This is a genomic window from Mycobacterium shigaense (assembly GCF_002356315.1).
Classification (GTDB): Bacteria; Actinomycetota; Actinomycetes; order Mycobacteriales; family Mycobacteriaceae; genus Mycobacterium; species Mycobacterium shigaense.
In genome coordinates, this window is record NZ_AP018164.1 from 4080914 (window position 1) to 4138584 (window position 57671).

Sequence of the window (57671 nt, forward strand, 5' to 3'; positions counted from 1 at the left end):
ATGACCAGCTATTACCGCGACGAGATCACCGGGCTGCCGGAGATGGGCGTGGTGGCCCGGCAACTGTGGCGCGACTCCGGCCTCAAGCCGCAGGACATCCAAACCGCGTTCATCTATGACCATTTCACGCCGTTCGTGTTCGCCCAGCTCGAGGAGCTCGGATTCTGCGGGCGCGGCGAAGCCAAGGATTTCGTCACCGTCGAGCGGCTGTCGCTGGGCGGCGAGTTCCCGATCAACACCAACGGCGGATTGCTCGGCGAGGCCTACATCCACGGCATGAACGGCATCACCGAGGGCGTGCGGCAGGTGCGGGGCACCTCCTACAACCAGGTCGACAACATCGAGCACGTGCTGGTCACCTCCGGCACCGGCGTGCCCACCAGCGGGCTCATCCTGGCACCGGCGGGCTGAGATCGGTGACTCAGACTTCTGCAAACACCCAGGCGACCGATACCCGAGACGTCATCGTCGAGTCCGCCTTCGCGTGCTTCGGTAAGCAAGGGTTGCAGAAGGCCACGATCGTCGACATCGCCAAGCAGGCGGGCATGTCACGTAGCACGATCTACGAGTATTTTTCCGACAAGGCGTCCATCGTCGAGGCGTGCGCCGAACACGCGTCGCAGCAGTTCTACCGCGAGATGACCAAGGCGATGGACCGGGGCAGCAACCTCGAGGACAAGCTTTGCGAGGCGGCGGTTTTCGTCACCCAGGCGCGACGGGCTATCGCGTCGGAGAAATACTTCGACGAGGACGCGATCAGCCTGCTGCTGACCAAGGACGCGGCCGTGCTGCTGCGCGAGTGCGTCGAGTTCTTCGCCCCCTACCTGTCGGCCGCCCGGCTCACCGGCGAGGTTCGCAAAGACCTCCACATCGAGGCGGCCGGGGAATGGTTCGCGCGAATCCTGTTCTCGCTCTTCAGCACTCCGTCGTCGACGCTGGACATGGACGATCCCGCCGTGGCGGCCGAGTTCGTCCGCGCCCACCTGGTACGCGGATTCGCCAGCGAGCGCTCCCGGCGGCGATGACTGAGATGAGCGCATCGTCGGTCGCGCGGATCATCCGCACGATCATGGGAGTCCTGCTTGCGATTTCGCCACTAGTGTCGGGCTGCAACAGCCCCCGGGATTCTCACGCCGTGGTGGTCGTCTCGGGTGGCGACGCGACGAGCCCGTTCACCACGCCGGACCAGGCCTGCGCGACGGGCCTTGCGGCGGGCAATACCGATACCGCGATCCGAGAGTATCTGCTCAAGCAGCATTACCGGGCTTTCACCTCACCGGCGATGGCCGGCCGCGGGCAAGTGGTGGATCAGAGCGGCTTCGGCGCTTTCGGGCGGTGCCCGATCAGCTTGCCGGAGAACATGACCGTCAACTCCACCGGCAGCATCGACACGGCCGGTGAACATCTGGCCCGGTTCCTGAACTACCTGCACAGCGACAAGGGCATCAACGTCGTCGACCTGGTTGGCCATTCGATGGGCGGGTTGTACTCGCGCGCGGCGATCCGCGTGCTGGCCACTACGAACTCCCCGGTGCACGTGCGCTCGCTGACCACCATCGGGACGCCATGGCAAGGCTCCTATCTTTCGGATTACGCAAATGACTTCGCCTCATTGACCGACTGTGCCGGCGATCAGTTCTGCGAGAACGCGATGAAGGGCTTCAAGGATGAAGTGCTGCGCCTGATGTCGGGCTCCGGGCGCGAGGTCAACCAGCCCTACCTGATGGGCAAAGACGGATGGAATCAATTCCAGTCCGGGGTGTTGGACAATGTCCCGGTGGTGCTGATCGGCGGCAAGAGGTTCGCCAAGCCGGGCCCGGTGAACGCGACGGTGTGGCCGAACGACGGCATCGTCGCGCTGCGCAGCGCGCTGGCGGTCGATGTCGGGGACCCGGTCCTGCCACACCGGCGCTGCTATACCTTCGACGACACGCACAGCATCTACGTGTCCAACGCCGCGGGCCTGGACTGGAATACCGCGCTCACCTGGGATCCGCACGTCTTCGAGGTGCTGCACACCGCCCTGCAGAATGCGCCGACATTGTTGCACGGCCCCAACCGCGACGGGTGCCCCGGCCCCTAGGCGGTCGGTCGCGCAGCCCGCTCTTCGCTCGCACGGGTCACGAAGCGGCCGCTCGCGATCGCCCGGTAACCTGAAGAATCCGATCGGCCGATGCGGAGGACTGTCTCACCATGAAAATACTGGCAAGAGGTCACGATCGACACCCGCCCCGCCGCACAGCATGATGAGCAAGCCCAACGACTCGACGAAGATCTCAAATGGCAATAGGGCCAGGGCGGTTCCACCCTGCCCGGGGTGTGCGTCAGCGACGGCTTTCGGCCAGGGCCCGCAGGAAGAACGTCAGGTTCGCGGGACGTTCGGCGAGCCGGCGCATGAAATAGCCGTACCACTGCGTGCCGAATGGGACGTACACCCGGACCCGGTTGCTGGCTTCGGCGAGCCGCAGCTGCTCGTCGGCACGGATGCCGTACAGCATCTGGTATTCGAAATCGTCCGCGCCGCGGCCTGATTCGCGCGCGAGCTCGGGTACCGCGGCGATGATCGCCGGGTCGTGCGAGGCCACCATCGGATACCCCGAGCCCGCCATCAGCACCCGCAGGCAGGCCAGGTAGGAGGCACTGACCTCGGCATTGCCACGGTAGGCCACCGATGCCGGCTCGTCGTAGGCGCCCTTGCACAGCCGGATCCGGGCCCCGGACGCGGCGAATTCTTCGCAGTCGCCCAGGGTGCGGCGCAGATACGCCTGCAACACCGTGCCCAGCCAGCCGAATTCGGCCCGCAGGTCGCGCACGATGCTCAGCGTCGAATCGGTCGTGGTGTGGTTCTCCGCGTCCACCGTTACCCAGACGCCGGCGCGCTCGGCGGCATCGCAGATCGTCCACGCGTTCTCGCGCGCGATCTTCTCCCCGTCGCGCTCCAGCGACTGCCCCAGCGCCGACAACTTCACCGAGACCTCCAGCGGCGGGCCGGCCGCGAGATCCCCGGCGCCGTCGCCCATCCTTTCGATCAGCTGCAGGTAGGTCCGCACCGCCGCGTCGGCGTCGTCGCTGCCGGTGACGTCCTCGCCCAGATAGTCGATGCTGACATAGCGGCCCGATTCTCGCAGGGCGGCAACGCTATTAAGCGCCGAATCGATCGTCTCCCCGGGCACAAAGCGGTGCACCACGCGACGGGTTACCGACATGCCCTCGGCGGCACGGCGCAATCCGTTACGCCGGCTGGCGGCCATGATGGCCGGCCGCAGGGTGTTGGCGAACACCCCGGACCCGGACATCAGTCGGACTCCATGTGCGGGTACTTGTGGTCGGTGGCCGGGACGAAGGTCTCCTTGATGGTGCGAGCCGACGTCCAGCGCAACAGATTGAGCACCGATCCGGCCTTGTCGTTGGTGCCCGAGGCCCGCGAGCCACCGAACGGCTGCCGGCCGACCACCGCCCCGGTCGGCTTGTCGTTGACGTAGAAGTTGCCGGCGGCGAACCGCAGCCGGTCCTGCGCGGTCGACACGGCGGCACGGTCGTCGGCGATCACCGCTCCGGTCAGCGCGTAGCTCGAGCCGGAGTCGATCACGTCCAGGATGCGCTCGTAGTCATCGTCGGGGTAGACGTGCACCGACAGCAGCGGGCCGAAGTACTCGGTGGAGAACGCCTCGTCGGTCGGGTCGTCGGATAGCAGCACGGTGGGGCGCACGAAATACCCGACGCTGTCGTCGTATTCGCCGCCCACCGCGATCGTCACGCCGGCCGCGCTCTTGGCCCGCTCGATGGCGTTGACGCTCTTGGCGAAGGCCCGCGCGTCGATCAGCGCCCCGCCGTAGTTGGTCAGGTCGGTGATATCGCCGTAGCGCAGTTCGGCCACCGCGCCCAGGAAGTCGTCGCCCATCCGCTGCCACACCGAATGTGGGATGAAGGCGCGCGACGCGGCCGAGCATTTCTGGCCCTGGTAGTCGAACGCCCCGCGAATCAGGGCCGTGGACAACACATCCGGGCGTGCCGAGGCGTGGGCAAGGACGAAGTCCTTGCCGCCGGTCTCCCCGACCAGCCGCGGATAGCTATGGTAGCGGCCGATATTGGTGCCCACCTGCTGCCAGAGATGGCCGAAGGTGGCCGTCGACCCGGTAAAGTGAATGCCCGCCAGCCGCGGATCGCCCAGCACCACATCGGAAACCGCGATGCCGTCGCCGGTGACCAGGTTGATCACCCCCGGCGGCAGGCCTGCCGCCTCGAGCAGTTGCATCGTCAGGTACGCCGACAACGTCTGGGTGATCGACGGCTTCCACACCACGGTGTTGCCCAGCAGCGCCGGTGCGGTCGGCAGGTTGCCCGCGATCGAGGTGAAGTTGAACGGGGTGATCGCGTAGACGAAACCGTCGAGCGGCCGATAGTCGCTGCGATTCCATTCCCCCGGGCCGCTGATCGGCTGTTGGGTCAGGATCTGCCGGGCGAATGCCACGTTGAAACGCCAGAAGTCGATCTGCTCGCAGGGCGAGTCGATTTCGGCCTGGTACGGCGACTTGGATTGGCCGAGCATCGTCGCGGCGGCGATCTTCTCGCGCCACGGTCCGGCCAGCAGATCGGCGGCGCGCAGGAACACCGCCGCGCGCTCGTCGAACGGCAGCGCCGCCCACGCCGGTTTGGCGGCCAGCGCCGCGTCGACGGCCGCCGTCGCCTCGGCGTGGCCGGCGTTGGTCAGGGTTCCCAGCCGCGCCGCGTGCCGATGCGGCTGGACGACGTCGATGCGCTCGCCCTCACCCATGCGGTGCTTGCCGTCGATAACGTGCGGCAGATCGATGGGGTGGTCGGCGAGCGCGGCCAGTTCGGCGCGCAGCCGGCTGCGTTCCGAGGAGTGCGGGGCGTAGTCGTGGACCGGCTCGTTGACCGGCGTCGGCACCTGGGTGATCGCGTCCATGCTGTCAGGATCCTCGCGGTCCGGCCCGCATCTGTTGGCGGATCAAACAGGATATTGCGGTATCGATAGTAGAATCGGACAAATGCGGAAGACCGGTGTGGGATTGGGTCAGCTGCTGCTCGCGCTGGACGCGACGCTGGTCAGCCTGGTCCCGGACGGTCGCGCCCCGCGGGGCCTGGACCTGCCGGTGGGTTCGGCGGCGCTGATCGACTCCGACGACGTGCGCCTGGGCCTGGCGGCCGCCGCCGGCTCCGCCGACGTCTTCTTTCTGCTGGGCGTCGCCGACGGCGAGGCGCTGCAGTGGATCACCAACCAGGCACGGGAGCGCGTGCCGGTGGCGATCTTCGCCAAGGAGCCGTCGACCGCGCTGGTGGCCAAGGCGCTCGAGGTCGGGTCGGCGGTGGTGGCCGTCGAGCCGCGGGCCCGCTGGGAGCGGCTGTATCAACTGGTCAACCACGTTCTCGAACATCATCGGCATGGCGACCCGGTGGACGACTCGGGCACCGATCTGTTCGGCCTGGCGCAGTCGCTGGCCGACCGGATCCACGGCATGGTCAGCATCGAGAACGCCCACTCTCAGGTGCTGGCCTACTCGGCGTCCAACGACGAGGCCGACGAGTTGCGCCGCCTGTCCATCCTGGGCCGGGCCGGGCCGCCCGAGCACCTCGAGTGGATCGGCCAATGGGGCATCTTCGATGCGCTGCGGGCCAGCGACGAGGTGGTGCGGATCGACGAACGCCCGGCGTTGGGGCTGCGGCCGCGGCTGGCGATCGGCATCTATCAGCCGCCGACCGCCCCGCGCCGGCCGCCGGTGTTCGCCGGCACCATCTGGGTCCAGCAGGGGTCGCAGCCCTTGGCCGACGACGCCGACGACATCATGCGCGGTGCGGCGGTGCTGGCCGCGCGGATCATGTTCCGGCTGGCGGCCCGGCCGTCGACGCATGCGCTGCGGGTGCAGCAACTGCTGGGCCTGACGGACGGCGATCCGGCGGACGTGGCCGGCATCGCGCGGGAACTGGGCCTGGCCGCCGACGGCGAGGCGACGTTGATCGGCTGGGACTCAGCGGACTCCGGACCCCGACCTGCCCGGTTGACCGATGTGTTGGCGTTGAGCGCCAGCGCTTTTCGCCGAGATGCACAAGTCGCCTCGCGCGGCTCGCGAATGTATGTGTTGCTGCCGCAGACCGCGGCGGCCCGGTCGGTCGCCTCGTGGGCCCGGGGCACCATCGGCGCGTTGCGCGCCGAACTCGGCGTCGAGCTGCGGGCGGCTATTGCCACACCGGTCGCCGGCCTGGCCGGCATCGCGGCGGCCCGCGGCGAGGTCGACCGGGTGCTGGACAGCGCTGAGCGACATCCGATTTCGTTGGGGCAGGTGACCTCGCTGGCGGAGGCGCGCACCACGGTGTTGCTGGACGAGATCGTCACCCTGGTCGGCACCCACGAGCGACTGGTCGACCCGCGCATCCGCGGGCTGCGCGCCGAGGACCCGGTGCTCGCCGAAACCCTGCGCGTGTACTTGGACTGCTTCGGCGACGTCGCCGCCGCGGCGTACGTCCTGCAGGTGCATCCCAACACCGTCCGCTATCGCGTGCGCCGGATCGAGAAGCTGCTGTCGACCTCGTTGGCCGATGCCGAGGTGCGCCTGGTGTTTTCGCTGGGGCTCCGCGCGCTGGACCGCTCGGCGTAAGTCGTCGCGAATATTACTGGGCCGCAATGATTGTCAGGTAACGCTCCTGGCTCGTGGCTGCCAGCGCCTGCCGCTGCACGAGCAGCATAAGGCAGCGCAACGCCAGGTCGAACGATCGGTAGCAGTGATGGGCGATCAGCGCCAGGTGCTTGAGCTGTTCGTCGGTCATCGACTCCGGGCGGACGAAATCGCGGACGTAGACGATGTCGGCCTCCAACAGCTGGTTCATCACTTGGTGGGGATGCAGGTACGGGAAGATGGGCCATCCGCGGACCGCGGCGAAACAGTGCGGAAGGAACCCCTGGCTGCGCAACTCCCGGTCGACTTCGCCCAGGCCGGGCTGATCGTTGTACAGCGGAACGAAGGAAATCTCGGTCTGGATCGCGACCGCCTCGGCGAGCTTCGCCCTGCCGCCCCCGAACACCGCCAGCTCGCCTCCCTGGATGTCGATCTTCAAAAAGTCGAGGTGTTCGATCTCCGCGATGTCGTCCAGCCGGGTCGTCTGTATGCCGATGCGGTCGGTCACTGCGGCATACGTCTTGAAGTACTCGAACGCATCCAGTGCCGCGGGGTCCGGTTCGAGCAGGCTCGTGCATCCGCGTGCGTCGCAGACGTTGAGCGTGTGCGCACCACCGTCACCCACCGCATACGGCAGATAACTCTCCGAGGGACCCTGCTTGCGCTGCAGTTCGAGCAGGGCATCGGGTTGCGGCTCGAACCCGGTCACCCGACACAGTCCCGCGGCAAGCATCGGCGCGTAGGGCGGCGTCTCGTCGCTCAGGCTGGCACCGACATCGATGACGTCGGTGAGGCGCTGCGGCGACAACAAGTTTCGAAAGGCTTGGCTGCTATCTGTACTATTCGGGTCCCCCATGTGCGCCAAGCGTACCTCCGCACCTGCGGTCCGCACGCCGCGCGCGGCGCTGACCTACGAAAAACGTTGCTGAGGGGCCACTTAACGCGACGGGCTCGGCCGCGGCGGACCGTCACCGGGCGCGTACTGCGGGCAGAAGTAGGTGGCCGCGTCGGCGATGAACTTCGCGGAATGCCTCGGGCCCAGGCCGGCATATTGAGCGAGGTAGGGATAGGCCGACTGCTGGTAGGTGAGCAGGTCACACACCTCCTTGGCATCCTCGATGATCGCGTCGTCCGATGCGCCGTCGCCGATCCCGTCGGCCCGTACTTGCCCGAGGAAGTCATCCGTGCCGGTCGCGTGCGCAACCGGCGTCGCGCTCCCCGATAAAATCGCGATGGCCGCAAGTGCTGCTATAATGCACCGCCGATGCACAGCGCCCATAATATTCATCCTGCGTTTCCTTTCCGTTCATACAAGGATGCACCCGGCACGCTAGACGGCGCAACAGTCTTGGCCTGCGCGTTCCCTAGGTATTTCCTGGGAGCTGCTGCGCCATGGTCCGCCGCGCGGCTTGATCGAGGGCTATCCGGCGCGGTCCACATTCAGCCAATCGACCCCCCGGTCGGCGATTCATCAGGCGGATTTCGATACCCGTCATTTAAATCGAAAACTCGTTCGATGACACTGCCGACGACGCGGCGGCGGCCGCGGCCAAGACACCGCAGGCTCATCGAGCAGAGAAATATCTGGCAGCACGGGTTAACGTGGTGCGACCACCGCGGCACCGGCTGCAATCAGATGCGGCAGGTTGCCGCGTTCATCGGGGAGAGGAATTTCCATGACGGCGAGAGTCTTGATGGCCAACCTCGGCGCTGCGGCGACCCTGGCCGCTGCCGTCATGTGGTTGGCCCCATCGGCCTCGGCCGGCACCGACTTCTGCAATACGCTGCCCAACCCGCAGCAGGCCCGGGAGTGCAACTGCGGCTTCGACTTCGCGCCCGGCACTCAGGAGCTGCGGGATTGCATGGCGGGAAATGCGGTTCCGCCGCGGCCTGGCCAACCCTAGTCACACCGCGGCGAGCCTCGAAACGCTTGAGGCGCAATAACTTCCATCCCGGCTCCGGTCCCGATCGCGAGCAGCCTCTCTTGATCAGCGCTGAATTGCCAAGTGCTGCAACGGGTAACCCGGACATTGCCGTTCTGCAGAGCGGCGTGACCCGGAGACTGCGCCCGCTGCGAAGATACGCCCGGGTGAACACCCGGCAAACGGCATCGCAACGGCTCAGCCGAGCCCGCGGGAAGGCCTTTCGTGACCGCGCACCGTCGGGCTGACGGTGCACCGATTATGCTCAGCGTGAATGCAATCCTGCGTGTTGCAGTGCATTTGCGTCCGGCTAGGCTTTGCTGGTGACCGATAGCCCGTCGTCGTATCTGGTGCTCGCCTCGCAGCGCAGTGGCAGCACGCTGCTCGTCGAATCGCTGCGGGCCACCGGCGTGGCCGGCGAGCCTCAAGAGTTCTTTCAGTACCTGCCGACCACCAGCCAGGCCCCGCAACCGCGCGAGTGGTTCGCGGGCGTCGACGACGAGTCGATCCTGAGCCTGCTCGATCCGCTGGACGAGGGAAAGCCCGACCTGGCGCCGGCCGAGATCTGGCGCGACTACATCCGCACGGTCGGCCGGACACCCAACGGGGTGTGGGGCGGCAAGCTGATGTGGAACCAGACGCCGCTGCTGCTGGAACGCGCAAAGGGCCTGCCCGATCGGTCGGGCAAGGGCCTGCTGTCCGCGATCCGGGACGTCGTCGGCGAGGATCCGCTGCTGGTTTACGTATACCGGCCCGACGTCGTGTCGCAGGCGGTGTCCTTTTGGCGGGCGGTGCAGACCCGGGTCTGGCGGGGGCGCCCCGACCCGGTCCGCGACGCGCGGGCCACCTATCACGCCGGGGCGATCGCCCACGTCATCACGATGCTGCGCGCCCAGGAAGAGGGCTGGCGGAATTGGTTCGTCGAGGAAGACGTCAAACCCATGGAGATTCCATATCCGGTGTTGTGGCGCAACCTCACCGATGTGGTTGGCTCCATCCTGGAGTCGCTGGGGCTGGATCCCAACCTTGCGCCAGAGCCGGTGCTGGAGCGCCAGGCCGACAAGCGTTCCGACGAATGGGTCGACCGATATCGTGCGGACGCCGAACGAGAGGGGTTACCGCTATGAGCGTCACCGAGGAACTCCGCGTCGACGAACTGAGGCTGCTAGAAGCCGAAGCGGTGCACATCATCCGCGAGGTCGTCGCCGAGCTGGAGCGGCCGGTCCTGCTGTTCTCGGCGGGCAAGGACTCGATCGTGCTACTTCGGCTCGCGGAGAAGGCCTTTCGGCCGATACCCCTGCCGTTTCCGGTCATGCACGTCGACACCGGCCATAATTTTCCCGAGGTCATCGAATTCCGGGACCGCCGGGTGACCGGCGAGGGACACAAGCTGATCATCGCCTCGGTGCAGGAGTCCATCGACAACGGCCGGGTCCCCGACCCCGGTCCGGGCGCGTCGCGCAACCGTGCCCAGACCCGCACGCTGCTCGACGCCTTGGAGGCCGGCGGCTTCGACGCGGCGTTCGGCGGCGCACGCCGCGACGAGGAGCGCGCCCGCGCCAAGGAGCGGATCCTGAGCTTCCGCGACGAGTTCGGCCAGTGGGACCCCCGCGCGCAGCGCCCCGAACCGTGGTCGCTGTACAACGGCCGCATCAAGAAGGGCGAGCAGGTGCGGGTGTTTCCCCTGAGTAACTGGACCGAGCTCGACGTCTGGCGCTACATCGAGCTCGAAGACCTTGAAATACCGTCGATTTACTACGCTCACGAGCGCGAGGTGTTCGAGCGCGACGGCATCCTGCTCGCCGTCTCCGAATACGCCAGCCCGCAAGACGGCGAGACCGCGGCGACGGAGTGGGTGCGCTACCGCACGGTGGGCGACCTGACCATCACCGGGGCGGTGCGGTCGCAGGCCACCGACATCGCCCGGGTGATCACCGAGATCTCGGCGGCCACGGTATCCGAGCGCGGCGAAACCCGCGCCGACGACCGCACCTCGGCAGCCGCGATGGAAGACCGCAAGCGAGAGGGTTACTTCTGATGACAAGCACCGAGAAGGCCGCCGAGAAAGTGTTGCCCCCCAAGGGCGTAACGCGTCAGCTGTTGCGCATCGCCACCGCCGGTTCGGTGGACGACGGCAAGAGCACCCTGATCGGGCGGCTGTTGCACGACACCGACAGCCTGCCGCTGGACCACCTCGAGGCCGTGACCGACCAGGACGGCATCGCCGACCTCGCGGCGCTCTCCGACGGGTTGCGCGCCGAACGCGAGCAGGGCATCACGATCGACGTCGCCTACCGCTTCTTTTCCACCACCACCCGCAGCTACATCCTGGCCGACACCCCGGGCCACGAGCGCTACACCCGCAACATGTTCACCGGCGCCTCCAACGCCCACGTGGCCATCCTGCTCGTCGACGCGCGGGCCGGGGTGCTGCGCCAGACCCGGCGGCACGCCCGGATCGCGAAACTGTTGGGCATCAAGCACTTTGTCGCCACCGTGAATAAAATCGACCTCATCGACTTCGATCAGGGCGGCTTCGCCAAGGTGGAAGAGGAGTTACGCCAGCTCGCGGCGCGCCTGGGCGAGGTGGACATCACGGTGATCCCCATCGCGGCCAAGCACGGCGACAACGTCGTGCACCGCTCCGATCGCACGCCCTGGTACAGCGGCCCCACCCTGCTGGAATACCTGGAGAGCGTCGAACTCGCGGCGCCGAACGCCGAGCCGTCGCGGCTGCGCCTGCCCATCCAGTGGGTGTCGCGGCCCACTGCCGACGTGCGCCGGCGCTACACCGGGCGACTGGCCGCCGGAACGCTGTCGGTGGGCGACCCGGTGGTCTCGTTGCCCGCCGACACCCGCTCGACCGTCACCGCGCTGGACACCCTCGACGACAAGCGCACGACAGGCGTTGCGCCGCTTTCTGTTTCGATCGAACTGGCCGATGACATCGACGTGGGCCGCGGCGACGTACTGGTCAGCGGTGCGGAAGACGCGGACGCGCCGGTGCTGGCCCGTGAGCTGGATGCGACGGTGTGCTGGTTCGTCGACTCCCCGCTGCGGGCCGGCGACCGGGTGGCGCTCAAGCAGACATCGAAGACGGTGCGCGCCACCGTGCAGGAGCTGCACTCACGACTGGATCCCGAGACCCTCGACGAGCTGGACCAGCCGGTCGAGTTGACGCTCAACGACATCGGCACCGTCACGCTGCGCACCAGCTCCGTCGTAATCGCCGACCCTTACAGCGACAACCGGGACAGCGGTGCGTTCATCCTGATCGACGAGACCACCAACGACACCGTCGGCGCCGGGACCATCATCGAAGCCCGGGAGATCAAGCCCGGCACCCATTCCCGCACCGACATCCGCTGGCATCCCTCGGCGCTGGACCGAAACCACCGGTGGCGCGCCACCACCCAGGCCGGCGCGACCATCTGGTTCACCGGCCTGCCCGCCTCTGGCAAGTCGACGGTCGCGGTGGCCGTCGAGCGCGCGCTCGTCGAATCGGGGCGGGTGGCCTACCTGCTGGACGGCGACAACCTGCGCCACGGCCTGTCCGACGATCTGGGCTTCTCCCCCGGCGATCGCACCGAAAACATCCGGCGCGTCGGCCATTTGACGCGGCTGCTGGCCGACGCCGGCGTGGTCGCCCTGGCCTCGCTGGTGTCGCCGCTGAAGTCCGACCGTGAGACCGCCCGCACGCTGAACGATGCCGCCAAACTGCCGTTCATCGAGGTCCATGTCGCGACCTCGCTGGCCGAGTGCGAGCGGCGCGACCCCAAGGGTCTGTACGCGCGGGCGCGCAGGGGCGAGCTCAAGGGCCTCACCGGCGTGGATGCGCCGTACGAGCCGCCGGAGGCCGCCGACCTGGTCATCGACACCACCGACGCCGACATCGACGAGCTGGTCGCGCGGGTCATCGATCTGCTCAACGAGCGCAGCCCGCGACCAACGTAACCAACAGGTTTCGAATCCGGTGTGCGGTTGACGAATCCGCGGCATCGGTGCCAGCATTGCCGCGTATGCACCTCGCTAGGTGAGGCGTCTGCATGGATACAGGCCACTGACCTTGAACGTCGAAAGACGCCACGGGTCAGGACAGCTCTTCCCGGCACAAGGGTTGAGCCCAAGTGGCTTCCGAGCAAAAGCCCGGATACGCCGTGCAGTGCCAAAGCTCTGACGAGAGGGGTGCCACGCCCAATTGGCTTGTCGGGCAGTATCACTCCTTTGTGCAACACTAGCGCCGCGCGCCATGGCCATGAGGAGGTGAAAGCGACGTCCAGTCCAGGTGCTAGTCGCCCTCCCAGATCGGCCGTAGCAACGCTTCGGCACCTCGCCGTTTCCACCATCTGAATCGCCCACTGCCGCTTCGTTATCGAGCACGCGTCGTTGACGCGCGCGGATTCGCGCGCCCCGACGCGGGTTCATTCCGCTTGACGCAAGGAGAAGCCCGATGACAACTGCCACGACACGGCCCAAAACGACAGTGAGAATGGAGCGGTCGCAATGACCATGTTGCTCGACTATGGCCCCCCTCGGAAATCAACTCCGGCAAGATGCATGCCGGCCCGGGATCGGCATCGATGCTGCGCGCCGCAGCCGCCTGGACCGAATTGGCAGCCGAATTGCGCTCCCACGCGGCCCCTTACGGGTCAGCAGTCTCCGTCCTGACCAGCCAAAGCTGGCGTGGTGCCGCGTCGCTTGCCATGGCGGATGCAGCCGCGCCATATGTGGTGTGGATGAATATGACTGCGATGCAGGCAGAGCAGACCGCGGAACAGGCAACGGCCGCCGCCTCGGCCTTCGAGACAGCGTTCGCAATGACGGTGCCCCCCGCGGCGATCGCGATCAACCGCACCGCGCTGGCGTCGCTGGTCGCGTCGAACACATTCGGGCAGAACGCGTCAGCAATCGCGGCCACCGAAGCCCACTACGGAGAAATGTGGGCGCAGGACGCTGCCGCCATGTACGGCTACGCCGGGCAGTCGGCCGCGGCCACCAAGGTGCCGTCGTTCAGCACGGCACCACAAACGACCAACTCCGGCGGTCAGAACGAACAGGTCGCCGCGGTTACTCAGGCCGCCAGCTCGTCGGCGACGACCGAAACGCAGGCGACATTGTCGCAAGCCGCACCGTCGATTACCTCGACCCTGCAGAATCTTTCGTCTCCCGCCGCTGCCACCTCCTCAAACTCGTCGTCGATCCTGGATCCCAACGCCAACTTCTGGAACACGCTGACGTCGACCGGAGCCCTCAATCCGTCCCAGATCGTCACGGCATCCACGCTCGGGACCAACGGCGCCAGCAGCATCGTAGGCGACGGGGCGCTGGACAGCTTCGCAACGCTAGCGTCGTCGTACGGCGCTGGCGCGCAAGAAATCTCCGGTCCCGCAACCTCGGTGACAGCAGGATTGGGACAGGCGACATCGATCGGACACTTGTCGGCGCCGTCCGACTGGGCTGCGACAGCCCCGCCGGCAGCTCCGCTCAGCCCGGCGTTGGCAACCAGCCCCATCGGCGCGCAGGCGCAAGCCGCATCCGGCATGCCCGGGATTGCGCCGGCCACCCTGGCCGAGCACGCGACACTACGTGCCGTCCTTCCGGACAACCGGTTTCTTGCCCGCCCGCCGATGGTGCCGCGGTGGCCGTCCACCGGATAAGGCGCAGCGCCACCTAGATTCACCGCGATCTAATCACTTGGTCCGCGATGCAGCGCGCGCCACTATGCGTGCGTGAGCGAATGGCGTGGCCGAGTCGCATCAATCTCGGTGGACTGGTGGGCGACCCTGGTCGCCGGGGTGATCACCGCGCTGGCGGTGGCCGGCGTGCTCCCGAAGATTCCGTGGTGAATCCATGAGCACCACCGATGTCGGATCCCTCGAACCCGACGAGACGGTGGCCGAGCCGAGCTTCACCAGCAACCGACCGCTGGACTACGTGCCGGGCATCTTGCTGCTGATCGGGGTGGGGCTGCTGGGTAAGTACGCCCAGATCTGGTGGAACACACTGGCCAAGCACGAACACTGGCGTGTGCCCGATATCGAATACGTGTTGTGGGCCATCGTGATTGGGTTGCTGATCACCAACACCGTGGGCCTGCACCGGATCTTTCGCCCGGGCGTGCAGACCTACGAGTTCTGGCTCAAGGTCGGCATCGTGGTGCTCGGGGCGCGGTTCGTGCTGGGCGACATCATCAAGCTCGGCGGCCTGAGCCTGGTCCAAATTCTGGTGGACATGGTGATCGCGGGAACGATCATCATCGTCGTGGCGCGGGCGTTCGGGTTGTCCGGCAAGCTGGGCTCGCTGCTGGCGATCGGCACGTCGATCTGCGGCGTGTCGGCCATCGTGGCCGCCAAGGGCGCGATCCGCGCCCGCAACTCCGACGTCGGCTACGCCATCGCGGCGATCCTGGCGCTGGGTGCGGTGGCCCTGTTCGTGTTGCCGCCGCTGGGGCACGCCATCGGCCTGACCGACCGGGAATTCGGGTTGTGGGCGGGGCTGGCCGTGGACAACACCGCCGAGACGACCGCGACCGGCTACCTGTTCTCCGATCACGCCGGCAAGATCGCGGTGCTGGTCAAGTCGACCCGCAACGCGCTGATCGGATTCGTCGTACTCGGCTTCGCCCTGTACTGGGCGGGCCGCGGCCAGGCCGACGAGATCGCCCCCGGCGCAAAGGCCAAGGCTGCATTCGTCTGGCAGAAATTCCCGAAGTTCGTGCTGGGCTTTTTGGCGGTATCGGCGATCGCGACCGCGCACTGGCTGAGCAAAGGGCAAACCGCCAACCTCGCCAACGTGTCGAAGTGGGCGTTCCTGCTCACCTTTGCCGGCGTCGGCCTCAACACCGACATCCGCCAAATCGCGCGCACCGGATGGCGTCCGCTCGTCGTTGCTGTGATCGGGCTGACGGTCGTGGCATCGGTCTCGCTGGGCATCGTCCTGCTCACCTCGCGCGTATTGCATTGGGGCACAGGCGCCTAGCGCAGTCGCAACCCCGACCCGGTAACGTGGCGCGAATGCGGCCGACGCGGATAGACGCCTGACGCCCCGCGATGTGGATCACCATCCTGGTCATGGCCGTCGCGATGAGCCTGGAGCCGTTCCGGATCGGCATGACCGTGCTGATGCTCAATCGGCCCAGGCCGACGCTGCAACTGCTCGCATTCCTGTCCGGCGGTTTCGCGATGGGCATGACCGTGGGCCTTCTCGTCTTGTTCGTACTGCAACGCAAGCTGCTGACCTCGTCCCACGTCAGCCTGCCGGGACTGCAGATGCTGATCGGTGCGCTGGCACTGCTGGTGGCGGCGGTGCTGGCCGCACAGGTCGTGACCCGGGGCAACGGCGGGGAAACGCCTGCCACCGAACGGCTCTCGCCGCGGATGCGGCGACTGCTCACCGGGCGTTCGCTTTGGGTTGCCGGGGTGGCCGGCCTCGGGATGGCCCTGCCCTCCGTCGACTATCTGGCCGCGCTGACCGTCATCGTGGCGTCCGGGACGGCCGCCCTGACCCAGATCTCCGCCCTGGTGGTCTTCCATGTCGTGGCGTTCGCGCTCGTGGAGATCCCCCTGCTCGCCTACTTGCTGGCGCCCCGGCAGACGCATGCGTCGATGACCGCGTTGCACAGGTGGGTTCGGTCTCGTCGCCGCCTCGAGGTCGCCGCCGTGCTGGCGACGGCCGGATGCGTGCTACTCGCCGTCGGCGTAACGGGCCGATAGGGCAGGCATGCAGTACTGTGGACGGCAGCAACTCGGGGGGACACGAAGCGGATGAAGCAGCTGATCGCTGGAGCGCTCGCCACCTTGGTGGTCGGTTCGGCCGGGGGACTCGGGACGGGCATCGCATCGAGTGACCCGGGATTGCCCTGGGCGCCCCCCGCGCCGTCCCCGGTCGGGGACGACGCCAACGCGAAAACCGTTTACGCGCTTGGTGGTGCGCGGGCACCGGGTATTCCCTGGTACGACTACACCAATCGCGCGGGCTCCGCATATTTTCCGAAAGCCAAGCGCGACCTCATCGACTATCCGGCCGGCGCACCGTTCAGCTGGGTGCCGCAGGAGCTGTTCCCCGGACGGCGGGACAACGTGACGATCGGTCAGGCTGCCGATCAAGCCACGAACAGCCTGGATCAGGCCATCCGCCGCGGAACCGAGCCGGCCGCCGCCGTCGGGTTGTCGCAGGGCACCCTGGCCCTCGACCAGGAACAGGTGCGGCTGGCCCACGATCCGACCGCGCCACCGCCAGACAAGCTGCAGTTCACCACGATTGGTGATCCGATGGGCACCCACGCGTTCGGGGCCAGCTTCCTGGCCGGCATCTTCAAGCCCGGCGACTACGTCCCGTTCATCGACTACACGATGCCGCGGCCGGTGGACAGCCAATACGACACCAACCGGGTCATCGCCTCCTACGACGGTCTCGCCGATTTCCCCGACCGCCCGGACAATCTGCTGGCCGACGCCAACGCGGCCGTCGGGTCGGCGATCGTGCACACCCCTGCCGCATTTACCGGCCCCGACGCCGTGCCCCCGCAGAACATCAGGACCACCGTCAACTCGCGCGGGGCGACGACGACGACGTATCTGATTCCAGTGAACCATCTTCCGCTGACGCTGCCGCTGCGCTACCTGGGTTGGTCCGACGGCTTGGTGAACCAGATCGACGCGATCCTGCAGCCCCAGATTGATGCGGGCTACTCGCGCAACGACAATGTGCTCAACCGGCCGACGTACGTGGATCCCGCACATGGGATGGACCCCGTCGGCAGCCTCGATCCCGGCACTCGCGATTCGATCGAGAACGCGTTCGCGCAGCTGCGCGGGTTCCTCCCGCCGCCACCCGGCTGAGCCGGTTACGTCTCGGCCACGGCGTCGAACACAGTCTTTTTCTTGGCTTTTCGCGTGGGCGGGCTGGGCCACCAGCCGGCCCGGCCGACCAGCGCGGCGATAGCGGGCACGGTGATGGTGCGCACCACGAACGTGTCGACCAGGATGCCCACCCCGATCACGAAGCCGGATTGGACGACGGCGCCGATGCTGGAGAACAGCAGCCCGAACATCGATGCGGCGAAGATCAGGCCCGCCGCGGTGATGACCGCGCCGGTGGAACGCACGGTTCGAATCACGCCGGTGCGCACACCGAACGGGGACTCGTCACGCAGCCGCGAGGCGAGCAACATGTTGTAGTCCGCGCCGACGGCGACCAGCACCACGAAGGCCAACCCCGCTACGCTCCAATGCAATTCCTGCCGCAACATGATCTGGAACACCAACACACCGACCCCGACCGCCGACAGGCAGGACACGATCACCGACCCGACCAGATACAGCGGCGCCACTATCGCGCGCAGCAGCGCGACGAGGATCAACAGCACGACGGTGATGGTCACCACGACGATGAGCAGGATGTCGTGGTCGTAGTAATCCCGGGTATCGCGCAGGGTGACCGGATATCCCGAGATCGATACCGAGGCGTTGGACAACGACGTGTTCGGCTGCGCGCCTTTGGCGGTGGCCAGAATGGTGTTTACCTGGTTCATCGCCGCCGTGCTGAACGGATCGAGGCCGGTCTGGATGAAGTAGCGCGCCGAATGGCCGTCCGGCGAGATGAAGGACCGCGCAAGCCTTCTGAAGTCCTCGGTGCCGAGTGCGCGAGCGGGGATGTTGAACCCGGCCATCGACGGCTGCGACGCGTCCTGTCCCATGTCGATCAGAAACGCCGAGGCCCGACCCAGCCCCACACCCATCCGCTTGACCTCGTCGACCAGCAACTGCACGCCGTCGGCCACCTGGCGGCCCGCGCTGGCCAGGTCGTTGGCGCCGTGTTGCACCATTGCGATCCTCGATCGAGCCGTGCCCGGGTTGTCCATGCCCAGGTTGTGCAGCGAACCGACAGCGCCCTGCAACGTTCGGCTCAGGCCGCGCACGGTGGCGGCCAGCGTCTGAACGGACTGCGCCGACTGCAGTTGCCGGAACAGGTCGGAGATCTTGTTCAGGGTTCCGTCGTCGCGGGCGGTGATCAGCTTGTGGAACTGGGCGCGGGCGGAGCCGCACACCGGATTGGCGTCGCAGATGAGGCTGGCATCCAGGGCGGCGATGACGGCGTCGACCCACTCGAAGTTGTTCAGGGCTCCCGAGAAGTTGATCTGCAGCATGTCGCCCAGTGCGCGCATGCTGCTGACGAGCCGTGCGGCAGTGTCGATTTCGCCGAGGGTCTTGGAACCCCCGAAGATCTTCTCGACCGACGCCAGCGCGTCGACCAGGCTCGTGATGCCCCCGATGGCCTGACCGACCTGGTTCCGCACATCGCCGAGCTTGTCGGCCAGCAGCCCGGCTCCGGAGGCCAGCCGGTTGAGATCGCCTTCGCGGCCGGTGATTTGGTCGGCCCCGGCGCCCAGCTGTTTGCCCACCTGTCCCGCCTGATAGGTGGCCCTGGCCAGTTCGAGCGGCTGGCCGGTGGGACGGGTGACGCCCCGGACCACGGCGACGCCCGGAATCTGGCTGATGCGCTGCGCCATCTGCTCGAGGTCGGCAAGCGCGAGCGGGCTGCGCAGATCGTCGGGTGATTGGACGAGCAGGTATTCCGGAATCGTCTGGTTCACCGGGAAATGGTGTTCGAGCGCGGCGTAACCGATCGAACTGCCGGCGGCGGCCGGCAACTGCTTGCGGTCGTCGTAGTTGAAATGAACGAAGGCCGTGCAGGTGGCCAGGGCGATCAGGACGATCAGGCTGACCACCAGGTATCGCCCGGGCGTTCGCACGATGCGTATTCCGGCGCGCCGCCAGAAGGCGGCGCCCTGCTCGCCGCGCGGGGCCACCCAGCCACGCGGCCCGGCCGCCGTCACGATGGCCGGCAGCAATGTCACTCCGGCCAGAAATGCGACGGCGATCGCGATCGCCAGTGCCGGGCCGACGGTCGAGAACAGCCCGAGCTTGGCGAAACCCATACCGAGGAAGGTGATTCCGACCGTCCCCGCCGACGCGGCGATCACCTTGCCGACGGAGGCCACCGCCCGTTTCACGGCACGATCCGAATCCTCGCCGAGGCGGACGTAGTCGTGATATCGGCCGAGGAAGAAGACCGCGTAATCCGTTCCGGCGCCGGCGATCATCGCGGACAACAACACGATCGTCTGGTTCGACACCGCCATCCCGGTCAGCGCGGAGACACCGGAAACCAACGCCTGCGCGATCACCAGGGCCGACCCGATAGTGACCAGGGGCAGCAGCATGGTGACCGGGCGGCGGTAGATGACAGCCAGGATCACCACCAGCAACACCATGATCGCCAGTTCGATCGACACCCGGTCGCGCGCCCCCGCGTCGGTCAAATCCGCGACGGTGCCGGCGGGCCCGGTCATGTCGGCCCGCAGGCCGGATCCGCCGTGCTTCAGTGTGTCGTTCACCAGGCCGACGACGTCGTTGTAGGCCCGGTAGGACTCGGGGGTACCCAGCTCGCCGGCCAAGCCCACGGGCAGGATCCACGCCTTGTTGTCCTTGCTGACCAGCAGGTCACGCAGCGGCGGGGCGCTGAGGAAGTCCTGCAGCATCACGACGTCTTTGGTGTCACGGCGCAGGCGATCCACCAAGCCCCGATACGCGCCTTCGTCGGCCGGGCCCAAGCCCTTGGCCCCGTCCTGATTGGTCAGCAGAACAATCAGCACGTTTTCCGACCCGGCTTCGCCGAATGCCTTGGTGATCTTTTTCGCCGCCACGACCGACGCCGCGTCGGCCGGCAGCAACGCGACGGGGTGTCGCTGCGACATCTGGGTCAGCGAGGGCACCGTGCTGGGCAGCAGCAGGGCCAGCACCAGCCAGCACCCGATCACGATCCACGGGCGCCGCGCCACCAACTCGCCTAGCCGACCGAAGATCGCTGCACCCCCGGCCGTCCGCGATGCGTTCCGTCAGGCCACATGCCGCCGCCAGTGCCCGCCCTCGGCGACCCGTACGAAGACGGACTTCAACGCCTCCAGATAGCGCGCCACCGATTCCCGGGCCTCGGGATTGTCCGGGAACATCACCGTCACGGCGGTCTCCTGCTCCACCCGGATCACGTAGATCGACATCTGATACGAGTAGCGACCGTCGCTGTAGACGCCGATGTTGAGCCCGTCGAGTTCGGCGGTCAGCAGCGCCGACAGCGGGGCCGTGCCCGCGTCGAGGAAGTTGATCACCGGGAAGTTGGGCCGCGGCTTGTGTACCGTCGGGGCCAACTCCACCACCCGCTCATAGGGCACCTCGGCCAAATGCACGTCGGCGTCGAAGGATTGCTGCGCGGCGCGCGCGGCCTCCTCGAACGAGGAGTCGGCGATCGGGACGGTGACCGGGATCAGGCCGGTAAACCACCCCTGCGTGAGCGCATCGGCCGCCGTCTTGCGGGTGTCGCGGGGTGTGAGCCCGTAATAGGTGCTCGCCCCGGTCAATTCGTGCTCAGCCAGGCCGCAGCAGGCCAGCACTCCGCCGATGAACCGCGCACCGGCATCCCGGCAGAGCGACTCGAATTGAGCGGTCTGCGGCTCGTCCAGCATTGTCACCGTGACGATGTCGGCCTGGCTGGGCAGCGAGGCGTCGCCGAGCGGCAGTGCGAATTCGGGCAGACTGCCGCCGTTGCTCTCGGCGAACTGTGTCCAGGCACGAACCTGCGGGGACTCCGCGGTCAGCTCGTCGGTGAAACCGCGCTGCCGGAGACAGAATTCGTCGTAACTGCCCGCCGGCGGCAGCTCGAGGGGCGCTCCCCCGCCGACCAGGGACCCGTACATCATGTGGAACTCCATCAGCGTCACTCCGACGACCATCGCGTCCACGTGCACATGGTCGATGCTCGCGTAGAAGGTGAAGTGGTCGTCGCTCTGGATGACGCCGAACCGAAAACATCCCCACTGCAACGGGTCCGGGGTGTGCACCGCGAGGTCCCGGATTTCGCCGAGCGTCAGCTCACCGTGCTTGACGGGCACGAATTCGATGGCCGCCGAGTCCGCCACGGTGTGCCGGACGATCCGGTCGTCGTCGGCGTACTCGAACCAGCTGCGATAGGTGTCGTGGCGCCGAACATGGGCGTTGACAACGTAATTCACCGCCCGAAGGTCGCACCGGCCGGGTTGGTCGCTGCTGATGATCATCAGCCGGGAGTAATCGAGTCCCTTGGCCTTCTGCTCGACGTAACCCCGGATGTGCTGTGCCTGCATGTAGCTCACCGGCACCGAACTGACCGGCGCGGCAGCCACCCGCTCCAGCGTGGCCGGCGTCGGCTGCCACGAGACGGTGTCACCCGGGACCGGGTCCCAATCGAACAGCGTTCCAACTGTTAACGGCCCTACCCGCACTGGTTTGTCTCCTCGTTTCGTTTCAGCTGGTCGCCAACGCGGCTTCCGTGGTTGCCAGCTCCTCGCAAAGGTGCTCTGCCAGACCACGAACGGTGGTGATCTTCGTGGGACTGATACGAACCCCGGTCTCGGTTTCGATCCGGGTCCGCAGCTCCAGGTTGCCCAGCGAATCCAGCCCGTACTCGGACAGCGGCCGATCCGGATCGATGGTGCGACGCAACAGCAGGCTGATCTGATCCGATATCAACCGCCGGATCATGCCGGGCCACTCGTCGGGCGGCGCCGCGTTCAGTTCGGCGACGAATTTCCCTTTGTCCGCCTGGCCGTTCGCCATGGACTGGAACGCTTCGGCGAAGCGGCTGCGCTGCGCGAAGGCGTTGAGCCAGGCCGTGCCCATGATCGGCGCATAGCAAGAGTACGGGCGGCTGTAGCGCACCAGCGACTGAAATGCCCAATAGCCCTCCGCGGGCGCGATCGAGGCGCCCGTCTCCTCGGCCATGGCCGTGGCGCGAACGTGGCCGACCTCGGCCCACGCGCCCCAAGCGATCGCGGTGCTCGGCAAGCCCTGGGCGCGTCGCCAGTGGGCAAAGGCGTTCAGCCAGCTGTTCGCCGCCGCGTAGGCACCCTGCCCCGGCGAGCCCACCAACGCCGCCGCCGTCGAAAAGGTGCAGAACCAATCCAGCGGCTGGTCGGCTTCTATTTCCTGCACGGCCTGATGCAGGTTCCACCCGCCGTAAGCCTTTGGCGCCCAACACCGGTCGATCAGGTCGTCGGTGACGTTGAACAGCGTGGCGTCCTCGACGACCCCCGCCGAATGCAGCACGCCCCGCAGCGGCAAGCCGGATGCGGTCGCGACCGTCACCAGGCGTCGGGCAAAAGCGGGGTCGGCGACGTCGCCGCACTCCACCTGGACGTCGGCGCCCCGGGCGCGCAGCGACTCGATGACTTCCCGCGCCCGAGCGTTCGGTGCCGAGCGGGAGTTCAGCACGATCCGTCCGCAGCCGGTCGCGGCCATCTCGCCACCCAGGTACAACCCGAGCCCGGTCAGTCCGCCGGTGATGATGTAGGCGCCGTCGCGGCGGAACACCGGCTTCTCCTCCGGCGGTACGACGGCCACGCTGGATCCGGTGTGCGGAATGTCGAGCAGCACTTTTCCGGTGTGGCCCGCCGCACCGACCAAACGCACGGCCGCGGCCGCATCGGCCACCGGGTAGTGCGTGATCGGCGGCAGCGGCAGCGTCCCGTCGGCCGTGTGTTGGTAGACCGTGTTCAGCAGGCGCGCAACGACTTCCGGGTGTGTGTGCGTCAGCAGCGCGAGATCGACGGCATACAGCGAGAGGTTGCGCCGGAACGGGAACAGCCCCAGCCGGGTGTCGCCGTAGATGTCGCGTTTGCCGATTTCGACGAATCGCCCACCGAAGGCCAGCAATTCGACTCCCGCGCGTTGCCCGGCGCCGGGCAGCGAATTGAGCACGACGTCGACACCATAGCCGTCGGTATCGTCGCGGATCTGCTCGGCGAAGTCGGTGCTGCGAGAGTCGTAGACATGCTTGATACCCATGTCGCGCAACAACTCTCGCCGATGCGGGCTGCCCGCCGTGGCAAAGATCTCGCAACCGGCGGCGCGGGCGATCGCGATCGCCGCCTGCCCGACCCCGCCGGTGCCCGAATGGATCAGCACCTTCTCGCCCGGCGCTATGCGGGCCAGATCGTGCAGGCCGTACCAGGCGGTTGCCGCCGCGGTCGGCACCGCCGCCGCGTCGGCGAGCGGAACCTCGGGCGGTAGCGCGACCGCGAGACGCGCGTCGCAGGTGACGAACGTGCTCCAGCACCCGTTGCGGGACAAGCCCGCCACCCGATCGCCGACCCGATGCCCGGTGACGCCCGACCCGACCGCGGTCACCACGCCGGCGAAGTCGATGCCCAGTTGTTGGCGGTAACCCTCGAAGGTGGGGTAGCGGCCGAAGGCGACGAGCACGTCGGCGAAGTTGACGCTGGACGCGGTCACCGCGACTTCGATCTCGCCCGGGCCCGGCTCGGCCCGGTTCACCGCGACGAACTCCAGCGACTCCAGGTCACCGGGAGCGCGGACCTGCAACCGCATGCCATCGCGCCCGTGGTCTACCACCGTGGTCAACCGTTCGTCCGGCCGCAGCGGACCGGACCGCAGCCGCGCGGTGTACCAATCCCCACTGCGCCAAGCGGTTTCGTCCTCCTCGGACCCGCTCTGCAATTGCCGCGACAGCTGCGCGACGTCGGTGTCGTCGTCGACGTCGATCTGGGTCGCGCTCAGGTGGGGGTATTCGGAGTCGATCACCCGGATCAGGCCGCGCAACCCGCCCTGTTCGAGGTTCGCCCGATCCTCCTCGAGCACGGTGGCCGCGTTTCTGGTCACGACGAACAGCCGGGGCGCCCCGCCGGGCAACTCCGCCAGCTCGCGGGCGATCCCGACCAGCTGCGCGACGTAGTCGCGGCCGCGCCGCAACTGATCGGCGTCATCGGTAGCCGCTGCGGTCACCACGACCACGCCGGCAAGCCCGCGTGCGGAACCCTGGGGTCCGTCACCACCGAGCAACCCGCGCAGCGCCGTCGGGTCACCCGACTCGAGCGGTCCCGGAGGCAGGTGCGCGGTATTGCATTGCGCGCCATCGGAACTCAACGCACCGGCGAGTTGTTCGGTCAGCGAATCGCCGTCCTGCGCGCTGAGCAGCAGCCAGGTGCCGGACTCGGGCTGTGCCACCTCCGGCAGCTCACGCGACTCCCACTCGATGGTGAACAGCCGCTCGTTCATCAGGCGGTTGGCGTGTTCATGCTCGGAAACCCCGGCCGACAGTTCCAACCCCTCGACGGTCAACAGCACCGTGCCCGACTGGTCCAAGATCTCCAGGTCGGCCTCGCACTCGCCGGCCGGCGAGGCCGTGACACGGGTCAGGCAGTAATGGGCGGTGCGGGTCGAATGGTAGTTGCGCAGCCGGCGCACGCCCACCGGCAGGAGCAGGCCGCCGGCGCCGGCCTTCTGCAGCTGGGGGTGCACGATGACCGACTGGAAGCAGGCGTCCAGCAGCGCGGGGTGGGTGACGTAGGCCGACTGCTGGGAGCGGATGGCCCCGGGCAGCGCCACCTCGGCGAGCGCGGTGGTGACTTGTCCCCCGGTACCGTCGATCCCGTCGCCGGTGTATACGGCGGCCAGGCCGGCGAAGGCTGGGCCGTATTGGATGCCGACGCCGTCGAAGGCGTCGCGCAGGTCGGCGCCGTCCATCCGGGTCGGGTGGGCAGCGAGCAGCGCCTCGATGTCATGCGTGGGCGGCGGTTGCACGTCCGTCCCGGCGTGCAGGATGGCGCTCGCGCGCCGAACGCGCTGGCCCTCCTCGTGCGTGTCGACAGCGAATTCGAGTGCGCCGGAGGCCGAGACCGTCGCCGACGACGACGCCACCGTCTGGTCGTCGAGCAACAGCGTCGCCTCGAACGAGATGTCGTGCACCTCGGCCTCCTCGCCGAGCGTGGTGCGCGCCGCGGTCAGTGCCATCTCGCAGTAGGCGGCACCGGGAAGCGTTGCCACGCTGTGGAGTTGGTGGTCGGCAAGCCACGGGTGGGCGTCGATGCCCACCTGGCCCTGCCACACGTGGCGTTCCGGCTCCTCGCGCAGGTGCACGTGCGCACCGAGCAGCGGGTGCACGGCCTGCACCGAGGCACCCGACAGTTGCTCGCCGGATTCCCGGCTGAGCAGCAGCTTGCGGCGAGTCCAGGTCGGCAACGGCGCCTCCACCAGCTGCCCGCTGGGGTACTGGGTGGCGAAATCCACTGCGGCACCGGCGCTGTGCACGTCGGCGACAAAACCCCGCAGGCCGTACGGCAGTTGCGCCTCCCGCCGCATGGCCGCCAGCGCGGCGATCGGCATGTCCAGGCTGGCGGCGTTCTGCTCGACGGCGTAGGTGAGCAGCGGATGCGGCGCCAGCTCGCCGAAGACCCGGAACCCGTCCTTGAGGGCCGCCTGCACAGCGGCGGCAAATCGCACCGTGTAGCGCAGGTTTTCGGCCCAGTAGTCGGCGGTGAACGACGGCTGTTCGCGCGGGTCCCACAGCGTGGCGGAGTAGTACGGGACCTCGGGCGCCCTCGGCTCGAGATCGGCGAGGACCTCCAGCAGCTCATCGAGAATCGGGTCGACCTGCGGCGAGTGCGACGCGACATCCACGGCCACCTCGCGCGCCAGCACGTCCTGTTGCTCCCACATCGCGACTAGGGAGCGGATCGACTCGGTGGCACCTCCGACGACCGTCGACGTCGGGGAGGCGACCACGGACAGCACGACGTCGGACACGCCCCGCATGGACAGCTCCGACAACACTTGCTGCCCGGGCAGTTCCACCGACGCCATCGCGCCGCTGCCCGCGACGCGCTTCATCAGCCGCGAGCGGCGGCAGATGACCCGCAGCCCGTCTTCGAGCGACAACGCTCCGGCGACGACGGCCGCGGCCGCCTCGCCCAGCGAGTGGCCGATCACCGCACCCGGGCGCACGCCGTAGGACGTCATCGTCTCGGCCAGCGCCACCTGCAGCGCGAAGATCGTCGGCTGCACGCGGTCGATCCCGTTGACGGTCTCGGCCGCCAACATCGCCTCGGTCACCGAAAAGCCCGATTCCCGGGCGATCACCGGCTCGATCGCCGCGACGGTCGCGGCGAAGACCGGCTCGGTGGCCAGCAGCTCGGCGCCCATCTTCGACCACTGCGAACCCTGCCCGGAGAACACCCATACCGGGCCGCGGTCGTCCTGGCCCACGGCGGGCTGCACCGGGATGTCGCCCTCCACGATGCCCCGCAGGGCCGCACCGAGTTCGGCGAAGCTGCCCGCCGACACTACCGCGCGCACCGGCCGGTGCGCCCGGCGGCGCGACAAGGTGTAGCCCAGATCGCGCAGGCCGACGGCGCCGGCGCGCTCGTCGACGCCCTGCTCCTCCAGCCAATCCGCCAGCCGGGCCGCCGTCTCCCGCAGTTGCTCGGCCGAGGTCGACGAGACCGGGAACAGCAGCGGGCCGTCCGGCTGTGCGGGGACCTGCGCAGCCGCGTGTTCTGGTGCTTGTTCTAAGACGGCGTGCACGTTGGTGCCGGACATGCCGTACGACGACACCGCGGCGCGCCGCGGGTGGTGGCCGTTGGTCGGCCACGGCGTATTGGCCTGCGGCACGAACAGTTCGGTGTCGATCTCGGCCAGCTGGTCGGGCAGCCGGTTGAAGTGCAGGTTCTGCGGGACAACCCCGTGCTGCAGCGCGAGGATGGCCTTCATCATCCCCAGCACGCCCGACGTCGACTGCATGTGACCGAAGTTCGTCTTCACCGATGCCAGCGCGCAGGGCCCGTCGGTGCCGTAAACCGCCGCCAGGCTGGCGTATTCGACCGGGTCGCCGACCGGGGTGCCGGTGCCGTGCGCCTCGACCATGCCGACCGTGGTGGGGTCGACGCCGGCCACCGCCAGGGCCTTTCGGTAGGCCGCGACCTGCGCGTGCTCGGACGGCGCCGCGATGTTCGGGGTTCGGCCGTCCTGGTTGGCCGCGGTGCCCCGCACGACGGCCAGGATGCGATCGCCGTCGCGCTGCGCGTCGGGCAGCCGCTTGAGCATGAGCACCACGCAACCCTCACTCGAGGTGAACCCGTCGGCCGCGGCGTCGAACGCATGGCAGCGTCCGGTCGGCGACAACATGCCCTGCAGCGATCCCGCGACCGACTTCCGCGGCTCCAGGATCACCACCACGCCGCCGGCCAACGCCATGTCGCTCTCGCCGGTGTGCAGGCTGCCGCAGGCCTGGTGCACGGCCATCAACCCCGACGAGCAGGCGGTGTCGACCGTGGCCGCGGGTCCGTGCAGACCCAGCGTGTAGGACACGCGGCCGGACGCGAAACTGTTGCACGTGCCGGTGAATCCGTAGGGCCCCTCCGCCGCGCCGCAATCGGCGGACAGCAGCTCGTAATCACCGTGCGTCAATCCCACGAAGACGCCGGTCTGCGAACCGACCAGGGACGCCGGGTCCACCCCGGCATGCTCGATCGCGTCCCACGAGGTCTCGAGCAGCAGGCGATGCTGCGGGTCAATCGCGGTGGCCTCGCGCTCGGTCAGGCCGAAGAAATCACAGTCGAAGCCGCCGACGTCGTCAAGGAAGGCGCCCCATCGCGACACCGACCGGCCCGGCACGCCGGGTTCGGGGTCGTAGTAGAGGTCCGCATCCCAGCGGTCCGGGGGGATTTCGCCGATGAAGTCGTCGCCGCGTAACAACGCCTGCCACAAACGTTGCGGAGAATCGACTCCTCCGGGAAGGCGGCAGGCCATTCCGATAACAGCAACGGGTGTGATAGTTGCGGCGTGCAAAACGCAATCCCCCATCCTCGCCCATTCGTATTGGGCAATCAGTCAGCGACCACGCGAATGCGGAGGAAGCCCCGAGCGCGATCGGCGCGCGCCAACCCCCGTGTATTCGCCCCAGATTTACAATCTGCCTTTACGATCTACCGGATCAGCGTACCGACCCAAGCCGAACAAGCTTAACGACTCGAACCTAGCGTGTCGCGGCGACCCGCTGCGACACGGGCAATCTGAAACCCGGGTTGTCAGTGTACAATTGCACGCTCAGTGCCCGGCCGCCGGCGCCGACTGTGTTTGCTCGACGGTGACGCGGCGGCTGTAGATCTCGGCCAAAAACTGCTCGACCGCGACCGCGGCGTGCGCCGCACGGGCCGAGCCGAAGATCTCGAATGCGTGCTGCGCCCAGGGTAGTTCGGCGTAAACCACGGGTTGACGGCTGATTTCGCGCAACCTCGCCACAAAACTGCGCGCCTGCGGGACGGGGACCAACGAGTCGTTGGTACCGTGCAGCACGAAAAACGGTGGCGCATCGGGGTTTACGAGGGCGATCGGCGAGGCCGCACGGAACGGCTCGGCGATCTCCGTGCGACTCAGCTTGAAGACGTTCTTGGCCACCATCGCCGCCATCATCGGATGGATCGCATCACCGGTTGCTGTGAAGTCGTAGACGCCGTAGAACGGCACCGCCACGTCGACCCGGGTGTCGGCGTCTTCGAAGCCGGGCTGAAACAGTGGATCGTTGGGCGTCAGCGCGGCTAGCGACGACAGGTGTCCGCCCGCCGAGCCGCCGGTGATCGCGATCCAGTCGGGATCACCGCCGTAGTCGGCGATGTTCTCCTTCGTCCAGGCGATCGCGCGCTTGACGTCGACGATGTGATCTGGCCAGGTGGAGCGCGGACTCAGCCGGTAGTTGATCGCCACGCAGATCCAGCCCAGCTCGACCAGATGACTCATCAGCGGATGCGCCTGTCCGCGTTTGTCTCCCACCATCCACGCGCCCCCGGGCACCTGCAGCAATACCGGGGCCCGCCCGTTGCGGTCGAGGTCGGGGCGCCGCCAGATGTCGAGATGGTTCCGCGCGCCGTGCTCGCCGTAGCTGACGTCGCCGTGGTGTGTGTAGTCGCGGTAGATCCGCAGCATCCGGGCCGCCCCCGGCTTCTTCGCGGTCGCGGCCCCCGCCGGGGGTCGCTTCCACAGGTCGCCCGACTCCCGGCGTCGGTCGGGACCCAGACCAGCGTCCAGCGCGGCGGTCAGCGGCTCGTTGGCCCGGCGGCCGAGCTGGCGCAACCCGAGCAAGCCCAACCCGGACAGAGCCGTCAGTGCCCAGCAGAATCGGCGCAGCGGCGCCGGCAGCCGGCCCGACAGCGCCGCCAGCGCGGCGACCTGGACGCCCAGGCTCTGCATCGGCAGTTCCGACGCGAACACCCCGCCGGCAAACGCATACACCGAGCCGTAGCCGCCCTTGCTCAACGGCCGGTAACCGTTGAGGGTGAACACGACACTCAACACGGACACCAGTAGGGCCGCCAGTCTCGTCAGCACGGTCTCTTCGTCCCTTTCCGTCCGGCGCGGGTTCGTCGATCGCAGCGCGACCCGCTATCGAATCTAACCGTCGGCGTCGGCCGGCTTTGCCGGCCTCGCGGCGCTGGCCGGGTCCTCGACGATGTGGTAGGCCGGGTCGGCCAACCACATGGGCCGGTTGCCGATCTGCTTGGGCTTGCCCGTGATCCGCAGCAGCTGACCGGGCTCGATGTCGGCGCCGCCGTGCCCGGGGCGGAAAGTGACGTTGATCTCGCCGCTGTGGTCGCCGACGACGATCGAGCGAACCGTACGCCTGCCCTTGCTGATGTCCTCCACGGCGCTGACCCGTCCCTCGAAGGTGGCGCGGTGCCCGGGGAGCAGGCCCGCCACGGTGATGACCGACGAGGACTGCGGCTCCGGGTGTTCGTAGGCGTCCATCTCCTGGTCCTCGTCGCGGGCGACCCGGGCCCCGAGCTGCTCGAGTTCGCGGGCGACCCGCTGCTCGAGCCGGTCCGGGTAGGCCTGCTCGATGCGCGATTGCACGTCGTAGGGCACGATCGTCGCGGCCGCATCCGGGATCAGGCTGACCGCCCTGGCGATCTTGTCGGCGGTGCGATCATGCAGCAGCCGCCCGAGAAGCGGCGCATAGGTTCGGCGGGGTAACAGCACGGTGACATTGGTATTCGATTGTTCGTCATGGGCTTTGGCGACGAACACCTGCGCGGCCCGGATGATTCGCCGATCCGGGCAATCGACGACCCGCAACCGGGTGTCCAACTCGAAGTGATCCCATCGCTTTCGAATCTGCGCGGCCAACGCCGGGTCGACCATGAAGTGCACCGCGATCATCTCGTCGGCACGCAATCCTTTGCCGTAGCGCAGCGCTTCGATCACCGCGAGGTCGACCGAGTTCACGAACACGAACACCTTGTGCCGCGCATACCTCACCAAATCGGGCCGGTCGGTGCGGAACATCTCGAGAATGGCTGCCTCGGCACGGTATTCGCGGTTGAGCCGCATCAGCAGGAGCACCAGGATCGGGAAGACGACGACGACCAGCCACGCCCCCTCGGTGAACTTTGCCACCGCGAAGATGCCGACCACGACAGTCGACAGGATTCCGGCGGACAGGTTGATCGCCAACCGGCGCCGCCATCCGGGCTCCCGCTGCGTCAGATGGTGTTTGGTCATGCCGTAGCCGGCCATCGAAAATCCGGTGAACACGCCGATCGCGTAGAACGGGACCAGCGCGTTGACCGAGCCGCCGGTCACCACCAGCAATAACACCGACAATGCGGTGAGCGCAATGATGCCGTTCGAAAACACCAGGCGGTGACCGCGTTTCATGAGCTGCCGGGGCAGAAACCGGTCCTCGGCGACGAAGCTGGCCAACGCCGGAAACCCGTTGAAGCTGGTGTTCGCGCCGGTGAACAAAATGGCGGCGGTCGAGGCCTGGACCAGGACGTACAGGATGTCGCCGGTCAATCCGTGGCCGAAGACCGCGCGGGCAATCTGGGACAGCACCGAGGGATATTCGCTTTCGTAGGGCGTCGCGTGGGTCGCATAGGCCAGGTAGGCGACACCGGCCAGCAGGAATCCCAGGATCGCGGCCATCGCCGTGAGCACCTTGCGTGCGTTGCGGCCCTGCGGCTTTCGAAAGAGGTCGACGGTGTTCGAGATGGCTTCGACGCCCGTCAGTGACGAACCACCGTTGGCGAACGCGCGCAGCAGGGTCAGGATCGTCGCGCCCATCACCAACCCATTGCCCTGATGAACGGGCACCGTTCCGGGCATGTCGGCGGGGTTGTAGACGGGGAGATCGCCGACGATCACCCGCGTCACGCCGACCACGATCGTCAGCCCACCCATGGCCACGAAGAAGTAGGTGGCGAACGCGAACTGCCAGCCGGCCTCCTTGAGCCCGCGCAGGTTCGCCAGGCAGATGACCAGCACTACACCGACCGTCAGTTGCAGGCTGTGTGGGCCCAGCGCGGGGATGGCCGAGACCACCGCCACCGTGCCGGCGGCCGACTGCACCGCCACCGTGACGATGTAGTCGATCAGCAGCGCCGCCGCGGCGACCTGGGCCACCCGGGGACCGAAGTTCTCCCGCGCCACGATGTAGGACCCGCCCGCGCGGGTGTAGGCCATCACGACCTGCCGATACGACGCGGCCACCAGTACCAGGATCAGCAGGATGACGCCGGTGACCGGCAGTAGCAGGCTGAACGCGGCCAGGCCTGCCGCCGGCAGCAGCTCGATGAGGATCTGCTCGGTGCCGTAGGCGGTGGACGAGATCGCGTCCGGCGAAAGCGCGCCCAAGGCAACCGGATTCGACAGCTTCTCGCCGGCCAGGTTCTCGGTGATCATCGGCTTGCCCAGGAAGACGCGCTTGACGATGTCCTCTATCGACAGCGGAATGCGCATCTTGCTGGGCGAAGTTGTCACGACCACATTCCTTACCGGGCGGCGCAGCGCTGGGGAGGGGGGCTTGCTTTCGGATGCATTCTGCCGTGCTCAGGGCGTCGCAGGTACCGCGAGCCGCTGTACGGCCGCGGCGATGCGCTCGTCGGTCGCGGTCAGCGCGACGCGGACGTGCCGTGCACCGCGGGGGCCGTAGAAATCACCGGGCGCGACCAGGATGCCGCGCGCGGCCAGCCACGCGACGCTGTCGTGGCACGACTCGCCGCGGCCGGCCCACAGATAAAGGCCGCCCTCGGAGTGGTCGATGGCGAAACCGGCCGAGCGCAGGGCCGGTGCCAGCGCCTCCCGGCGTCGCGCGTAGCGCTCGCGCTGCACCGTTTCGTGATCGTCGTCGTCGAATGCCGCCACCATGGCGGCCTGCACCGGCGTCGGCACGATCATCCCGGCGTGTTTGCGCACGGCTAGCAGCTCGGCGACGACGTCGGGGTCACCGGCGACGAAGCCGGCGCGGTAACCCGCCAGCGACGAACTCTTCGAGAGCGAATGCACGGCCAGCAGGCCCGTGTGGTCGCCGTCGCATATCGCGGGGTGCAGCACCGAATGCGCCTCGGCGTCCCAGCTCAGACCCAGGTAACACTCATCCGAGACCACCATCACGCCGCGCTCGCGGGCCCAGCCGACGACCTTGTGCAGGTGGTCGACGCCCAGCACCCGCCCGGTGGGATTGCTCGGCGAGTTGAGGTAGATCAACGCCGGGGATTGCGGGCCCACCTGGGTCAGCGAGTCCGCGCGCACCACCTGCGCTCCGGCCAGCCGAGCACCCACGTCATACGTAGGGTAGGCCAGTTCGGGCACCACGACCACCTGCGCCGGCCCCAGCCCCAGCAGGGTGGGCAGCCAGGCGATGAGTTCTTTGGTCCCGATCACCGGCAGCACGGCGGCCTCGGACAACCCGGTGATGCCGAAGCGGCGCGCCAGCGCGGCCACCGCCGATTCCCGCAGCCGCGCGGTGCCGGCGGTGGCCGGGTAACCCGGCGCAGAACTCGCGGCCGCCAGCGCCTCCCGAATCACCGGCGCGACGGGGTCCACCGGGGTGCCGACGGACAAGTCGACGATTCCGTCGGGGTGGGCTGTGGCCACTGCCTTCGCGTCGGCCAGGGTGTCCCACGGGAAGTCCGGCAGGGACGCCGACACCAAAGGCCGGCTCGTTGGGCGCTGCCGCAGCACCGGCCCGCTCAGTCGCCTTCGCCCTGGGGCGGCAAATCCTTGACCGCCTGCGGGTCGTTCTCGGTCAGGCCCACCTTGGCCGCACCGCCCGGCGACCCCAGTTCCTCGAAGAAGTCGGCGTTGAGCTGGGTGTACTGGCTCCACTGCTCGGGCACGTCGTCTTCGTAATAGATCGCCTCGACGGGGCAGACGGGCTCGCAAGCCCCGCAGTCGACGCACTCATCGGGGTGGATGAACAGCATCCGCGCGCCTTCGTAGATGCAGTCGACGGGGCACTCCTCGATACACGCCTTATCCTTGACGTCGACACAGGGTTCGGCGATCGTGTAGGTCACGTGGGTCTCCTCAACGTTTCCTCTATGTACTTGCTCAGTGTGGGCTGCTGCTGATCTCGCCGCGGCGCCGGGTGGCCGCGCAAACAAAGCTTTCGGTTACTGATACTAGACGTTGCACATACACGTCAACTACTTGCCACGCCAGTAGGTTACGCGGCTGCATGCTTCCGTCCGGCCCCTCCCGTGCTGCCTTACAAGACTGCCAGTATAGGGGATGTGACGCGGGTCACCGTGCCGCTGACCTGCGCATAGTTACGTCCGGCACGAACCCGACGAATAACGGTGCAATAGAAGCGATGCGGTGGCGGCTGGTAATCTCAACGGAGGCGGCAGCCACCAGCACAGGGGTCGCCGTCGTTGACGGTGCATTAGGGGAAGGTGTCCACAATGGTGAGGCAATCGTTGGCCAAATTGGCTGCTGGGATCGGCGGTGCGGCATTGGCGTTGAGCGCTGCCACCGGCGTGGCGTCCGCGGACTCCATGGACGCAATCATCAACACCACCTGCAACTACGGACAGGTGATGGCGGCCCTCAATGCGACGGACCCGGCTGCTGCCGGGCAGCTGAACGCGTCGCCGATGGCGCAGTCGTTCATCCGCCAGTTCTTGGCGTCGCCGCCGCCGAAGCGCCAGCAGATGGCCCAGCAGGTGGAGGCCATGCCGTCGGCGCAGCGGTACTTCAGCACGATCGACGCCGTCGCGGTCAGCTGTAACAACTACTGAACGCGCGTCGTTCGGTAGCCGCTGACCAGGCGGCGCACCCGGCTGCCAATCCGCGATAGGCCGTCAGGCCCGCCCACGCTAGGGCGCCGACACCCGCGCCCCCGCATCGGTTCCCCGCGCTAGCCGTCCCGACAGAGCCGGCGGGTTCGATTGTGACCCGGTCTTTTTCGCATGCTTCTCCGAGGTGCCCAGGTGAGCGCAGCTACGCTGCGAGCGGGCTGTAGTCGGTGGTGCGCTGACGCGCCGGGCGGCCGATTCCCTCGGCGATGGCGGTCAGCTCCGCCAACGTCTTCGCCGACCCGTGCTCGGAGCCGGCCATCCGCGAAATGGTTTCCTCCATCAGCGTGCCGCCCAGGTCGTTGGCGCCGCCGTTGAGCATCACCTGGGTGCGCTCAGTACCGAGCTTCACCCAGCTGGTCTGGATCTGGGAGATGCGGCCGTGCAACATGATTCGGGCCAACGCATGCACCGCCCGGTTATCGCGATGCGTGGGCCCCGGACGGGCCGCGCCCGCCAGATACAACGGGGAACTCTGGTGCACGAACGGCAGCGGCACGAATTCGGTGAAACCGCCTGTGCGGTCCTGGATCTCGCGCAGCACGTTGAGGTGGCTGACCCAGTGCCGGGGGCTGTCGACGTGCCCGTACATCATGGTCGACGACGAGCGCAGACCCACCTCGTGCGCCGTCGACACGATCTCGATCCACAGTGACGTCGGCAGCTTGCCCTTGGTCAGCACCCAGCGCACCTCGTCGTCGAGGATCTCGGCGGCGGTGCCGGGGATGGTTCCCAGCCCGGCCTCACGCAGGCTGATCAGCCACTCACGAATGCTCAACCCGCTCTTGGTGACCCCGTTGGCGATTTCCATCGGCGAGAACGCATGCACGTGCATCGAGGGCACCCGGGCCTTCACGGCCCGCACCAGGTCGGCGTACCCGGTGACCGGCAACTCCGGATCGATGCCGCCCTGCATGCAGACCTCGGTCGCGCCTTCGACGTGCGCCTCCCAGGCCCGATCGGCAACCTCCTGCGCCGACAGCGAATACGCGTCGGCGTCTCCCTTGCGTTGCGCGAACGCGCAGAACCGACATCCGGTGTAGCAGATGTTGGTGAAGTTGATGTTGCGGTTCACGACGAACGTCACGTCGTCGCCCACGACGTCGCGGCGCAACGAATCTGCCAGCGCGGCAACCGCTTCCAGCGCAGGCCCGTCGGCGGTCGCAAGAGCCAGGTACTCGTCGTCGCTGCAGCCCGCGGGATCGCGTTCGGCCGAGGCGAGCGCGGCGAGCACGTCGGAGTCCAGGCGCTCTGGCACTGTGGCGCCTTGGGCGGCCAGTTCGTGCACGTGTGCGCGGATGGATTCCCAGTCGCCGAAGGCGCTGTCGAGGTCGCTGCGAGCCTCGCTGTTGCGGCCCTCGGTGTCGATCGCGGCATTGAGGTCGACGCGACCGGCCGACTGTGCGTCGTCGGGCTCCTGCCAGGGCAGGCCCGCCGGATTGACGTCGCGCGCCAGGCCCGTCGCCGGGTCGGCCAGCGCCGCAACGTGTCCGCTTACCCGCGGGTCGATCCACGCGGCGCCCGCCTGAACGTACTTGGGTTGCGCGGTCAGCCGCTGCACCAGGTCGTAACCGGCCTCGGCGGTCACGGCGTCGAGTTCGTCCAGGGCCGGCCACGGCCGCTCCGGGTTGACGTGATCCGGGGTCAGCGGTGATACCCCACCCCAGTCGTCGACGCCGGCGGCGATCAGCGCCAGGCATTCGTCGCGCGACACCAAGTTGGGCGGCGCCTGGATGCGCATGCCGGGCCCCAGGACCAGCCGCGCCACCGCCACCGTCGCCAGGTAATCCTCGATCCCGGCATCGGGGACACCGGCCATCGCGGTATGTTGCTTGGCCCGGAAGTTCTGCACGATCACTTCCTGGACATGCCCGAACTCCTTGTGCGACTTGCGAATCGCGTGCAAGGTATCGGCGCGTTCGGCCAGCGTCTCGCCGATGCCGACCAGCAGACCGGTGGTGAACGGAATGGACAACCGGCCCGCGTCGGTGAGCGCGCGCAGCCGCACTGCCGGATCCTTGTCCGGGCTGCCGTAGTGCGCAAGCCCTCTCGTCTCGAACAGCCGCCGCGAGGTCGTCTCCAGCATCATGCCCATCGACGGCGCCACCGGTTTGAGCCGCGACATCTCCGACCACGTCATCACGCCCGGGTTCAGGTGCGGCAACAGGCCGGTCTCCTCGAGCACCCGGATCGACATCGCCCGCACGTAGGACAGCGTGGAATCGTACCCCCGCTCGTCGAGCCACTTCCGGGCCTCGGGCCACCGATCCTCGGGCCGGTCACCGAGGGTGAATAGCGCTTCCTTGCAGCCGAGTTCGGCCCCGCGCCGGGCGACGTCGAGAATCTCGTCGGGCTCCATGTACAGCCCGGCGCCCCGAGCGCGCAGCTTGCCCGGCACGGTGACGAAGGTGCAGTAGTGGCAGCTGTCCCGGCACAGATGCGTCACCGGAATGAAGACCTTGCGCGAGTAGGTGATGGGCAGCCGGCCGCGCGGGCCGCGCCGGCCGGCCGATTCCAGGCCCGCATCGCGTACCCGCGCCGCGCTGGCGCACAATTCGGCCAGATCGTCGCCGCGGGCGGTCATCGCCAGCGCCGCCTCGTCGATGTTGAGCGCGACCCCGTCGCGCGCGCGGCGCAGCACCCGCCGCAGCCCGGACGCGTTGACCTTCGGTGGGACGACGGGACTCGGCAGGGCGGTGGGCTCCGATGGTTCCTGTGTCACAGGCACGTTGGTGTAACTTTCCGGCGATTGAATTTCATCCGCGCGTCCCAAGAAATTTCGGTGACGACGGCGGGTGACATAAGCAAGACAGTAGCTCCCACGCCCGGCCCCGACGCGGTCGACCGGCCCGGCGAGCGGGGCGCAATGTCAGCCGTGATACCCGCGCCGCCATAACACCCAGACCGGCGGCACGACCCCCAGCACGATCAGCAGCAGGGCGCCGTAGGCCAGCAGACCCTGACCGCCCAGGATGATGTCATCCGCGGGACCGCCCATGCTGATCACGGCGACGGTCAACAGCCACGTCCACAACGGCAGTGCGGCCAACCGCGGCGACTTGGTCCACCGGCCCGCGGCCCAGACCAGCGCCGCGTTGACCAACCCGGATATCAATCCGCTGATCGGAAATGGGACGGAACCGATGTAGGAAGGAAGCAGCAGCGCCCCGGCAAGTGCGGACAGGATCCCGTCGACGGCCAACAGGGCGAGCACCACGCCGCGGATAGCCGGGTCTACGGCGCCGGTGTCTTCGACCGGCGCGATGCGTGGCTTGGTTTCGGTCAGGTCGGGACGCTGTCGATATTCGACATGATCGAGCCGATGACCCACTGCAGGCTGTCCAGCCGGTCCTGCCAGTGCTGCTGATTAGGGTCCAGGTCGGGGTCCATGCGTGTTCCTTCCGTGGCTGCCTCTTTGGCAGCCTACCGCGTACCGGACACGGCGAAACCGAGTCCCGCGAGCAGGTCTGTCTCCCAGCCGCGCTCGTCGCGGTCCCCCGCCGAGCCGGCGACCAGCACGTAGTGCTCGTCGCCCAGGATCGGCAGCGCCATGTTGTTGGACAGGGCGCAGGCACGTCCCGTCGGGCCGACCACCACCTGGGTCGCGTGCGCGGCGAGCGCCGCCGATTTCGCCGTGCGCCCCGCCGCCCCGGTGCGCACGACGGCGTCGATCTCGTCGTCGGCGTAGCCGAAGTCGAACTCCTCGCGCGGCGGAATCGCCCACCCGGGCAGCAGGTCGTCGCTCCCCAGCGCGGCCCAGCCGGCGTCGAATGCGCTGTCGGCCAGCACGGTCCAGTAGAACTTCGGCACCTGCCATGGCCGGCCCGGATAATCGGCGCCGCCCGCCGCGGCGACCGCGGCCGCGGTGATCTTGTGGGTGCGGACGTGGTCGGGGTGGCCGTAGCCGCCGTTGGGGTCGTAGGTGACGACCACGTGCGGGCGCTGCTCGCGAATGATCGTGACGAGCTCCCCGACTGCTTCGCGCTCGTCGGCGTCGACGAACCGCGGCCGGCGCCGCTTTTCGGTGCCGGCCATGCCCGAGTCACGCCAGCGGCCGGCGCCGCCGAGATAGATGGGTCCCTCGACCCCGAGCACCTGCAACGCCGCGGTGAGCTCGCCAATTCGGTAGCCGCCCAACTGGTCTGCGTGATCGACCGCGAGCTGCGCCCAGCGGTCGCCGATCACCTCGCCCTCTTCGCCCAGCGTGCAGGTGACGACCCACACCTGCGCCCCGCGGGCGGTGTAGTGCGCGATGGTGGCGCCGTTGCTGAGGCTCTCGTCGTCGGGATGCGCGTGCACGAACAGTAGCCGGGGAGTCTCAGGCATGGACGCACCCTACCGCGGGGGCAGCAGAAAGGAACGGCGATGGCTACTATCGTGAAATGCCGCACGCGACCCAGGCCGCCCCGAAATACAGCCGCAGCCGTCGGCGAGGCGAGGTGCTCGAACGTGCGCTTTACGAAGCCACGCTGGCCGAGCTTTCCGAAGTCGGATACGGCGGGCTGACGATGGAAGGGATCGCCGCGCGCGCCCACACCGGCAAGGCGGCGCTGTACCGACGGTGGGCCTGCAAGCGCGACCTGGTGCACGGCGCACTGGTTTTCGCGCTACCGCCGGTGCCCGAGCCGCGCTCCGGGCGCTCCGCGAGGGACAGCCTGCTGACGGTGTTCACCGCGCACCGCGACCTACTGGCGGGCAAGACCGCGTTCCCGGGCATGGACACCATCCAGCAGCTCTTGCACGAACCCGAGATGCGCGCCATCTTCGCCGACGCCGTGGTATGCCCGCGCCTGCAGATCGTCGATTCGATCCTGCACAGGGCCATCGAGGACGGCGACCTGGATCCGGCCACGCTGACCCCGCTGAGCTCGCGCGTCGGGCCGGCGTTGATCAATCACCACTTCCTGCTCACCGGGGAACCGCCAAATCGGCGGGAACTGAACCTAATCGTCGACACGGTGATTCCGCCCCGGGACGACGACAGCGTCGGCCAGCTGATCGGCGCGGTCGGCTAGGGCCCGGTCTTGATCCACTGGCCGGCATCACCGACGATGCCGACCGGTACCGCGCCCGACAGGCTGACGTTCTGCACGCTCGGGCCGGCCGCGACGATCGTGGTGTCCTGCAGGATCGGCAACACCGTCGACATGTTCCATAGTCGCGGTTCGACGGCGGTGATCACGTCGTTGATGTTCTTGGTGCCGTTGAGGGCGGCGTCGATGTTCGACTGAACGCTGTGATCGCAGATCCCGGACAGGTTCGACGGCGCCTGTACCAGGGCGCCGGGATCGGGCGGATGACTGGGCGGGCTCGGTGACGGCGACGGCGACGGCGACGGCGAGCCGGGCGGCGGCGCGCCCGGCCGCGTGGACACCGGCACATTCGACGGCGCGCCGCTGGTCGGGACGGCCGTGGCCTCGATGGCGGGACAGCCGTACCGCGAGGCCAGCAGCGTCGCCAGGTTTCCGCCGGCCTGATGCCAGCCGACGATGGCGTCCACCTGGTGGTTGTTCAGGGCGTCGCGGTACAGGGTGACCGGGTCCAGGGACGCCACCGACGCGGCAATCCCGACGCTGCGCAGCTGGTCGGCCACCGTGTTCGCCACGGCCACCGAGGTTGGGTCATTCGACGCCACCCCGATCGCCAGGGTCAGTTGTTGACCGTCCTTGCTGATGCGGCCGCGGATGACCTCGGGCGGGCCGCCGGGTGGCGGGGTCGGCGCCGCCGACGTGTTGCCCTCGACCTGGTAGCCGGCCTCGCCGAACAGCGCGAGCGCCGCCGTCTTGGTCATCGCGGGCGGCGCGGTCGGCACGTAGCCCGGGTCGCTGGGCGATCGGATCTGGGCCTGGGCCAGCGTGACCGTGTTGTCGCTGCCGGCCCCGACCGCGGCCAGCAGGTCCACGTCCAGCAGCCCCAGCAGCGCCTTGCGGACTGGAGTTTCGGCCAGTTTGGGCTCGTTGGCACGCAGCGTGAGCTGCATGACCCGCGGCGTGACGATCCGGGCGGTCCGCACGTCGGGGATCGCGGACAACTGGGCGAAAGCCGCCGAACCGCCGTGCACCTGGGCCACCTGGGTGTCGCCGTTGCGGACCGAATCGGCCAGTGCCGCCGGCGCACCGGCGCGGCGGAACAGGACCAGCGCGGGCTTGGCCGGCGGGCCCCAGTAGCGGTCGTTGCGGGCGATCAGGATCTCGTCGCGCTGCGGGTCGATGTTTTCCACCCGGAACTGGCCGCCGGTCACTGGCAGCGCCCGCGCCAGCCCGGCCGCGAAGCCGCCGGGCACGTCCTTGACGATGTGGGCCGGCAGCAGATTGCTGAACAGTTCCTTCCACGCCGGATACGGCTGAGCGAAGGTGACCACGGCCTGCTTGCCGCCTTCGAGCGACTGCACCCCGGTGATCAGGTCATAACCGGCCGGATCGACTACCCCCGGCTGGGTGACCATCTGATGCCACAAGTACCAGAAGTCGTCGGCGCCGATCGGGGCGTTGTCGGTCCACTGCGCCTCGGGCCGGATCTTGTAGGTCACCGTGAACGGGTTCTGACTCGTCACCTCGGCCGACACCAGCAAGGTCGGGTCCAGCTCCCAGCGCGACCCGGTCGGCGTGTTGGGATCGGGCACCGGCCGAAATGCGCTGGGCAATACCAGCGCGCTGATCGCCGCGTTCACCGGCGACAGATCCGACAGCAGATGCGGATTGAATCCGGCGCCGATCGAGTCGATACCCATGATGATCTGGCTGACCCGAGCCGGGGGCGGCGGCGCGTTGTGCGGCGTATCGGTGCTCTGCGGCGCCGGCGGCGGGTTCACGGTGCAAGCCGCCAGCGTCAACCCCGTCACGGCGAGCAGCATGCCGATCATCAGGATGACGTGACGGGCCCGATGTAGCACGACCATGAGGTTATCGAGCAAATCAACCCCGGGCTTTGGCGCGGGAACGGCTGCGGGCCCGGGACGTGGCGTCCAGTTCGACCTTGCGGACCCGCACGATCTCCGGCGTCACCTCGACGCACTCGTCGGCGGCGCAGAATTCCATGGCACCTTCCAGGTCCAGCTCCAGCGGCTTGGCCAGGGTCTCGATGACGTCGGCGGTCGACGACCGCATGTTGGTCAGCTTCTTTTCCCGGGTGACGTTGATGTCGAGATCCTCTGGGCGCGGGTTGATTCCGACGACCATGCCCTCGTAGGTGTCCTGCCCGGGGTCGACGAAGAACTGCCCCCGGTCCGCGAGCTGAATCATCGCGAACGGCGTGATGGTGCCGGAGCGGTCGGACACCAGCGAGCCGGTGTGGCGGGCCCGGATCTCCCCCGCCCACGGCCGGTAGCCGTCGAACACGGCGTTGGCGATGCCGGTGCCCCGGGTCAGCGTGAGAAAGTCCGTCCGGAACCCGATCAGGCCGCGGCTGGGGACGATGAAGTCCATCCGGACCCAGCCCGCCGCGTGGTTGGCCATCTCCTCCATGCGGCCCTTGCGCCCGGCCATCAGCTGGGTGATGGCGCCGACGAACTCCTCGGGGCAGTCGATCGTCATCGCCTCGAACGGTTCGTGCAGCTTGCCGTCGATCGTCTTGGTGACGACCTGCGGCTTGCCGACGGTCAGCTCGAAGCCCTCCCGGCGCATCTGTTCGACCAGCACGGCCAGGGCGAGCTCGCCGCGGCCCTGCACCTCCCAGGCGTCGGGCCGACCGATGTCGACCACCCGGATCGACACGTTGCCGACCAGCTCGGCGTCCAGCCGGTTGCGGACCATGCGGGCGGTCAGCTTGTGGCCGGACACCTTGCCCGCCAGCGGCGAGGTGTTGGTGCCGATCGTCACCGAGATCGCCGGCTCGTCGACGGTGATGCGCGGCAGCGCGTGGGCGTGGTCGGGATCGGCCAACGTGTCGCCGATCATGATCTCGGGCAGCCCGGCGACCGCGACGATGTCGCCGGCGATCGCCTCGTTGGTGGGGGTGCGTTCGACGCCCTCGGTCGCCAGGAGCTCGGTGATCTTGGCGCTGGTGATGACGGGCAGGCCGTCGACCTCGCGCATCCAGGCGACCTGCTGCCCCTTGCGGATCTTGCCGTTGTAGATGCGGATCAGCGCGAGCCGCCCCAGGAAGGCCGACGCGTCGAGGTTGGTCACCAGCGCCTGCAGCGGCGCCTTCGGATCCCCCGACGGCGGCGGGATGTGCTCCATCAGCACGTCGAACAGCGGGTCGAGGTTGTCGCCGGCGGGCACCTCGCCGTCGGCGGGCTGCTCGGTGCTGGCGATGCCGGCGCGCCCGGACGCGTACAAGGTCGGCAGGCCGAGCGCGTGCTCGGCGGCCGCGGCCGCCTCGTCGTCCAGATCCGCCGCGACGTCGAGCAATAGGTCGTGGCTGGCCTCCACCACCTCGGTGATGCGGGCGTCGGGCCGGTCGGTCTTGTTGACGACCAGGATGACCGGCAGATGGGCGGCCAGGGCCTTGCGCAGTACGAACCGGGTCTGCGGCAACGGGCCCTCGGACGCGTCGACCAGCAGCAGCACCCCGTCGACCATGGACAGCCCGCGTTCCACCTCGCCCCCGAAGTCGGCGTGGCCCGGGGTGTCGATCACATTGATGACGGTCACCGATCCGTCCGCGTTGCGGCGGTGCACGGCGGTGTTCTTGGCCAGGATGGTGATGCCCTTTTCCTTTTCCAGGTCACCGCTGTCCATGATGCGTTCCTGCGTGTCATCCCCACGATGGGTCAGCGCGCCGGACTGGCGCAGCATCGCGTCGACGAGGGTGGTTTTGCCGTGGTCGACGTGGGCGACGATGGCGACGTTGCGGAATGGCACGTCGGTGATTCTGGCAGCGGGGGGCTGAGAAGGCGAACTGGCTAGCGAAGCGGCAGGTGGCCAGCGCCTCGTCACCAACCCCGGCGGCGCGGCGCCGACCCGACCCATTGACCCTTGTCGGTCGGCTCGCGGCACCAGCTCAGAGCGCCGCGGCCAGGGCGCCTAGCCACTCCCGGTCGGCCGGCACCCAGTCGACGTCCGCCAACTCGGCCGCGCTCACCCAGCGCAACGCGCGGTGATCGTGCGGCCGCGGTTCGCCCCGCAGCAGCCGCACCCGATAGGCCCGCAGCGTCACCGCGCCGTCCAGCACGATGTCGCCGCCGAGCCGGTCTCCCACGACGACGTCGCCGGCCGCCACGCCCAGCTCCTCGGCCAATTCGCGGGCCAGCGCGGCAGGCTCGGTCTCGCCGCTCGCGACCTTGCCGCCGGGAAGCTCCCAGCGGCCGGCCAACTCCGGCGGGCGCGCGCGTTGCGCCACCAAGACGGTGGAGCTGCGGATGACGGCCCCGGCAACGACGATCTGGGCGGGCACGGCCGCCTCAGCCCCCGACGGCGTTGCGCACCGCCTCGACGAAAGCCCGCAGGTCGCGTTCCCGATTCTCCGCGGCCAGCGGCCAGTAGGTCACCCGCAGATCGGTGACACCCGCTTTGACCTGGGCCGCCGCATCCGCCGCGACGGCGGCCAGGTCCGGTTGGCCGTCCGCGCCGGCCTTCACGCGCATCGCACCGCTGACCCCGAACCCCTCCGGATCGCCGCCGGCGCGTTCGACTTCCGCACGCATCCGCCCGACTCCACCCGCGATGTCCCGGACGTCCGGGCCCCACGGAATCCAGCAGCTGCCGAAACGAGCGAGCCGGGCAGCGACGCGCCGGTTCGACGTCCCACTTACCCAGATCGGCACCCCACCGGGTTGGACGGGCTTGGGCATCTGGTGGATCCGATCGAAGCTCAGCCGGGGCGAGCTATAGCTCACTTCGTTCTCGCGCCACAGGCGCTGGCACACCTCGAGCGTCTCGTCCAGCAGGGCCCCGCGGCCGTCGAAGTCGACGCCGCAGGCTTCGTATTCCTCGCGCTGCCACCCCACGCCCACGCCGAGATCGATGCGACCGGACGACAGAACATCCAGGGTGGCAACGGTTTTCGCGAGTACCGCAGCCGGGCGCAGCGCGGCGAGCAGGATGTTGGTGCCCAACCGGATGCGTTCGGTCCGTGCCGCCAGAAAGGTCAGGACCGTCAGCGGCTCCAGCCAATGCCCGTCCGGGCCGGTGGGCTGGCGCCCGCCCGCGGTCCCCCCGGCTTTGGGATCGGCGTAGGCGTCCATGTTCATGCCGAACGCGACATGCTCGGAGACCAGCACCCGGTCGAACCCGCAGCTTTCCAGCAACTGCGTCCGGTCGGTGAGGTGGTCCCAGCCGGAAGGCGCCTCGGCCGAGAAGGAGGGAATGCCCATGGACAGCTGTATGGAGGCCATTGCGGCAGAGTAACCGATCGACGCGCGCCGCCCTCAGTCGTATCGTTGCACGACGAACTACGTTGCAGTCCAACAACTTTCGAGGTCGACGATTATTTCCTGTTCCGGTAGACGTCAGCCAGGTCGGCGGCGATCAGCTTGGCGACCTCCCCCGCCCGCTCGGGGGTGTTGTACGGTCCGCCGATTTGGATGTACACGCTCCATCCGCCGTCGGGGTCCGCATTGACCTGCACGGCGTCGGACTGTTCGAGGTACTCGCGGTGCAGGCCGATGAACTCGTCGGGTTTCATGCGGTCAGGGTAAGCCAGGGCAGGTCATGTCAGTGTGCTGTTCATGGTCGCGTTCGGCAAAGTTCGCGTAGCTGCGCCCAAAATTGGGATACCCCGTTAATGGTCGGCGGCTTGGCCACTGCGACTCCGCTTTGGTTTGCCCGCGCGGCGGTAGCGTTGGGCGCATGGCTGTGTTAACGGATGACCAAGTAGACGCCGCACTGCCCGACCTCGACGGCTGGGAGCGGGCCAACGGCGCGCTGCGCCGCTCGATCAAATTCGACAGTTTTCTTGCCGGCATCGACGCGGTGCGCCGGGTGGCCGAGCACGCCGAGCGCAAGGATCACCACCCGGACATCGACATTCGTTGGCGGACAGTGACTTTCGCGCTGGTTACGCATTCCGAGGGCGGCATCACCAAAAACGACGTCGAGATGGCCCGCGACATCAACGGGATCGTCGCCGGTTAACCGAGCGGAGTCGTCGCCTTGGCGGCGGGCGGCCCGGTGACCGGGGCGACGGACTGCGCGGCGCGCCCGCCCCAGGTCGCGATCAGCATCAGGGTGACCACCGCCGCGCCGGTGTAGGCCAGCGCGGCCCAGGCGAGGTACCAGGGCCGGCTGATCTGCCAGATAGTCGGCTGGGCGAACAACAGTAACCACGGCACGCCGATGAGGGTCAGCACCAGCCAACCCCAGCCGGCGACCCGCGCACCGCGCCGCTCGCGCGCCGGCCCGTGCAGCAACCAGATCATCAGCGGCACCAGCCACACCCAGTGGTGGGTCCACGAGATCGGCGACACCAGCAGGCCGAACAGCTCGACCACCAACAGCTTCCCGAGCCGATCCGAACCGTCCAACGCGCGCCACGCCAGGACGGCGAGCACCGCTGTACCGGCGATCGCGATCAGGACCGGCGCACCGAATCCGGCGTCGTGGCCGAGAATCCGGGAGATGCCGCCGCGCCACGACTGATTGATTGACGTGGCTATGGGTCCCACCCGATGCGCGTCACCCAGCAGCTCGGTGAAGTAGTAGCGGGTCTGGTCGCCGACGACCACCGCCGAGAGCGCGACGGTGCCGAAGAAGACGACCGCCGAAAACACGGCCGCGCTGAAACGCCGGACGCCGACGAGATAGGCGCCGGCGATGGCCGGCGTCAACTTGATCCCGGACGCCACGCCGATCAGCAGCCCCGACAGCCACCAGCGCGTCGTGTATACCCCGCAGAGGACGACCAGCAGCAGGAAGACGTTGATCTGCCCATAGTCGAAGTTGTTGCGCAGCGGCTCAATCCAGACGGTGACCGCCGTCCAGGCCATCGCGATACGCCCGCCGGCGCCGGCTGGCACGCCCAGCAGACGCTGGCTGATCCGTACCGAGCCGTACAACGCGGCGATCATGGCGACCTGCCACAGAAAACCCACCAGGCCGAACGGCAGCAGGTGCAGCGGGTAGAACACGATGGCCGCGAACGGTGGATAGGTGAACGGCAGCGGGAAGTCCGGCGTGTGCTCGCCGTAGACGAAGTTGTACAGGGTGCCGGGATGGTCGAGCGCGGCGGCGCCGCCGAGGTAGACGTGCAGGTCGACGAAGTTGGCGCCGTTGGGAGTCAGGTACGTCAGGGCCAGCCGCGCGGCGATGCTCGCGATCAGCAACACCGGCGCGCCCGTGGCGAGCAGACTCGCCAGCCGCCGGATAGTCGATGCCGCCGGGGCGGCCGAGGTGGTGTCTATGCGCCTGACTTTAGTGCGGCGGTCGTTTTCCGGGTGCTCGGTCACCGCTCCCACTCGTATCGGTAACGATCAAATAAATGCCACACGTGTCACTTGAGTCCCATCAGCATCAAAGTAGCTTCAGGACCCGTCACCTGTTGTCGATCCCTTGGGGGAGCAATGCCAACCATTTGGACTTACGCCAAAGCCGCCGCCGTCGTCGTCGGCTCGTCCGCTGCGCTACTGGCGGGCGGTATCGCCCACGCCGATCCCGTTCCGGGGGTTCCGGACCCGGTGCAGAACATTCCGCAGCAACTCATCGCTTCGGTGGCCAACGCGCCACAGATTCTGCAGAACTTCGCGACCGCGCTCGGCGCGCAGCCGCCCGCCGCGCCGGCCGCACCGGGCATCACCTTCCCGGGACTGAGCCCGGCCTCGGCGGGGACGGCGTCGTCCCCGGCGGCCGTTCCGTCGATTCCCGGCCTGTCACCGGCCGCCCCCGCCGCTCCCACGGCGCCGACCATTCCCGGACTGAACTCGATTCCGGGGCTGGCGCAAACGACTCCGGCGGCACCGGCCAGTCCGGCGATTCCGGGGCTCAGCTCGATCCCGGGGTTGACTCCGGCGGCACCGGCCGCCGCGCCGGCGTCGAACCTGCCCCAGGTGGCGAAGGTCGACATGCCGGCGCTGCCCGGCCTGCCGCTGAACGTGCCGCCGAAGCTGTCGTTGCCTGGTGATCTGCCGGCGCTGGCCTCGAGTGCCCTCCCGGGTGCGGCGACCGCCCCTGCCGCAGCCGCACCGGCCGCGCCTGCGCCGCTCGCGGCGCCGTCGCTGCTGTCCGCGCTGCCCTGATCAAACACCGTTAGACGACTAACCCACTACCCAGGACCGGAGGACATCGTGGGAAGCACTTGGAATCTGTCCAAAGGTGTGGCCGCTGTCGTCACGGCATCGGCTGCCGCGTTCGGGTTCTCCCCGAGCGCGGCAGCCGACCCGGCGGCACCGCTCCCGGCACCGCAACCGAACTCGACCCAGCAGCTACCGGGTCTGCCCGCGTTGTCGGAGCTGAGCCCGATCATTCAGCAGGCCGCCGGCAACCCCGGCCAGGCCACCCAGCTGCTGATGTCGGCGGCGCAGGCGTTCACGCACAATGCCACCGCACCGAGCGAGTCCAAGAACGTGGCCGCGACGGTGAATCAGTTTGTCCAGGAGCCGGGTTCGCCGCTGCCCGGCGCGCCGGCCCCGGCACCCAGCGCCGCGACCCCGGCCGAGAGCCTGCCGCCCGAGCACGTGCCCGCGGCCGGCATCGAGCCCGGTTTCCAGTCCCACTTGCCGCAGGGCGTCGACCCGGTCCACGCGGTGGGTCCCGGCGCGGCCGCGCCGGCTCCCGTCGCCGCCCCGCCCGCGGCCGCAGCTGCTCCTGCGGGGCCACCCGCTCCGGCGGCGGCACCAGCGCCCGCTCCGGCGGCGGCACCAGCGCCCGCTCCGGCGCCGGCTCCCGCGGCGGCGGCTCCGGGCTTTGGCCCTGACTCCCCCGTCACGCAGGACTTCATGTACCCGTCGATCGGCACGAATTGCCTTGCGGACGGCACCAGCTCGATAGCGACGGCGCTGTCGGTGGCCGGGCCGGCCAAGATTCCGCTACCCGGCCCCGGACCCGGCCAGACCGCCTATGTGTTCACCGCGGTCGGCACGCCCGGACCCGCGGAGACGCAGAAGCTGCCGCTCAATGTCACGTGGGTGAACCTGACCACGGGCAAGTCGGGCACCGTGACGCTCAAGCCACGCACCGACATCAACCCCGACGGGCCGACGACACTGACCGCCATCGCCGACACCGGCCCGGGCAGCGTCATGTCGACGATCTTCGGTCAGGTCACGACCAAAGAAAAACAGTGCCAATTCATGCCCACCATCGGCTCGACGGTGGTGCCGTAGCCGCCGACCAATACCCTCCCCCGGTGCGAGCGCGCGTGTCACCGCACGACACGCGCGCTCGTCCTATGTGTGAGGTTGTCGGTCTGCAACGCCGAACGTGTACTGGTTGCGGAATTCGCGCTGATTTCTCGCAGTGAGTCCACGTTCGGCGAGGCTGCTGACGCCGGGACGCCGGAGTCAGTACGCCATGAACAAAATCGCGTCGCGGTCGTAATCCAGGCCCGGATGCACGCTGGCAAGGTGAGCCTGGGTCAGCTCGACCAGCTCGTCCTCGTCCTTGCCGACGATGGCCTCTCCGCACGGACACGTGATGTGCGTCTTCACGTTGGCGCCTTCCCTTCTGGTGAACTATTACTTGGCCGCCTTGGCAGCCGCTTTCAGCTGCTTTTTGTACGATCGCACTTCGCTCATCGACTGGGCGTCGACGATGTCGGCGACGGAGATGTGCGTGCCGGCCTTGCCGAACTGCCCGGCCGCCGCGCGCCATCCCTTCGGCGTGACGCCGTACTGCTTGCCCAGCAATGCCAGAAAGATCTGGGCCTTCACCTCGCCGAAACCGGGTAACCCCTTGATGCGCCGCAGCAGCTCGTCGCCGTCGGGGTCGCCGGCGGTCCACAAGCCGGCGGCGTCGCCGTCGTAGCGGTCGACGATGATCTGGGCCAGGGTCTGGATCCGCTTGGCCATCGATCCCGGAAATCGGTGTATCGCAGGTCTTTCCGAGCACAGCGCGGCGAACTTGTCGGGGTCGTAGTCGGCGATCTCGGCCGCCGAAAGCGTTCCCGACCTGCCCATCCGGTCCGCGATCTTCTTCGGTCCCGCGAAGGCGGTCTCAAACGGCACCTGCTGATCGAGAACCATTCCGATGAGCAGGGCCAACGGATCTTCGTCCAGCAGCGCGTCGGCCTCGGGATCTTGCGCGAGCCACAGTTTGACTGTCACGGACCAACCTTTCCGCTGAACACCCTAAGCCCGATGGTTGAGAGACTACTCACCAGCAATCACCGCGTTATCGTGACGTGGTGCTGAATGTGGCCAAACTGGAACTAATGCTGGCCCGCGACGAACTGCGTGCGCTCGTCAACGCGTATTGCCGGGCCGTCGACCGCGCCGACTACGCGGCCCTGCGGCAGCTGTACCACCCCGACGCGACCGACACGCACGGTGAGTTCTCGACCGGTGGCGTCGAGCAGTTCATCGAGCAGCTGCAGGCCGCGGAGCCGTATGTGCGTGTCTCCCAACACAACATCACCACGACGAACTTCGTCATCGACGGCGACACCGCCCGCGGCGAGATCTACTGCCTGGTGTTCCACACCTTCGCCGGTCCCGAGCACGACATCGACGTCCTCATCGGCGGCCGGTACCTCGACGAGTACACCCAGCACGACGGGCGGTGGAAATTCAGCCGGCGCACCATCGTGGCGGATTGGTCATACCAAAACGACCCGTCCCGAGTGGACTTCTCGCATCCCAGCACCCGGGGCAGTCTGCGCGGCCGACCGGGCCGGACCGACCCGTCGATCGGCCTCTTCACACAGTCACAAGGCTAACGAAAGGCCTTGTCCGCCGGGGGATTTAGCCGCTCTTGCGCCGGAACTCCCGATGGCTGCCCGCCGCTCCGTGCGCCCGCGACTGCTTGCCGCCGGCGTCCTTGTGGGCGGCCCCGCCGGAAGACTTGGACATCTTGCGCTCCAGGGCCTCGCGAAATTTGCGCTTGTTCTCGTCCTCTGCGCCCGAAGCGTCCTGTTTGGAGTTCGATTCAGCCATACCGGCAGCCTAGCCCTGCTACCGCTTGCCCGGCGGCATGCCGTACAGATGGGAGATCGGCAGCCTCAGCACCACCCGCCGATCCGTGACCATCGCCCGCCGGTAGTCGTCCCAGTCGGGGTGCTCACCGGCGATGTTGCGATACAGCGCAATCAGCGCCTCCACGGTGTCGTCACCGGGTGCCGCCGCCGGGGGCGTCAGCTCCGCGACGCCCTCGGCGACGGCATACGACCAGCCGTCGTCGGAGTCGACCAGGATCGAGGCCCGCGGATCTCGGCGCAGGTTGCGGGTCTTGGCGCGCGGCTCGGTGATCGACACCCGGATCACCAACTCCCGCGGGTCGAAGTGGTAGCTCACGTTCGACAGTTGCGGCCGCCCGTCGCGCTTGATCGTGGCCAGCACCCCCAGGGAGTTCCCACTGATCAGGGCCAACAGCTTGTCGTCGAAGACTTGGCGTCCCATGTAAGGAGCCTACGTCGTGCTGAAATCGCAGGATGACCACGTACGCGGCATTTCTGCGCGGCGTCAATGTCGGCGGTGTCAACCTCAAGATGGCCGAGGTCGCCGGCGCCTTGACCGCCGTGGGGTTCACCAACGTGCGCACCGTCCTGGCCAGTGGGAATGTGCTGCTGGACTCGGCGCCGACCGCGGCCATCGTGCGCAAGAAGGCCGAAGTGGCGTTGCGCGAAAAGCTTCGGTTACCAGGCGTGGGTTCTTCCCTACGCCGTCGACACCGTGCGCGCCATCGACGCCGCGTACCCATTCGAACGCGATGTCGACGGCTCCCAGTGTTACGTCACGTTCGTCGCGGACACCGCCGTGCTCGACGAGCTCGCCGCGCTGGGCGACAAGGCCGGCGCCGACGAGAAGATCAGCCGCGGCCCCGACCGGCTGGGCGTCATCTACTGGCAGGTGCCCAAGGGCGCCACCCTGGACAGCACCATCGGCAAGACGATGGGCAAGCCGCGCTATAAATCGTCGACCACCACCCGCAACCTGCGCACACTGGCCAAACTCTTAGGGTGACGGCGGGCAATGCTGGGTAACGTGTGCGTCGATGACCTCTATTCACCAGCCGGAAAAGGTCTCCCTCGGCGGCGTATCCGAGACCGCGCTGCTGACGCTCAACGCCCGGGCACAGGCGGCACGTCGGCCCGATCCAGTCATTGACGACCCGCTGGCGATCGCGCTGGTCGACTCGATCGACTACGACTTCGCGAAGTTCGGCCGCGCTCGCCAGGACACGGCGCTGCGCGCGAGGCTCTTCGACGCCCAGACCCTGGCCTACCTGACGCAGCACCCGGCAGCCACGGTCGTCGCGCTGGCCGAAGGTCTGCAAACGAGCTTCTGGCGGTTGGACGCGGCCATCCCGGAAGCCCAATTTCCTTGGCTGACGGTCGAGTTACCCGAAATCGTCGATCTGCGGTCGCGGCTGCTTCCGGCTTCTTCGCGGGCCACGATGCGCGCCCAGTCGGCTCTGGACTACAGCTGGATGGATGCGGTGGACTCCTCGCAGGGGGTATTCATCACCGCCGAGGGATTGCTCATGTATCTGCAGCCCGAGCAGGCGATGGGGCTGATCACCCAGTGCGCCAAGAGTTTTCCGGGCGGTCGGATGATGTTCGACCTGCCGCCGACGTTGTTCGCCCGAATGGGCAGGCGCGGCCTGCGCACCTCGCGGCGATACCGGGTGCCCCCGTTGTCGTTCAGCCTGTCGGCGTCTCAGGCCGCCGACCTGGTGCACACGGTGCCCGGGGTGCACGCGGTCTACAACCTGCGGCTGCCACCCGGGCGCGGCCGGGCCTACAACGCCACCGTGTCCCTCATCTATCGGGCGGGTTTCCTCAAGGCACTGCGACCGTGCCTGGCGCTGCTCGAGTTCGGCTAGGCACACCCGACCGCCAGGTACGTTTGATCAGGTGACCTCTACAGACGGGCCCGCAAAAGAAGCCGTCTCCCTCAGCGGTGTTTCCGAGACCGCCCTGCTGACGCTGAACGCGCGGGCCCAGGAGGCCCGCCGCCCGGACTCGGTGATCGACGACCCGATGGCGATCGCGCTGGCCGATTCGATCGACGTCGACTTCGCGAAGTTCGGCACGGCCCACCAGGGCATGGCCATGCGGGCGCGCGTCTTCGACAGCCGGACACTGACATACCTCGACGAGCACCCCGCGGCCACCGTGGTCGCGCTCGCCGAGGGGCTGCAGACCAGCTTCTGGCGCATCGACGCCGCCCGGCCAGAGGGTCGATTCCGTTGGCTCACAGTCGATCTACCGCCGATCATCGAGGTGCGCACCCGGTTGCTGCCAGCGTCGCCGCGGGTGCGGTTGTGCGCCCAGTCCGCGCTGGACTACAGCTGGATGGACGCGGTCGACGCCTCGAACGGGGTGTTCATCACCGCCGAGGGATTGCTGATGTACCTGCAGCCGGAGCAGGCACTGGGGCTGATCGCCCAGTGCGCCAAGCGGTTTCCCGGCGGACAGATGATGTTCGACCTCCCGCCGGGGTGGTTCTCGAAGCTGACCCGATGCGGCGCGATGCGGACCACACGACGCTACCGGGTGCCGCCGATGCCGTTCAGCCTCTCGGTCCGCCAAGCCGCCGGGCTGGTGAGAACGCCGGGAGTACGGGCGGCGCGCGACGTCAGGCCGCTGGCCGGACGCGGCTCGCTGTTCAACGCCGCGGCGGCCTTCATCTACCGCGCGCCGCTGCTGGAGCCGCTGCGTCCCACGGTGACGCTGCTCGAATTCGGCTGAGGAGGCCTTACTCGTCGGGCACGTTGGTGAGGTAGCGCATCGCGTCCGACTTCGTCAGGCCCAGAGCCCGCGCCACTTCCACGTATTCCTTGGCCGCGGCCGCCATCGCGGCGTCGGTCGGGTCGAAGCGGGAGATGAAAGTGCCGAAGCGCCCGCGGGTTTCGACGATTGCCGCGGATTCCAGCTCGCGGTAGGCGCGGGCCACCGTATTGGCCGCCACCCCCAGCTGGCCCGCCAGGTCGCGGACCGTGGGCAGGCGGCTGCCGGGCGGGAGCGCGCCGGCGCGGACTCCGTCGATCACCTGGGTCCGCAATTGGTCGAACAACGGCTTGCCCGCCTTCGTGTCGACCCGTAGCCAATCCCGCAGCTCCACGTGTCCAGTATCACCCAGTCGCCGCCGCGCCCGACTATGTTTGTTGAATGCGGGTGGCGGTACTCAGCGGTGCGGGGATTTCCGCGGAAAGCGGCGTGCCGACATTCCGCGACGACAAGAGCGGGTTGTGGGCCTGCTTCGACCCCTACGAGCTGTCCAGCACGCAGGGCTGGCACGACAATCCCGAACGGGTGTGGGGATGGTATTTGTGGCGCCACTACCTGGTGTCCACGGTCGAACCCAACGACGGGCACCGTGCGATCGCCGCATGGCAGGACGCCGCCGAGGTCAGCGTCATCACCCAGAATGTCGACGACCTGCACGAGCGCGCTGGCAGCGCGCCGGTGCATCACCTGCACGGCAGCCTCTTCGAATTCCGTTGTGCCAGTTGCGGTCTAGCCTATACCGAGCCCCTGCCGCCGATGCCCGAACCCGCCCTTGAAGTCGAACCGCCGCTGTGTCCGCGATGCGGCGGACTGATCCGGCCCGACATCGTCTGGTTCGGTGAGCCGTTGCCCGACGGGCCCTGGCAACGCGCTGTCGAGGCGACGCGGATCGCCGACGTCATGGTGGTGGTGGGAACCTCGGCCATCGTCTACCCCGCGGCCGGCCTCCCCGATCTCGCGCTGGCCAACGGCACGGCCGTGATTGAGGTCAATCCCGAGCCCACCCCGCTGTCGGCAAGCGCCACGCTCAGCATCCGGGAGTCGGCCAGCCAGGCTCTGCCGGGGCTGCTGCAACGGCTGGGCTCCCTGCTGAAGTAACGACTAGGGCCTGCGCGCGCGGCCGATCGCTAACTCTGACACCACCGGCCGGATCGACCAGAAGGGCAGCGTCCGTTCCCGCCGGGAGGTGTCCACCTCGAAACCGGCATCGACGATCATCCGCTCGGTGTCGCGATGGGTGTGGCAGTTACCCAGCAGCGCGGGCCACACCGTCGCGTCGGCGCACCGCTGCAACTTGCCCCGGGCGCCCTTGCTGGCCACATGCTCGAGATAACGCAGCTGCCCGCCGGGGTAAAGGAACGACATCAGGTCGCGTAGCACGCCAACAGGGTCGTCCACCGAGCACAGCACCAGCGAGCACACCACTGCGTCGAATAGTTCCTCGCAGCGAAACCCCTCCGCCGTCTCGGCGATCACCTGGACCGGAACCGGTGCGGCTGCCGCCGCCGCCCGGGCGCGGGCGGCCAGGCGGGGTTCGGGCTCGATGGCGATCACCTGCTCGACCGAATCGGGATACAGCGCGAAGTTCGTTCCGATGCCGGCGCCGACTTCCAGCACCCGCCCGGACAGGCCGGCGAGCGTCTCCAGCCGAAGACGGCGGACCGCGCGGGCCTCATGATTGACGGCGACGGGCCAGACCCGAGCGAAAAATGGATGGTTGACCGTGTGCGCCGCGCAACCCGCCCCCTGCGTCATCTGAGACTCCTTCGAAGATCAGTGTGGCGTCCCAGCCCCCGCCGGGCACCGCGCCAGCCTGACGAATCTACCTTAACGACAAACTCCGGACGCGAGGAGCGGTTCGTCGATCAGCCGATCTGCGGTACCGGCTCCCCGATCGGTTCGTTGTCATCGCGCTGCCGCGCAACCCCGGCAGGCCCGACGGGCTCGACGTCGCCGGCGGGGCCGCCCTCGTCGATGCCGAACCGCTCGTGCACCCACACCAGCGGCTTGGGCGCCCACCAGTTCCACCGGCCCATCACGTGCATGAACGCCGGCACCAGCACCATCCGCACCAGCGTGGCGTCCGCGGCGACGGCCAGCGTCAGGCCGAGGCCGAACATCCGCATGAACGACACGTGCGCGGCAATGAGCGCGGCGAACGACATCGACATCACCAGCGCCGCCGCGGTGATCACCCGGCCGGTGCGCGCGACGCCGTGCGCGACCGCATCGTCGTTGGCGGCGTGCGCTTGCCTCGCGGTCGAGTTCGCCGGCCGGTACCGCAGCCAGTACTCCCGGATCCGGGCGAGCAGGAAGACCTCGTAATCCATGGACAACCCGAACGCGATGGAGAACAACAGCACCGGCATGTTGGCCACCAGAGTGCCGCTCGGCGTGGTGCCCAGCGCGCCGAGGTGGCCGTCCTGAAAGATCCACACCAGCGCGCCGAACGCGGCGGTCAACGACAAGACGTTGCACATCAGGGCCTTGACGGGCAGCACGACGCTGCCGGTGAGCAGGAACAGCAGCACGAAGGTCACCGCGGCCATCACGCCCAGCACGGTCGGCAGCCGGTCGGTGACGGCGTCGACGCTGTCCCGGTTGACCTGGGCGACACCGGCCATCTCGACGGTTCGGCCGGCCGGGCCCGCCACCGCATGCAACCGCTTCAGCTGCGTACCGGAGGGCTGCGAGAACAGCGGCGCGGTGCTGCCCACGGTCAGGAAGGCGCTGCCGTCAGCCAAGCCCGTGGCCGCCGCCGGGGGTCCCACCTGGTTGCCCGCCACGAACGTCCCGCCCGGCGCCGAGACCGCCGACACGTCGGGGACCCGGGACAGGTCGGCCGCGTACCTCTCGAGATCGGCGGGGCCGACCCCGCCGGCGTCGGGCACGACGACGGGCACCGAGGTCGCGAAGTCGTGGGCGAAGTTGTCGCGCAACTGGTCACCGACCTGATGCGCGGAGGCCGACCGCGGCAGTACCCGATCGTCGGGGAAGCCCCACTTGACGGAGACGAACGGAAGGCCGAGCAGCACGAGCAGCGTGACCACGGCCAGGCCGGTCGGCAGCCAGTGCCGCATCACGAACTTGCTCGACTGGTACCAGAACAGCTGCTCGACGGCCTCGTGCGCCGGCTCGACTTTCCCATCCGCCGAGCCCCACAGCCGCCGGCCCAGCCGGCGCACGTTCAGTGCGTCCAGGCGGGGACCGAGCAGCGCGATGGTGGCGGGGGTGAGCACGATGGACGCCAGCGCGACGAAGGCCACCGTGGCCACACCGGCGTAGGCGAACGACTTGAGAAAATACATGGGGAACAGTGCCGTCGCCGACATCGACAGCGCGACGGTGATCGCGGAGAACAGCACGGTGCGACCGGAGGTCGCCATGGTCCGGATCAGGGCCTGTTCCCGGTCGATGCCCTCGGCCAGTTCGTCGCGATAGCGGCTGACGATCAGCAGCGTGTAGTCGATAGCCAGCGCGAGGCTCAGCGCGGTGCTCAGGTTGAGCGCGAAGATCGACACCTCGGTGGTGAACGTGAACAGCCGCAGCACCGACATGGAACCCACGACCGCCAGCGCGCCGAGCGTCATCGGTAGCGCGGCGGCCAGCAGGCCGCCAAACACCCAGATCAGCACCAGGAAGCTCAGCGGCAGCGCGATCATCTCCATGACCACCAGGTCGGCCTGGTTCTGGGTGTTGATCTGGGCGTACTCCATCGCCGAGCCGCCGGCCCGAACCGTGACGCCGTCGCGGTCGTGCACGAATTGGTCCGCCAGGGTTGCGGCGTTGTTCTGCGCGTTGTTTTCGCCGCCCTTGAGATTGACCACGATTAACCCCGACTTGCCGTCCTTGCTCATCAGGTCGTCCGAGGCTCCCGGGGCGAGCGGAACCGGCCGGGTCCACGGCGAGGAGGCGTTGTACACCAACGGCGAGTGCTGCAATTGCCGGACGAGGTCGGTACCCACGGCGCGGGCCTGGTCGCCGACGGCGCCCTGCGGCGAAGTCACCAGGATCAGCATTTGCTGGCCGCTCTGGCCGAACTTGTCGGTCAACACCGAGATGGCACGCGCGGATTCGGACTGAGGGTCTTGGAAGCCGCCCGGGGCCAGGCTCTTGGCGACGGGGATGCCGAACACGGCGGCGGCGACGAAGACCAGCGCGCCGACCGCGAGGATTCGGCGCGGTGCAGCGATGGCCAGTCGAGCGATTCGTTGCAACAACATGGTTGCCCTCCCCCGGCGGCAACGCGCCGGCACGCGCCGCCCCGCGGGGGCCTATCAGCGCTTTCTTACAGGTGTCAAAGAGTTTCTTTGCAGGTACGAGGCGCGCGGCCGGATGGTTCAACCGCTCAGCAAACGATCGGGCGAGGGGCCCCGAGAGGGCGTCCGCAACCGCGCTGGC

General features: G+C 68.2%; 48 protein-coding genes, 1 pseudogene and 1 riboswitch (1 of these 50 cut by a window edge). Of the genes and pseudogenes, 22 read left to right on the forward strand and 27 right to left on the reverse strand.

Annotated elements, in window-relative coordinates; genetic code table 11:
• The 3 genes in view from MSG_RS18970 to MSG_RS18980 are tightly spaced (at most 5 nt apart) and all read left to right on the forward strand, a layout consistent with a single transcriptional unit that may run on beyond the window.
• Nucleotides 1–411 carry the final stretch of a lipid-transfer protein gene (locus MSG_RS18970; protein WP_096442003.1) on the forward strand. The gene continues 771 nt to the left of window position 1, outside the view, so the window shows 411 of its 1182 coding nt (coding positions 772–1182); its start codon lies off the left edge, out of view; the stop codon is at nucleotides 409–411.
• A 5-nt stretch (nucleotides 412–416) separates the two neighbouring features.
• Nucleotides 417–1025, forward strand: a complete 609-nt coding sequence (locus tag MSG_RS18975; protein ID WP_096442005.1) for a TetR/AcrR family transcriptional regulator — start codon at nucleotides 417–419, stop codon at nucleotides 1023–1025.
• A 5-nt stretch (nucleotides 1026–1030) separates the two neighbouring features.
• A complete protein-coding gene (locus MSG_RS18980; protein ID WP_232011080.1) occupies nucleotides 1031–2083 on the forward strand; it encodes an esterase/lipase family protein in 1053 nt (350 codons plus the stop codon).
• 241 nt (nucleotides 2084–2324) lie between these two features.
• Here the strand turns inward: MSG_RS18980 and MSG_RS18985 are convergent, their stop codons facing one another.
• Nucleotides 2325–3296: a proline dehydrogenase family protein gene (locus MSG_RS18985; RefSeq protein ID WP_096442007.1), complete on the reverse strand. Its 972-nt coding sequence runs from the start codon at nucleotides 3294–3296 to the stop codon at nucleotides 2325–2327.
• Nucleotides 3296–4927 carry an L-glutamate gamma-semialdehyde dehydrogenase gene (gene pruA / locus MSG_RS18990; RefSeq protein ID WP_096442009.1) on the reverse strand — a complete coding sequence of 544 codons (1632 nt, stop codon included), beginning with the start codon at nucleotides 4925–4927 and terminating at the stop codon, nucleotides 3296–3298. The genes MSG_RS18985 and pruA overlap by 1 nt, the downstream gene beginning before the upstream one ends.
• A gap of 82 nt (nucleotides 4928–5009) precedes the next feature.
• Between pruA and MSG_RS18995 the strand changes: the two genes are divergently transcribed.
• A complete protein-coding gene (locus MSG_RS18995; protein ID WP_096442011.1) occupies nucleotides 5010–6614 on the forward strand; it encodes a PucR family transcriptional regulator in 1605 nt (534 codons plus the stop codon).
• A gap of 13 nt (nucleotides 6615–6627) precedes the next feature.
• On the opposite strand, the gene MSG_RS19000 is transcribed toward MSG_RS18995, so the two are convergent.
• Nucleotides 6628–7443 carry an FkbM family methyltransferase gene (locus MSG_RS19000; protein WP_232011081.1) on the reverse strand — a complete coding sequence of 272 codons (816 nt, stop codon included), beginning with the start codon at nucleotides 7441–7443 and terminating at the stop codon, nucleotides 6628–6630.
• A gap of 126 nt (nucleotides 7444–7569) precedes the next feature.
• The gene (locus tag MSG_RS19005) at nucleotides 7570–7911 is read right to left on the reverse strand and encodes a DUF732 domain-containing protein (RefSeq protein ID WP_170063170.1); all 342 of its coding nucleotides are present in this window, start codon (nucleotides 7909–7911) and stop codon (nucleotides 7570–7572) included.
• A 397-nt stretch (nucleotides 7912–8308) separates the two neighbouring features.
• Between MSG_RS19005 and MSG_RS19010 the strand changes: the two genes are divergently transcribed.
• The 8 genes from MSG_RS19010 (at nucleotide 8309) to MSG_RS19045 (ending at nucleotide 17394) form a co-directional block, all read left to right on the forward strand.
• On the forward strand, nucleotides 8309–8536 hold the full coding sequence (locus MSG_RS19010) for a hypothetical protein (protein WP_142404501.1): 228 nt from the start codon (nucleotides 8309–8311) through the stop codon (nucleotides 8534–8536).
• A gap of 341 nt (nucleotides 8537–8877) precedes the next feature.
• Complete coding sequence (gene stf0 / locus MSG_RS19015) at nucleotides 8878–9681, forward strand: trehalose 2-sulfotransferase (protein WP_096444665.1); 804 nt, start codon at nucleotides 8878–8880, stop codon at nucleotides 9679–9681.
• Nucleotides 9678–10592 (forward strand): sulfate adenylyltransferase subunit CysD, encoded by a 915-nt coding sequence (gene cysD, locus MSG_RS19020; protein WP_096442019.1) that lies wholly within the window; start codon nucleotides 9678–9680, stop codon nucleotides 10590–10592. Before stf0 ends, cysD begins: the two co-directional genes overlap by 4 nt.
• Nucleotides 10592–12508, forward strand: coding sequence for an adenylyl-sulfate kinase (gene cysC, locus MSG_RS19025; protein ID WP_096442021.1), 1917 nt, complete (start codon nucleotides 10592–10594; stop codon nucleotides 12506–12508). The genes cysD and cysC overlap by 1 nt, the downstream gene beginning before the upstream one ends.
• A gap of 64 nt (nucleotides 12509–12572) precedes the next feature.
• A riboswitch (M-box (ykoK) riboswitch) is annotated at nucleotides 12573–12746 on the forward strand.
• A 346-nt stretch (nucleotides 12747–13092) separates the two neighbouring features.
• Nucleotides 13093–14211, forward strand: coding sequence for a PPE family protein (locus tag MSG_RS19030; protein WP_258173958.1), 1119 nt, complete (start codon nucleotides 13093–13095; stop codon nucleotides 14209–14211).
• A gap of 193 nt (nucleotides 14212–14404) precedes the next feature.
• Entirely contained in the window at nucleotides 14405–15532 is a 1128-nt protein-coding gene (locus MSG_RS19035; protein ID WP_096442025.1) for a YeiH family protein, read from the forward strand.
• Between the two features lie 71 nt (nucleotides 15533–15603).
• Nucleotides 15604–16266: a GAP family protein gene (locus tag MSG_RS19040; RefSeq protein WP_096442027.1), complete on the forward strand. Its 663-nt coding sequence runs from the start codon at nucleotides 15604–15606 to the stop codon at nucleotides 16264–16266.
• A gap of 51 nt (nucleotides 16267–16317) precedes the next feature.
• Nucleotides 16318–17394 carry a PE-PPE domain-containing protein gene (locus tag MSG_RS19045; RefSeq protein ID WP_096442029.1) on the forward strand — a complete coding sequence of 359 codons (1077 nt, stop codon included), beginning with the start codon at nucleotides 16318–16320 and terminating at the stop codon, nucleotides 17392–17394.
• A gap of 5 nt (nucleotides 17395–17399) precedes the next feature.
• Here the strand turns inward: MSG_RS19045 and MSG_RS19050 are convergent, their stop codons facing one another.
• The 7 genes from MSG_RS19050 to fdxA form a co-directional block, all read right to left on the reverse strand.
• Nucleotides 17400–20375 (reverse strand): MMPL/RND family transporter, encoded by a 2976-nt coding sequence (locus MSG_RS19050; RefSeq protein ID WP_096444666.1) that lies wholly within the window; start codon nucleotides 20373–20375, stop codon nucleotides 17400–17402.
• Nucleotides 20376–20453: 78 nt separating this feature from the next.
• Nucleotides 20454–21872, reverse strand: coding sequence for a condensation domain-containing protein (locus MSG_RS19055; RefSeq protein ID WP_096442031.1), 1419 nt, complete (start codon nucleotides 21870–21872; stop codon nucleotides 20454–20456).
• Nucleotides 21873–21894: 22 nt separating this feature from the next.
• The gene (pks2, locus tag MSG_RS19060) at nucleotides 21895–28230 is read right to left on the reverse strand and encodes a sulfolipid-1 biosynthesis phthioceranic/hydroxyphthioceranic acid synthase (protein WP_096444667.1); all 6336 of its coding nucleotides are present in this window, start codon (nucleotides 28228–28230) and stop codon (nucleotides 21895–21897) included.
• 258 nt (nucleotides 28231–28488) lie between these two features.
• Nucleotides 28489–29766 carry an alpha/beta hydrolase gene (locus MSG_RS19065; protein WP_096442033.1) on the reverse strand — a complete coding sequence of 426 codons (1278 nt, stop codon included), beginning with the start codon at nucleotides 29764–29766 and terminating at the stop codon, nucleotides 28489–28491.
• A gap of 63 nt (nucleotides 29767–29829) precedes the next feature.
• Nucleotides 29830–32172, reverse strand: coding sequence for an amino acid permease (locus tag MSG_RS19070; RefSeq protein ID WP_373421183.1), 2343 nt, complete (start codon nucleotides 32170–32172; stop codon nucleotides 29830–29832).
• Nucleotides 32173–32262: 90 nt separating this feature from the next.
• Complete coding sequence (gene dapC, locus MSG_RS19075; protein WP_096442035.1) at nucleotides 32263–33363, reverse strand: succinyldiaminopimelate transaminase; 1101 nt, start codon at nucleotides 33361–33363, stop codon at nucleotides 32263–32265.
• Between the two features lie 41 nt (nucleotides 33364–33404).
• A complete protein-coding gene (gene fdxA / locus MSG_RS19080) occupies nucleotides 33405–33731 on the reverse strand; it encodes a ferredoxin (RefSeq protein WP_096442037.1) in 327 nt (108 codons plus the stop codon).
• 390 nt (nucleotides 33732–34121) lie between these two features.
• On the opposite strand from fdxA, the gene MSG_RS19085 reads away from it, so the two are divergent.
• Nucleotides 34122–34454, forward strand: a complete 333-nt coding sequence (locus tag MSG_RS19085) for a hemophore-related protein (RefSeq protein WP_181159210.1) — start codon at nucleotides 34122–34124, stop codon at nucleotides 34452–34454.
• Between the two features lie 202 nt (nucleotides 34455–34656).
• Here MSG_RS19085 and MSG_RS19090 read toward each other — a convergent pair whose 3' ends face one another.
• From MSG_RS19090 to mshB, 3 genes are all read right to left on the reverse strand, one after another.
• On the reverse strand, nucleotides 34657–37233 hold the full coding sequence (locus MSG_RS19090) for a bifunctional FO biosynthesis protein CofGH (RefSeq protein WP_181159208.1): 2577 nt from the start codon (nucleotides 37231–37233) through the stop codon (nucleotides 34657–34659).
• A 147-nt stretch (nucleotides 37234–37380) separates the two neighbouring features.
• Complete coding sequence (locus MSG_RS19095; RefSeq protein WP_096442039.1) at nucleotides 37381–37842, reverse strand: hypothetical protein; 462 nt, start codon at nucleotides 37840–37842, stop codon at nucleotides 37381–37383.
• Nucleotides 37843–37934: 92 nt separating this feature from the next.
• Nucleotides 37935–38837 (reverse strand): N-acetyl-1-D-myo-inositol-2-amino-2-deoxy-alpha-D-glucopyranoside deacetylase, encoded by a 903-nt coding sequence (gene mshB, locus MSG_RS19100; RefSeq protein WP_096442041.1) that lies wholly within the window; start codon nucleotides 38835–38837, stop codon nucleotides 37935–37937.
• Between the two features lie 56 nt (nucleotides 38838–38893).
• Between mshB and MSG_RS19105 the strand changes: the two genes are divergently transcribed.
• Nucleotides 38894–39526 carry a TetR/AcrR family transcriptional regulator gene (locus MSG_RS19105; RefSeq protein WP_096442043.1) on the forward strand — a complete coding sequence of 211 codons (633 nt, stop codon included), beginning with the start codon at nucleotides 38894–38896 and terminating at the stop codon, nucleotides 39524–39526.
• Here MSG_RS19105 and MSG_RS19110 read toward each other — a convergent pair.
• The 5 genes from MSG_RS19110 to MSG_RS19130 all read right to left on the reverse strand — a co-directional run bounded on the left by MSG_RS19110 (nucleotide 39523) and on the right by MSG_RS19130 (nucleotide 45077).
• Complete coding sequence (locus tag MSG_RS19110) at nucleotides 39523–41373, reverse strand: ABC transporter family substrate-binding protein (protein WP_373421184.1); 1851 nt, start codon at nucleotides 41371–41373, stop codon at nucleotides 39523–39525. The genes MSG_RS19105 and MSG_RS19110 overlap by 4 nt on opposite strands.
• A 52-nt stretch (nucleotides 41374–41425) precedes the next feature.
• The gene (typA, locus tag MSG_RS19115) at nucleotides 41426–43315 is read right to left on the reverse strand and encodes a translational GTPase TypA (protein ID WP_170063171.1); all 1890 of its coding nucleotides are present in this window, start codon (nucleotides 43313–43315) and stop codon (nucleotides 41426–41428) included.
• Between the two features lie 139 nt (nucleotides 43316–43454).
• Nucleotides 43455–43847: a (deoxy)nucleoside triphosphate pyrophosphohydrolase gene (locus tag MSG_RS19120; RefSeq protein ID WP_096442045.1), complete on the reverse strand. Its 393-nt coding sequence runs from the start codon at nucleotides 43845–43847 to the stop codon at nucleotides 43455–43457.
• Between the two features lie 7 nt (nucleotides 43848–43854).
• Nucleotides 43855–44787, reverse strand: coding sequence for a TIGR03619 family F420-dependent LLM class oxidoreductase (locus MSG_RS19125; protein ID WP_096442047.1), 933 nt, complete (start codon nucleotides 44785–44787; stop codon nucleotides 43855–43857).
• A gap of 92 nt (nucleotides 44788–44879) precedes the next feature.
• Nucleotides 44880–45077 (reverse strand): hypothetical protein, encoded by a 198-nt coding sequence (locus tag MSG_RS19130; protein WP_096442049.1) that lies wholly within the window; start codon nucleotides 45075–45077, stop codon nucleotides 44880–44882.
• Between the two features lie 164 nt (nucleotides 45078–45241).
• Between MSG_RS19130 and MSG_RS19135 the strand changes: the two genes are divergently transcribed.
• On the forward strand, nucleotides 45242–45526 hold the full coding sequence (locus tag MSG_RS19135) for a 4a-hydroxytetrahydrobiopterin dehydratase (protein WP_096442051.1): 285 nt from the start codon (nucleotides 45242–45244) through the stop codon (nucleotides 45524–45526).
• Here MSG_RS19135 and MSG_RS19140 read toward each other — a convergent pair.
• A complete protein-coding gene (locus tag MSG_RS19140) occupies nucleotides 45523–46836 on the reverse strand; it encodes a mannosyltransferase (protein WP_232011083.1) in 1314 nt (437 codons plus the stop codon). The genes MSG_RS19135 and MSG_RS19140 overlap by 4 nt on opposite strands.
• A gap of 114 nt (nucleotides 46837–46950) precedes the next feature.
• Here MSG_RS19140 and MSG_RS19145 point away from each other — a divergent pair, with 114 nt between their 5' ends.
• Nucleotides 46951–47622, forward strand: coding sequence for a hypothetical protein (locus MSG_RS19145; protein WP_096442055.1), 672 nt, complete (start codon nucleotides 46951–46953; stop codon nucleotides 47620–47622).
• A gap of 48 nt (nucleotides 47623–47670) precedes the next feature.
• Complete coding sequence (locus tag MSG_RS19150; protein ID WP_096442057.1) at nucleotides 47671–48708, forward strand: Rv1157c family protein; 1038 nt, start codon at nucleotides 47671–47673, stop codon at nucleotides 48706–48708.
• Between the two features lie 177 nt (nucleotides 48709–48885).
• Here MSG_RS19150 and MSG_RS19155 read toward each other — a convergent pair whose 3' ends face one another.
• Both MSG_RS19155 and MSG_RS19160 read right to left on the reverse strand, forming a co-directional pair.
• The gene (locus tag MSG_RS19155) at nucleotides 48886–49032 is read right to left on the reverse strand and encodes a hypothetical protein (RefSeq protein ID WP_063892814.1); all 147 of its coding nucleotides are present in this window, start codon (nucleotides 49030–49032) and stop codon (nucleotides 48886–48888) included.
• Between the two features lie 27 nt (nucleotides 49033–49059).
• Entirely contained in the window at nucleotides 49060–49647 is a 588-nt protein-coding gene (locus MSG_RS19160; RefSeq protein ID WP_096442059.1) for an HhH-GPD-type base excision DNA repair protein, read from the reverse strand.
• 107 nt (nucleotides 49648–49754) lie between these two features.
• Between MSG_RS19160 and MSG_RS19165 the strand changes: the two genes are divergently transcribed.
• Nucleotides 49755–50258 carry a nuclear transport factor 2 family protein gene (locus MSG_RS19165; RefSeq protein ID WP_373421185.1) on the forward strand — a complete coding sequence of 168 codons (504 nt, stop codon included), beginning with the start codon at nucleotides 49755–49757 and terminating at the stop codon, nucleotides 50256–50258.
• Nucleotides 50259–50283: 25 nt separating this feature from the next.
• Here MSG_RS19165 and MSG_RS19170 read toward each other — a convergent pair whose 3' ends face one another.
• Together MSG_RS19170 and MSG_RS19175 are read right to left on the reverse strand one after the other, a co-directional pair.
• Nucleotides 50284–50475, reverse strand: coding sequence for a DUF5302 domain-containing protein (locus MSG_RS19170; protein WP_096442063.1), 192 nt, complete (start codon nucleotides 50473–50475; stop codon nucleotides 50284–50286).
• A gap of 18 nt (nucleotides 50476–50493) precedes the next feature.
• On the reverse strand, nucleotides 50494–50937 hold the full coding sequence (locus MSG_RS19175; RefSeq protein WP_096442065.1) for a PPOX class F420-dependent oxidoreductase: 444 nt from the start codon (nucleotides 50935–50937) through the stop codon (nucleotides 50494–50496).
• Nucleotides 50938–50969: 32 nt separating this feature from the next.
• On the opposite strand from MSG_RS19175, the pseudogene MSG_RS19180 reads away from it, so the two are divergent.
• The 3 genes and pseudogenes from MSG_RS19180 (at nucleotide 50970) to MSG_RS19190 (ending at nucleotide 53231) form a co-directional block, all read left to right on the forward strand.
• Nucleotides 50970–51501, forward strand: a pseudogene (locus MSG_RS19180) (DUF1697 domain-containing protein).
• A 31-nt stretch (nucleotides 51502–51532) separates the two neighbouring features.
• Entirely contained in the window at nucleotides 51533–52363 is an 831-nt protein-coding gene (locus MSG_RS19185; protein WP_096442067.1) for a class I SAM-dependent methyltransferase, read from the forward strand.
• A 31-nt stretch (nucleotides 52364–52394) separates the two neighbouring features.
• A complete protein-coding gene (locus tag MSG_RS19190; RefSeq protein ID WP_096442069.1) occupies nucleotides 52395–53231 on the forward strand; it encodes a class I SAM-dependent methyltransferase in 837 nt (278 codons plus the stop codon).
• A gap of 7 nt (nucleotides 53232–53238) precedes the next feature.
• On the opposite strand, the gene MSG_RS19195 is transcribed toward MSG_RS19190, so the two are convergent.
• On the reverse strand, nucleotides 53239–53604 hold the full coding sequence (locus MSG_RS19195) for a GntR family transcriptional regulator (protein ID WP_096442070.1): 366 nt from the start codon (nucleotides 53602–53604) through the stop codon (nucleotides 53239–53241).
• 47 nt (nucleotides 53605–53651) lie between these two features.
• Between MSG_RS19195 and MSG_RS19200 the strand changes: the two genes are divergently transcribed.
• Complete coding sequence (locus MSG_RS19200; protein ID WP_096442072.1) at nucleotides 53652–54368, forward strand: NAD-dependent deacylase; 717 nt, start codon at nucleotides 53652–53654, stop codon at nucleotides 54366–54368.
• Between the two features lie 3 nt (nucleotides 54369–54371).
• Here MSG_RS19200 and MSG_RS19205 read toward each other — a convergent pair whose 3' ends face one another.
• Together MSG_RS19205 and MSG_RS19210 are read right to left on the reverse strand one after the other, a co-directional pair.
• Entirely contained in the window at nucleotides 54372–55025 is a 654-nt protein-coding gene (locus MSG_RS19205) for a class I SAM-dependent methyltransferase (RefSeq protein ID WP_096442074.1), read from the reverse strand.
• Nucleotides 55026–55135: 110 nt separating this feature from the next.
• Nucleotides 55136–57490 carry an MMPL family transporter gene (locus MSG_RS19210; protein ID WP_096444673.1) on the reverse strand — a complete coding sequence of 785 codons (2355 nt, stop codon included), beginning with the start codon at nucleotides 57488–57490 and terminating at the stop codon, nucleotides 55136–55138.
• Between the last annotated feature and the right edge of the window lie 181 nt (nucleotides 57491–57671).

Coding starts and splice junctions, on each gene's coding strand:
- MSG_RS19105 (WP_096442043.1), top strand. CDS start 38,894: ATGCCGCACGCGACCCAGGCCGCCCCGAAATACAGCCGCAGCCGTCGG.
- MSG_RS19205 (WP_096442074.1), bottom strand. CDS start 55,025: ATGACGCAGGGGGCGGGTTGCGCGGCGCACACGGTCAACCATCCATTT.
- MSG_RS19070 (WP_373421183.1), bottom strand. CDS start 32,172: ATGCGCATTCCGCTGTCGATAGAGGACATCGTCAAGCGCGTCTTCCTG.
- MSG_RS19045 (WP_096442029.1), top strand. CDS start 16,318: ATGAAGCAGCTGATCGCTGGAGCGCTCGCCACCTTGGTGGTCGGTTCG.
- MSG_RS19170 (WP_096442063.1), bottom strand. CDS start 50,475: ATGGCTGAATCGAACTCCAAACAGGACGCTTCGGGCGCAGAGGACGAG.
- MSG_RS19125 (WP_096442047.1), bottom strand. CDS start 44,787: ATGGCCTCCATACAGCTGTCCATGGGCATTCCCTCCTTCTCGGCCGAG.
- MSG_RS19040 (WP_096442027.1), top strand. CDS start 15,604: ATGTGGATCACCATCCTGGTCATGGCCGTCGCGATGAGCCTGGAGCCG.
- MSG_RS19110 (WP_373421184.1), bottom strand. CDS start 41,373: ATGATCGGCATGCTGCTCGCCGTGACGGGGTTGACGCTGGCGGCTTGC.
- MSG_RS19165 (WP_373421185.1), top strand. CDS start 49,755: ATGCTGGCCCGCGACGAACTGCGTGCGCTCGTCAACGCGTATTGCCGG.
- MSG_RS19200 (WP_096442072.1), top strand. CDS start 53,652: ATGCGGGTGGCGGTACTCAGCGGTGCGGGGATTTCCGCGGAAAGCGGC.
- MSG_RS19175 (WP_096442065.1), bottom strand. CDS start 50,937: ATGGGACGCCAAGTCTTCGACGACAAGCTGTTGGCCCTGATCAGTGGG.
- MSG_RS19130 (WP_096442049.1), bottom strand. CDS start 45,077: ATGAAACCCGACGAGTTCATCGGCCTGCACCGCGAGTACCTCGAACAG.
- MSG_RS19035 (WP_096442025.1), top strand. CDS start 14,405: ATGAGCACCACCGATGTCGGATCCCTCGAACCCGACGAGACGGTGGCC.
- pruA (WP_096442009.1), bottom strand. CDS start 4,927: ATGGACGCGATCACCCAGGTGCCGACGCCGGTCAACGAGCCGGTCCAC.
- cysC (WP_096442021.1), top strand. CDS start 10,592: ATGACAAGCACCGAGAAGGCCGCCGAGAAAGTGTTGCCCCCCAAGGGC.
- cysD (WP_096442019.1), top strand. CDS start 9,678: ATGAGCGTCACCGAGGAACTCCGCGTCGACGAACTGAGGCTGCTAGAA.
- MSG_RS19135 (WP_096442051.1), top strand. CDS start 45,242: ATGGCTGTGTTAACGGATGACCAAGTAGACGCCGCACTGCCCGACCTC.
- MSG_RS18980 (WP_232011080.1), top strand. CDS start 1,031: ATGAGCGCATCGTCGGTCGCGCGGATCATCCGCACGATCATGGGAGTC.
- mshB (WP_096442041.1), bottom strand. CDS start 38,837: ATGCCTGAGACTCCCCGGCTACTGTTCGTGCACGCGCATCCCGACGAC.
- MSG_RS19005 (WP_170063170.1), bottom strand. CDS start 7,911: ATGGGCGCTGTGCATCGGCGGTGCATTATAGCAGCACTTGCGGCCATC.
- MSG_RS19010 (WP_142404501.1), top strand. CDS start 8,309: ATGACGGCGAGAGTCTTGATGGCCAACCTCGGCGCTGCGGCGACCCTG.
- MSG_RS19185 (WP_096442067.1), top strand. CDS start 51,533: ATGACCTCTATTCACCAGCCGGAAAAGGTCTCCCTCGGCGGCGTATCC.
- MSG_RS18985 (WP_096442007.1), bottom strand. CDS start 3,296: ATGTCCGGGTCCGGGGTGTTCGCCAACACCCTGCGGCCGGCCATCATG.
- MSG_RS18995 (WP_096442011.1), top strand. CDS start 5,010: ATGCGGAAGACCGGTGTGGGATTGGGTCAGCTGCTGCTCGCGCTGGAC.
- MSG_RS19145 (WP_096442055.1), top strand. CDS start 46,951: ATGCCAACCATTTGGACTTACGCCAAAGCCGCCGCCGTCGTCGTCGGC.